This is a genomic window from Acinetobacter sp. XS-4, from assembly GCF_023920705.1.
GTDB lineage: Bacteria > Pseudomonadota > Gammaproteobacteria > Pseudomonadales > Moraxellaceae > Acinetobacter.
This window is the reverse complement of the sequence record NZ_CP094657.1, coordinates 2,248,611-2,306,281: the sequence shown is the minus strand read 5'-3', so window position 1 is coordinate 2,306,281 and position 57,671 is coordinate 2,248,611. Positions and strand designations below refer to the sequence as shown.

Genomic DNA, 57,671 nt, shown 5'->3' with positions numbered 1-57,671 from the left:
GCCCAGCAGATTTTATTGAAATTGCAAATATCTATAATACGGTTCTAGTAAGTAATGTCCCTCATTTAACAGATTTCTTGTCTGAAGGTACACGTCGTTTTATTTATCTAGTCGATGAATTTTATGACCGTGGAGTAAAACTACTTTTAACTTCTCAAGATAGTATTATTGATATTTATCAAGGTGAAAAATTAGCCTTTGAAATTGAGCGTACTCGTTCGCGTTTATTGGAAATGCAATCGGATGAATATTTACATTCAGAACATCGTCATATTGATGAAGCTAAAAACGCATAAAAAATAGATATGGAAAGCGCTCTATATAGGGCGCTTTTTTTACAACAAAAATAGATAAATTTAGTTAAATAATGCTTTTTCATGCTGCAAAGTTTGATATAACTAAATACGCTTTAGAAAAATAAGATAGTGAAATTTTTTGTCTGTTAACAAAAAGTCTAGTTTCAGTATCTTTAAATATTGAATAAATTATTGGGAATCCTAGTTAGAATTTTAATATTTCATATATAGAGAAATTTATCTTTGTCAATATTTTTACAAGGGAAAATGCTCACTATTTAGGAATGTGATATTAGTATTCAGCTTAATTTAAATCGGTATACTAGGATTCTCTTGGTATAAAAAGTAGCAACTTCAGGAAAGACAATGACTGCACGTATTCAAAAAGGCAAGTTAGCGATTGCTAAAGAACTTTACGATTTTATCGAAAATGAAGCTTTACCAGGTTCTGGTTTAGATAGTGAAACTTACTGGAAGAACTTTGAGCAAGTTGTTGTCGATCTTAGCCCAAAAAATAAAGCATTATTGGCTAAGCGTGATGAATTACAAGCAAAAATTGATGAATGGCACCGTAACAATAAATTTGAATTAGGTGCTTATAAGGCGTTCTTAACTGAAATCGGTTATTTATTGCCGGAAGTTGAAGACTTTCAAATTACAACTGAAAATGTTGATGAAGAAATCGCATTATTGGCAGGGCCGCAGTTAGTTGTACCTGTACGTAATGCACGTTATAGCTTAAATGCAGCAAATGCTCGTTGGGGCTCTTTATATGACGCACTTTACGGCTTCGATGTAATTTCTGAAGAAGGCGGAGCTGAAAAAGGCAAAGGATATAACCCTGTACGTGGTGCAAAAGTGATTGAGTTCGCTAAAAATTTCTTAAATGAAGTTTTCCCACTTGCACAAGGTTCACATGCAGATGCGACAAAATATGCAATTGAGCAAAACAAACTTGTTGTGACTTTGAAAGATGGCTCAAAAACAGGTTTAGCTCATGAAGCTCAGTTCGTTGGTTTCAACGGTGAGGAAGCGCACCCTACAGAAGTTGTTCTTTTAAGTAATGGTCTTCATGTCATTATCGAAATTGATGCATCTAGCCCAATTGGTCAAACTGATTTAGCGGGTGTTAAAGATTTAACATTCGAAGCAGCTGTAACTACTATTCAGGATTTAGAAGATTCTGTTGCGGCAGTAGATGCTGAAGAAAAAGTTGAAGGTTACCGCAACTGGTTAGGTTTAATGAAAGGTACGCTTCAAGAATCTATCGAGAAAAATGGTAAAACGATTGTTCGTGATTTAAATAAAGATCGCGAAATTAAAAACTTAATTGGTGGCACTACAAAACTTCATGGTCGTTCACTTATGTTACTTCGTAACGTAGGTCACTTGATGACTAACCCAGCTATTTTGGTAGATGGTGAAGAGATTTTCGAAGGTATTATGGATGCATTGGTAACACCATTGTTATCAGTTGCAGACATCCGTAGTGAAAACGAAAATAAGAACTCTCGTAAAGGTTCTATGTATATTGTTAAACCAAAAATGCATGGTCCAGAAGAAGTTGCGTTTGCTGTAGAGCTATTTGAACGTGCTGAACAAGCGATTGGCTTACCACCTAAATCGTTAAAAATCGGTATTATGGATGAAGAGCGCCGTACATCTGTAAACTTGAAAAACTGTATTGCTGCTGCAAAAGATCGCACAATCTTTATTAATACTGGTTTCATGGACCGTACTGGTGATGAAATTCATACTTCAATGGAAGCTGCACCAGTTGTTCGTAAAGAAGCCGTAAAAACACAAAAATGGATTGCTGCTTACGAAAACCGTAACGTTGCAATTGGTTTGAAGACTGGTTTACAAGGTAAAGCACAAATTGGTAAAGGCATGTGGCCAAAACCAGATAGCATGAAAGATATGTTGGCAACTAAAGCTGCACATCCAAATGCGGGTGCTTCATGTGCTTGGGTTCCATCTCCAGCAGGTGCAGTGCTTCATGCGATGCATTACCATCAAGTAAATGTTAAAGCACGTCAAGATCAGTTGAAAGCTGAAGAAATGTTGTCATTAGATGACTTGTTGACTCCTCCATTTGCACCAGAAACAAATTGGTCAGCTGAAGAGCTTAACAATGAACTTGAAAATAACTGCCAAGGTATTTTGGGTTACGTTGTACGTTGGGTTGACTTAGGTGTAGGTTGTTCGAAAGTTCCTGACATTAATAACGTAGGTTTAATGGAAGACCGTGCAACATTACGTATTTCTTCTCAACACGTAGCAAACTGGTTACGTCACGGTATCGTGACTCGTGAACAAGTTGAAGAAGTGCTTAAACGCATGGCGAAAATTGTTGATGAGCAAAATGCGAATGACCCATTGTATAAACCAATGGCTGCTAACTTTGAAACTAACATTGCTTTCCAAGCAGCTTCTGACCTCATCTTTAAAGGTTGTGAGCAACCTTCAGGTTATACTGAGCCGTTACTTCATGCTGCTCGTTTAAAGTTAAAAGGTTATACAGGTGACTAATTTCAGCCTGTCATAAAAAAAGCCTCTTCGGAGGCTTTTTTTATTTGAAAGAATAAATTAAATGTATGACTTAATTATTACTCACAATTCCAATTTTGGTTACACCTAAACGCTGCGCCGTAGCCATGACCATAGCTACATTTTTATATTCAGCCATTTGATCTGGTTTAAGTTTGATCTGGTCTTGATCTTTTTTAGCAACCACACTTTGAAATAACGTCTCTAGTGCGGTGCGGTCTGAAACCTGCTGGTTATTCCAAAACACTTTACCTGCTGCGTCAATTCTTACATCAATTACTTCAGGTGGCTTTTCATTTGTTGGTGGCGGTGTGCCGTTTGGCAAGTTAATATTAATCGTGTTGTTTGGTGCAGGGATAGTAATAATAAACATGATAATAAGTACCAGCATGACATCAATAAGAGGTGTCATGTTGACCTCTAACATCACATCGTCATCATTATTTGAACCGACATTCATACCCATAAAATTCTCCTTAAAATAATTACTGGGAGGCTGGAGGGGTAGTAACAAAAGCAATTTTGCCAATACCAGCTTGTTTGGTCGTGCTAATGACCTGATCTATCGCCTCAAAATGAGTAAGCTGATCTCCACGAATATGAACTTCTGGTTGAGGCCTTTTTTGTGCAACTGCTTGGAGCTTTGACAGCAATATTTCTTTATTCGGCACATAGCTTTCATTCCAGAAAATATCTCCTTTCTTGTTCACTGAAAGTTGAATATTTTCAGGTGTAGTTGCATATGGAGTATTTTTTTCTTCTGGTAGTTTCACTGGAACCGTATGTGTGACTACCGGAATAGTAATAAGAAAAATAATAAGTAAAACCAACATGACATCAACCAGAGGCGTCGTATTAATTGCGCCGATCATTTCGTCGTCATCTTCAGAACCAACACTCATACCCATAACGTTCGCTCCTCGTTATTTAATGCTGCGGTTAACCGAATTATTGGTATTAATTTCCCCGCTTAATAAAACTGCGTGTAAATCTGAACCAAACGAACGAACATTTTCCATAACGGCTTTATTACGGCGAGTTAGCCAGTTATAACCAAGTACAGCGGGTACTGCGACTGCAAGACCAATAGCTGTCATAATTAAAGCTTCACCGACAGGACCAGCAACTTTATCAATAGATGCCTGACCTGAAATTCCGATGGCTGTTAATGCATGATAAATTCCCCAAACCGTACCAAAAAGACCAACAAATGGTGCCGTAGATCCAACTGTTGCCAAAAAGGCTAAGCCACCACCTAAGTGATTTTGTATTTTTTCAATTGCACGTTGAATTGATATGCTGACCCATGTATTAAAATCGATTCGCTCAAGTAAAGAGCCGCCGTGCGATTTGGTTGAGTTAATGCCTTTTTCTGCAATAAAGCGATATGCGCTACTTTGCTCTAAATTATCAGCTGCATTATCTAGCGAGGTTGCTTCCCAAAAACTTTTCTCTGCCTCTTTGCCTTGGCGTTTTACTTTAGCTTGTTGTAAGAATTTAGAAATAATGATGTACCACGTACCAATAGACATCAGTACCAATATAAATAAGGTAGATTTAGCGACTAAATCTCCTTCACGCCAAAGAGCTTCTAGACCGTAAGGATTTTTAACAGTTTCACTAGTTGCTGGTTTCGGTGGTGGAGTTGGAGTATTTGCATTTGAAGTCGCCTCAGTGGTTGCTGTTGCAACAGGAACATTATTTGTTTCTTCTGCAAAAACTGTACTTAATGGGAGCAATGAACATGCTGCGATTAAACTTGCAGAAGCGAAACGTACGAGTGGTTGAGTTGATTTTTTCATCATATTATCTCCAATTTTTTTAATTTCTTACTAATTCAGTTGTTTATTCAATTACGAATGGATATTCAATTTCATACCAGTCTTGCTGAGGCATGCCATCTTTCATTGCTGGTTTGAATGTACATAAGCTGTAAGCTTTAGTTGCTGCTTTATCTAGGGTTTTACTACCACTTGATTTTTTTACTTTGGCATCAATGACTTTTCCTGAAGTATCAACCAAAACACGTATACGAACCGTACCTTGTTCTTCATTCATCAGTGCTTCACGAGGATATTCCGGTTTTTCGCAGCCAGCAGAACCCTCCGAAACACCGCGAGTTACGCCAGTTGGTTTAGGAGCTGGGGCAGCTGCCACTGGAGCCGGTGCGGCAACAGGACTTGGTGATGGGGTGCTAGGTACAGCCGGAGCAGGGGTAGCCACTTTAGTTGGTTGAGCTACTGGTGTCGTTTTTTGTACCGGTGTTGCTACTTTCTCTACTTGTTTTGGCGGCTCAGAAACTTTGGCAATTTTTTCTACCATTTTAGGTGGCTCAGGCGGTTTTTCCTTAGGTTTTGGCTCCTCTGGTTTAGGTGGAGGAGGTGGTTTAATATCTTGAATAATTTGTAATTCCACAGGTTTTTCTGCTGGTTTTTGAATATTGTTTGCTAAACCTGACATCAGAATATAGGCAACAATAAGATGCAGAAAAAGTACTGCGGCAATACCAATAAGGCGCTTTGCAGATTTATTTTCTATGTCTGTGAAAGTCATGCCCATAGTTACTCCTGAAACTGTAGACAAACAATTTTTTAAAATGACTGTTTGGCTAAGAATGAGTATTTGTTCTGCAAACTAACTGTTGAATGTTACATTTGCAGAACAACCATTTAGAACTTATATGTACCTCGGACAAAGTACGTACGCCCTAAAGGATCTGCATAACGTGGGTCATATCCCATTTGGAAGTTGTCGCCAACATTTGAAGCAGGAGGGTCTTCATCAAAAATATTTTTAATACCAGCGGTCACTTCTAGATTTTTAAAACCTTTGTATGTGCCTGAAATGTTGTATGTTGTATAGTCGCTTACTTTGTGATTTTGATAACCAGGCTTAACAGAAGACGTTGAATTTTGATCTTGATAACCGCGAGAGAAGTTTTGTTGGAGGTTTAAAGCCCAGTTTTCATAATTCCAATTTAGGTTTGCAGTATGTTTCCAGCGTAGAATAATAGCTTGGTAGTCTAGACCGCTATAAGTGCCGGCAACACTTTTCCATTCGCCATTTGGCTCGGCTTGATATTTGTAGTCTGTAATATATGTTCCATCAATATTGAAACCAAAACGACCTGTAGCAGTCATTGGAGAAACCCAACTTAAGCCCACATCGAAACCAGATGTTTTAATTCCACCTAAATTTTGTTGTGTTGTAATAATATAATCTAATGAGCCATCAGGATTACGTACAAATTTATCTGCATATTTCACAGGGTCATCAAAAATAGCAGTTTCTGAAAGTGTAGCAATTTGCTTGTCTACTTCGATATTGAAGTAATCAAGAGTGAAGGCTAAATTTTTAATTGGTTCAAATACTAAGCCAGCAGTAAAAGACTTTGACTCTTCTGGATCTAGAGTTTTATTTCCCCCATTTTGTCTATCAAATTGCATATTACAATCACGTTCTCTTACACCACCTGGTTTTAAGACATTCCCTGGGCAGAGTACGGGATCATAATAGTACCCACCGGTATTGGTTACTGAGTTTGGTCCATTAACTTCCCAAAGTGTTGGAGCTCTGAAGCCTGTACTATAAGTTGTACGGAACATTAACTGTTTGATAGGTTCCCAACGAAGTGCAAATTTAGGATTAAACGTATCACCAAAGTCGTTGTAGTCATCATAACGAGCAGCGATTTGAGCTTCTAAAGTTTTAAGAAGTGGGATATGAAATTCGGTAAATACGGATTTAATATTACGATCGCCAGTATTTACTGGTTCATCAGGATCGACGCCTGTACTAGGCGCGACTCGGGCAACATCAGTAACGACTTTTGAAGTCCAATCTTCATAACGATAGCTTGCTCCAATAGCGAACCCAACATCTCCTGCTGGTAATTTAAATATAGGTCGGCTTGCAGTGAAATCAACGGTAGTTGTATCTAGGTTAGCTTTTAAGTATTTACCTTCAACTCCTAATTCATTCCATACATTAGCATCTTCAGGGTTTTGCGGCCCGAATGGGTTTAAAATACCATTGTTTAAAGCTTCTTGTGTTTTGTCAAAATTTAAATAGCCGCTTACGACAGCATCCGAGGCACTGCTATGGGCATAGGTAACGCCTGAATTAATATCCCAACCATGAGTTTCACCTTCAATACCAGCAAATATTCTATGTGACTGGTTAATACTATTACTTACACGATTCCCCGATTGTGAACGCAGATATAGAGGGATAGGCCCCGTAGCACCAGCTAGGGCAGGAGTTATGCCATTTCCTGGATAATATTTACTGCTAGGGTCAAGCGTCAAATCAAAAAATACATCTGGCGCAACTGAAGTAGTGACTTCACTTCTTGCATATAAATATTCTGCAATTGCGTTAAAATTATCATTCAGTTTAAAAGTGGCATGTCCCATTACAGATATATCTTCTGTTTTTGGAACAATTCCAATCACAGCTTGGCTGTTATATAGACAATTTTTCCCATCCTGACTCGTCGTAACAAGAGGATTACTACCACAACCAGTGGATGCGTAAGGGTTACCTAAACCTGGGACATTAGCAGGGAATGAGCCACTACTGGCTTTTTCTATACCTAATTCAGGTAATATGCCTCCACGCCGACTGACTTTGCGGTCTTTGGCCATGACATCATCGCCTTTTCGATAGTCGACAACACCAAAAACGTTATAGCCATTTTCATCTAAATCACCGAAGCCACCAAAGATACTATAGTCTTGTTGTTCACCACCTTTTTCTTCTGGTTTTTGATAACCTGCGGTTAGATTAAGGCCCGTAAACTGCTTTTTGGTAATGAAGTTAATTACCCCGCCAATTGCATCTGTTCCATAAATGGAAGAGGCGCCATCTCTTAGAACCTCAATACGGTCTAACATTGCGAGTGGAATAATATTTAAGTTTGTGACGCCGCTATCATATGCATTTGCAGCTAACCGACGACCATTCAGTAAAACAAGTGTTTTATTGGCACCTAAGGCTCTCAGGTTTGCTGATGAACCCTCTGCTTTACTTCGGCCCACATTGCTCGCGGTAACAAAATTAGATTGGTTTGCGCTAATTTTGGCTAAGGCCTCTTCGGTTGTGGTCACCCCTTGTTTTAAAATTTCATCAACTTTTACAATAGTAATGGGTGAGGCGCTTTGAGCTGCAACTCCTTTGATTGAAGAGCCTGTTACAGCAACTTTTACAACTTTGACGGGTTTATCATCATTGCTTGACTGTTCTGTTTCTGCTGCTTGTGCCATGGTAAGACACATCATGCTTAAACTAAGGGTACTTAATTTAAGCATTGTTTTGCCAATCTTGGGGGTTACCTGAGATCGAACATTGTATTTTTTTTTCATCGTGGATTTGATCCCTTTTTGTTGTAGTTAGCGATATTGCTGGAAAGTTTTTAAGCAAAGCAAGTGCCAACTATATATTTTTCTTTTTTATTTTATGCAAAATATTGATATATATTGATTTTATTATGTTTGTGGTGAGGATTTAGTGTTTTATCTTCACCTAAAAATTTTTCCATTTGGTAAGTTTTTTTGTGGTGGCTAAAAGTTCCAAAAATATTTGTATAAAAAATAATCATTATTGGATTTTTCATGTTTTTAGATTTGACTTTTGTATCTTTTTAGAACTATTTAAAATGTAATTATATAATGTAACATTTCTTCTTTGTCACATATATTTAATATAAATCAAATTATTACATTCTTGTTTTTTTATTTGTGATATAAATTTTTTCTGAACTAGAATGAAACATTTATGACTTTTAATTGTGCAATATGAGCTGATGATGGATAAGCTATATAAATATAATATTTGGCAAAAACTTACTTTTATTTATATAGTTCCACAAGTTTTAAGTGCCTAATTAAAATGTAAATTTTAAATATTTTTATAGGGATTATTCTTGATCATAAAATATGGCATGAAATTCGCTTTATATTAGATAGTTACAGCTTTCTAATTTTATTATGATATTTTCCATTCGATCAAATAAAAGATTGAATAAAAAGGCTAATAATTTACAAAGAAGAAAGTAGTCTGTTGAGAAAGAACTTTTCTTATGCGGATTTAGATGTTACTCAAAAGGATAATATCTTTAAAATATTAATTAAGTAGGTAGGAACTTGAAATTAAAAATTTTTAAGCTCGCCATTTTAAGTCTGGCTATTACATCAGTTTCTTGTGCTTTCGCCCAAACGCCTGCACAACCAAACAAAATATTACATGTTGCTTATGAGGCACCCGATGATGGTTTTGACATGGTTAAAACCACCAATTTTTATAGTGGCAGCATTGCAGAAGCTATTTTCGAACCTTTACTTAAATATGATTATCTGGCACGTCCCGTACAGTTAGTGCCTTATACGGCTGAAAGCCTACCTAAGGTTGGACAAGACGGTAAAGTTTATACATTTAAACTTAAGCCTGGTATTTATTTCACTAATGACCTTGCTTTTAAAGGTAAACGCCGTGAACTTGTGGCAGAAGATTATGTTTATGCAATTAAGCGGATTTTAGATCCTAAAAACCGAGCACCTTCTGTTTCTTTTATTGATGGTAAATTATTAGGTGCTGATGCGGTTGTAGCGAAAGCAAAAAAAACTGGAAAATTTGATTACGCTGCACCTATTGCAGGAGTCAAAACACTTGACCGATATACATTACAATTCACATTAACTCGGCAAGACTTTAATTTTCCTTATATTCTTGCCTATATTACATTTGGTGGCGTTGCTAAAGAGGTTGTTGATTATTACGGTGACCGTATTGGCATGCATCCGGTCGGCACTGGACCTTACATGTTAAGTAAATATTTACCACGAAGTAAGGTCGAACTGGTTGCCAATCCTGATTATCGAGGCTTTGTCTGGAATTTTAAGTCAACAGGAACACCGTGGGATAACCAGCTTGTTAGAGAAATGAGCGGTAAGAAAATGCCACAAATTGGCAAGGTTGTGGTCAGCATTATTGAAGAGGATCAGTCACGATGGTTAGCTTTTCAATCTGGCCAACTGGACTTTGACAAACTAACTGCGAATGCAGTTCCTCAAGCTTTAGATGGAAATCAACTTAAGGATTCCTTTCAAAAAAGAGGAATTAAGCATTTCCCTAATAAAGATCCCGAAATTACTTATACGATGATGAATATGCGTGATCCAGTGATCGGTGGTTTTAGTCCAGAAAAGATCGCTCTTCGTAGAGCAATTACGTTGGCATATGATCAAAAAGAAAGTATAAGACAGGCCTATAAAGGTCAAGCTGTTAGGTCTGAAATGTTTATACCTGAAGGTGTAAATGGCTATAACCCGAAGTACAGAAGTAGCGTAGGATACAATCCGCTATTGGCAAATAAACTACTTGATTATTATGGTTATAAAAAGGGGGGAGATGGCTACAGAAACTTGCCAAACGGAAACCCTTTGGTTTTAAAAATTAATACAGAAAATAGCTCAGCTTCGGTTATTCATTCAGAACTCTGGAAAAAAAATCTGGATGCAATTGGTATTCGTGTTGATTTTAAAGTAAGTAATTTTGCAGATAACTTAAAAGCTGCAACGCAATGTAAATATATGATCTGGAGCGGCGCATGGATTGCGGATTATCCTGAAGGAGATAATTTTGCTCAATTACTTTATGGCCCAAATGCGGGACAGGGGAACCATGCTTGTTATCAGTCTAAAACATATGATGCTCTTTATAGTCAGGCCATTCATTTACCACCAGAACAACGTTTACCATATTATGAAAAGCTTAATCGCCAGATTGAAGCTGATAATCCATGGATTATTCATATAACACGAATTCGTAACTGGTTGATACAACCACAAGTTCAGGGTTTTAAACCCCACCCAATGATGAATACAAACTGGCAATATCTTGATATTACCCCTGTTAAAAAATAATTTTAGATAAAGATAAATATGACTGAAAATTTAATAAAACAGCTCAAGCATTGTAGTGTCGGTTTGTTATTTGCCAGTATGGCATTAACTGGATCTACGACTATATTTGCAAAAAGTCCAGCCGATCCGAATAAAGTTTTACGTTATGTATTCCCGACAGCTGAAACTGGCTTCGACCCAGCTTATATCCATGATTTATATTCGGCTCATGTAACCACTTCGATATTTGAAACTTTGTATACCTATGACTATTTAGCAAGGCCTGCAAAACTCATTCCGCAGATAGCAACAGCCCTACCAGAAGTTAGTAAGGATGGCCTGACTTATACCATTCATATAAAAAAGGGTATTTACTTTACGCCAGATCCAGTCTTTAAAGGGAAGCCGAGAGAATTAACAGCCAACGATTATGCGTACTCTTTTAAGCGGTTATTGGACCCGAATTTACGTTCTCCAAATAGCTGGTTGTTAGAGAACAAAATTGAAGGTATGGATACATTAATAAAAGCAGCTAATAAAACCGGAAAATTTAACTATGACCAAAACGTAAGTGGTTTACAAACACCAGATAGATATACCTTAGTTATTCGTTTAGTTCAGCCTGACTATAACTTTCCTTTGTTACTTGCGCATGACCCGACAGGAGCTGTGGCGCGTGAAGTCATCGAAAAATATAAAGATAAAGCAGGTTATGTAATGGGCCATCCTGTGGGAACAGGGCCTTATGTACTGAGTAAGTGGGTACCTGCTTCACGCATTGTTTTAAAAGCGAATCCTGATTTTCGTGGTTTTACTTGGAATTTTACTGCCAGTAGCCCTGAAGATCAGGCAATCGTAAAACGCCTTAAAGGTAAAAAAATGCCGCAAATAGGCACTATTGATATTCAGGTTATGGAAGAAAACCAATCGCGATGGCTGGCATTTCAGCGAGGTGAAATTGATATATTTCAGCTAGAAGGGCAATTGGTTGCGAAGGCGATTAAAGACGGTAAATTAAGACCTGAGCTTGCCAAAGAAGGTGTGCAACTATCACGTATTGTTGACCCTGAAATTAGCTATATTTATTGGAATCTTAAAAACCCAGTTGTTGGTGGAATGAGTAAAGAAAAAATTGCATTACGCCGTGCAATTGCAATGTCTCGCTCATTAGATCAAGAAATTAAATTAGTCAGAAATGATGATGCTCAGCGTTTACATTTTCCAGTTCCACCTGGAGTAGTGGGATATGAACCTCAGTATAGAACGAGTACTCCATATTCGGTGAAAGCAGCTAATTTACTATTAGATCGATATCACTATAAAAAAGATGCCTCAGGTTGGCGTACGCAACCAGACGGAAAACCTCTCGTTATTGAGTATATGGCGCGCAGTGACAGTATCGGGCAGCAAAGTGCTGAACTTTGGAAAAAGAACTTTGATAGTTTAAATATTCGCATGGTCTTTAAACCAATGCTTTTTGCAGACCTCATTCGAGCGCAAAAACAGTGTGAAGGTATGTTCGGGGCTTCAGCATGGATAGCAGATTATCCAGATGGTGATAATTTCATGCAGAATTTTTATGGTCCAAATACACATATGACGAACTGGTCTTGTGGTTCGATTCCAGAGTTTGACCAGTTGTATCGTCAGACGCAAAAAATGCAAGCAGGTTCTGAAAGAGATGCACTTTATCGAAAAATGACACGCTTGCTAGAAGTTTATATGCCTGTACAAATGTCTTATGCACGCTACCGAAATATGTTGGCCCAACCACAAATCATTGGATATAAGAAGCATCCAATTTTACATGCTGAGTGGATGTACATTGATATTGATACACATACTAAATCTAATCATTAAATGAAGAGTTTGGAGACATGATGAAAAATAAAACACTAAAAATGACTACTTTATGTATGTTGGCAATAGGTATAAATCAGACCGTTTCAGCAGAAACAACACGTCCAACTTTGCCATTACTTAAAGCACAACAACTTCCAGCATGGTGTGATGCTAATTTAAAAAAGATTCAGCAACAGATTACAATTTTTGAAAAAATACCTGTTAAGGATAATGCAGCAGCGGCTCCTATATTGGCAAAATGGGATAAAATTTTTGCACATTTTGAGGATTTTTCAGGTCCGATAAGTCTATATAGTAATGTAGACCCAGATGCAAAGTTACGTAAGGCAGCAGAAGACTGTGAAATCAAAATTAATCAGTTTCACACTGATATATTTCAGAACCCGAAGCTATATAACCTAATTAAAAATACACAAGCAACAGACCCAATTGACCAAAAATACCGCCAAGATATTCTAGATCAGTTTGAAGACACAGGCGTGCAACTTGAACCGGTAAAACGTGCACGAATGAAGGCTATTCTGGATGAGCTGACTAAACTTGAGCAAGAATATGCGCGTAATGTCCGCGATAATCCCGAGAAACTTGAGTTTACTCCTGAAGAGATGAAGGGCCTGCCTCAAAGTTATATTTCAGCATTAAAGAAAAATGCTAAAGGCAACTATGTATTAGGTTTTGAATATCCTGAATATCGTCCTTTTATGGAGTTGGCAGATAATGATGATGCCCGAAAAAGATATCAAATTGCCTTTACTCGACGTGGTACTGAGCAAAATTTAAAACTACTCAAACAAGCAATTGATTTGCGTTATGAACTTGCGCAGTTATTTGGAAAACCAAGTTATGCAGATTGGGTTTTAAAAGATCGTATGGCTAAAACGCCTGAGGCTGTAAATCAATTTTTAGCAGAAGTACAAAAAACAGTAGCGCCTCTTGAACGTAAAGAAGTAGAAGAACTGCGTGCATTTAAAGCACAAACACTAAAAACACCATTAGAAAAAACCGAGATCACGCGTTGGAGTGAAGCTTACTGGAGCGAAAAACTTCGTAAGAATAGATATCAAATTGATCAGGAAAAACTTCGTGATTATTTCCCAACTTTAGCTGCTCAAAAGTGGTTGTTTGCTATTTCATCTGACCTTTACGGGATTGATTTTAAACCTGTCAAAGTTAAAGCATGGCAGGATGAAGTTGAATATTACGATGTAGTTGATAAGAAGACAGGAAAACTTTTGGGTGGCTTATATATGGATAAATTCCCTCGTGAAGGGAAATATGGCCATGCTGCCGTTTGGGGAGTATACGGTGGAAGTACGTTAACCAACCGCTTACCTATTTCAGCATTGGTCACTAACTTTAACCGGAAAGGGTTAAATAGCGATGAGCTAGAAACTTTTGTTCATGAATTTGGTCATGCTTTACATGGCATTTTATCAAATACACGTTATGCCAGTCAGTCAGGAACATCCGTAGAGCGTGATTTTGTAGAAGCACCATCTCAAATGTATGAAGAGTGGGCACGCCGTAAAGAGACTTTATCTAAAGTAGCTGATTATTGTGATCCAGCATGTCCACGTGTTGATGACGAACTAATTGCCCGTTTAAAAGCAGTACATAACTATGGACGTGGCTTGCGTTATGCGCGTCAAACTCTTTATGCACAGTACGATATGTCATTGCATACTGCGGATGCTTTAAAAGTAAAACCTTTAGAAAATTGGCAAAAAATGGAAGCTGCTACAGCTTTAGGTTATGTACCAACAACAGAGTTTCCTGGGCAGTTTGGACATTTGATGGGCGGTTATCAAGCAGGTTATTACGGTTATATGTGGTCTGAGGTTTTAGCTTTAGACATGCTTTCGGCTTATGGTAACAACCTTAATAACCCACAAGTTGGGCAGCGTTACCGTCAAACGATTTTATCGCAAGGTAGCCAAAAACCAGCTGCTCAATTGGTTAAAGATTTTCTTGGCCGTGAACCTGATAACAAAGCGTTCTTTAATGAGATTACCGGACAACGGGTTAAATAAGGAATTATCACTATGCTGGCATATGTTATTCGGCGTTTATGGCAGATGATTCCAACCATGTTGGGGGTAGTCTTACTTATTTTTATTCTTTTTAACTGGGTTGGTGGCGATCCTGCTTATATTTTAGCGGGCAAGATGTCTAATCCTGAGCAGATTGAAAACATTCGTAAACAGCTAGGTGTTGATCAGCCGTATTACGTGCAGCTCTGGATTTTCATTAAACAAATACTGACTTTTGACTATGGTGCAAGTTGGAGTACTGGCGAACCTGTTTCCCAAATTATTTTAACTCGATTAGGGCCATCGCTCACGCTTTTAATTCCACTCACTATTTTACAGACCGTTATTTCAATTATTTTGGCCTTAGCTGTTGCAGCGGTACGTGGTTCTTTAACTGATCGTATGGTCATGATGTTATGTACTATTGCGATGTCGATCAGTATTTTAGTTTACATCATTGTCTTTCAATATGTTCTGGCTTATCAGCTAAGTTGGTTTCCTGTACAAGGTTGGAGTGACACTTTTTCCGAGAATTTATTTAAATTTGCCTTACTCCCGATTTTAATCATGCTGGTGGTGAGTATTGCACCGACTTTACGTTTATATCGTAGTTTTGTGCTTGATGAAATTAATCAGGACTATGTTCGAACAGCACGTGCTAAAGGTGTAGGTGAAAGCCGGATTTTAGGTGTACATGTACTGCGGAACGCTTCAATTCCTATTATTACCGATGTGATGTCAACCTTACCTGCATTACTCATCGGCGCATTTTTAATTGAACGCTTTTTTGGTATTCCCGGGATTGGTCGAGAGGTGATTATTGCAGTTGAGCGGAGTGATTTTCCTGTTATTAAGGCAATTACAGTTTATATCGCAGCTGCAACCATGATTTTTAACCTTATTGCCGATTTGGTCTACAAAGTGGTTGATCCACGTGTACAGTTGAAGTAGGTGGGCTATGCTGAGCGTTTTATCAAAAAGAAAACAACAAACAAAAGCCGAAGCTCATTCATCTGGCCTGTGGAAACTTGCCATGCGTCGTCTTCGAGCCGACAAGATTGCGATGTCATCGCTAGTGATTGTATTGCTTTATTTTATTATCTTGGCTTTATCAATGATGGGCATGATTGCATCTGACTGGAATAAAGAGGTTGCAGTAAGTTATGCACCGCCCACATTTATAGGCGCAGATAAGACAACAGGTGCAGGGCAAAATGCAGCAGCGATTGAAGAAGAGTTACCGATAAATCCAGTTGATCCTTTAAAAGATGTAATTCATCAACTCAAGGCTGAAATTAAACAAGAAAAGAGTGCTGGGAGTGCAATTGATTATTATGGTGTAGTTGACCCTTTAGCTGATGATATGAAGGCCATTGATCAGCAACTTGGAGGGCATTTACTTGATCAGCAAAGTGAACTCAAAAGCACACTTATATTTGGAGCTGACAAATGGGGACAAGATGTCCTTAAAAAGACCATTAAAGGTGCTGAAACTTCAATTATTGTTGGGGTGATATCTGCTTTACTGGCGGTAGGCATCGGTACACTTTTAGGTGCAATTTCAGGATATTTTGGCGGTTGGGTTGATGATATTCTCAACTGGTTTTATAACATTTTTACCTCAATTCCATATTTATTATTAGTGCTTGCCATTGCTGCCGTACTTCAACAAAAAGGCATTTTATCCATTGTTCTGATTTTAGGTTTAACGGGCTGGACGGGGGTTTATCGTTTAATTCGTGCCGAATATATGAAACATACCGCACGTGAATATGTTCTTGCTGCCAAGGCAATTGGTGTTGGACATTTCCGCCGTATGTTCATTCATATTTTCCCTAATGTCAGCCATATCGCTTTAGTTCAAATGTCAATTCTGGTGGTTTCTTTTATTAAATCTGAAGTCATTTTGAGTTTCTTGGGTTTTGGTGTGCCAGTAGGCGTAGTGTCTTGGGGGAGCATGTTGAATGAAGCACAAAGTGAACTTCTTTTAGGTAAGTGGTGGCAGCTTGTCGCAGCTTCTATCGCAATGGCTGTTTTGGTTACGGCATTTTCAATGTTTACTGATGCACTCCGTGATGCATTAGATCCAAAACTAAAATAAGAGGAAGATCCAAATGTTAGAACAAGAAAATAAGAATGCACCGTTGTTGCACGTTAAAAATTTACGAGTAAGTTTTAAAGGTGAAGATAAGCAATATATTGAAACCGTAAAAGGAATTAGCTTTGACATTCCAGAAAATACAACTGTTGCTTTAGTCGGTGAGTCGGGTAGCGGTAAATCAGTTACTTCTTTGGCAACTATGGGGTTACTGCCTGTAGGTCAGAGTAAAATTGATGAGCAAAGTAAAATTATATTTGAAGGCAAAGATTTACTGAGCTTATCTCGTACAGAGATGCGTAAAATTTGTGGCAAAGATATTGCAATGATTTTTCAGGAGCCGATGTCATCATTAAATCCTGTTTTTACGGTTGGCAACCAAATTGCAGAAGTGTTGTGTTTGCATATGGGGTTGAGCCGTAAACAGGCTCGACAACGCGTTTTAGAGTTGCTTAAAGAGGTAGGTATTCCTTCACCTGAAACTAAAATTGATGCCTATCCAAATCAGCTTTCGGGCGGTCAACAGCAACGTGTCATGATTGCTATGGCAATTGCATGTGAACCTAAACTGCTGATTGCCGATGAGCCAACCACTGCGCTTGATGTCACGATTCAAAAGCAAATTATTGATTTACTTGAGTCATTACGTAAACGCCGTCAAATGTCGATGCTTTTTATTACCCACGATTTAGCGTTGGTCGGTGAAATTGCAGATAAAGTCATTGTAATGCGTCATGGCGAGATTAGAGAGCAAGGCGCTGCTGAACAGGTTCTTGAGCAGCCTAAAGATGTATATACGAGAGCTTTGCTCTATTGCCGCCCGCAAATGTCACAACGACCTTATCGTTTACCAGTGACGAGCGATTTTATGCGTCAAGAAGACAACATCTTGGTCGAACAAAATTTTGATGCTTCAGAAATTCCCGAGCGCAAACGTGGTTTAAATGGTGATGAGCAAATTATTTTAGAAGTAAAAGATCTGAAAAAAAGCTTTTATAGCCGTAAAGGCCTATTTGGCAAAGAAGAGTTTCAGGCAGTTAAAGGGGTTTCTTTTAAACTCGCTAAAGGAAAAACCTTAGGTTTAGTCGGAGAATCTGGTTCAGGTAAAACAACTGTTGGGCTATTACTCATGCGCTTACATCAGGCATCTGGCGGGCAGGCTTTCATTGAAGGTAAAGATATTCTCTCATTAACTGAAAAAGAGTTTGCTAAATATCAACGGAAAATCCAGATTATTTTTCAAAATCCGTATGCCTCTCTTAATCCACGCTTTACGGTTGGACAGATTTTATTAGAGCCTATGCAAATCCATAACATCGGTAAAGATGATACTGAACGTAAACAAATTGCGCTTAGTTTACTTGAGCGAGTCAATTTACCCGAACAAGCTTACTATCGTTATCCACATGAATTTTCGGGTGGACAGCGTCAACGTATTGCGATTGCACGTTGTTTAACGCTAAAGCCTGAAATTTTGATTTGTGATGAATCTGTTTCTGCACTCGATGTTTCAGTCCAAGCGCAGGTACTTAACTTATTACAAGATTTACAAGATGAATTTGGGCTCAGTTATATCTTTATTTCACATGACTTATCTGTTGTGAAGTATATCTCTGATCAAGTTATGGTCATGAATCATGGTAAAGTTGTGGAAATTGCCAATTCGGATGAGCTTTATGCGCATCCTCAACATGATTACACTAAACGTCTATTACAAGCCATTCCTCAAGGGATTCAACACATTTCATAAGCGTAAAGTTGTGACGTTAAAGGCACTTTTAAGTGCCTTTTTATTTGGTTTATAGACTAAATGCTTATAAAATAAGAGAGTTAAAATACTGTAGTTTATTCTTGCTATGTGCGCTAACTTTAAACCTTTAACTCTTGCCCAGTTGCAGCAACTTCAGTTGCCTGTGGTTGGCTTTAGCTATGCCGAAGAGGTTTATCCTGCGGGAACAATGCCATTATTATTCAAATCACCACAAGGTCTTGAATGGCGTGAAGTCATGTTTGGCTTGGTTCCCAAATGGGCCGAAGATACCAACATAGCCAAACATACTTACAATGCCCGTCATGAAACGATTTTCCAAAAACCGAGTTTTCAGGAAGCTGCGCTTAAATGTAAATTCGGTGTGATTGCAGTCACTGAGTTTTATGAAAGTAAATATATAAATGATAAGCCTGAGCGGTGGGGTGTACGCCGCAAAGATGGGCAAGCTTTTTTTATTGCAGCGATCTATGAAATTTGCAAAATCAATGAGACCGTTATTCGTTCTGCAAGTATGTTGACCATGGATGCCATCGATCATCCCATGATGAAAGACTTTCACGAACCAGGTGATGTCAAAAGATCAGTTATTGTGATTCCACATGACCGACTAGAAGAGTGGTTGAGTTTAGAATCGCCTGATATTTCCAGCTTTATTGAAGGTTTTCCAGTGGAAGAGTTTGAATGCTCTCATGTGCCTAAAGAAAAAGTTATAAAACCGACACCACAGTTAAGCATGTTTGACTAATCTATCTAAAATAAGATGAGGTTATTGATATCAACTCTGAATCAATAACCTATATTGTTTATTCAATATTTTTACTTAATGTTTGCACCTCAGAATCTTGAGCTAGATAGCTCAACTCAATGGGTGAAATAACAAAAGTTGTATTGTCTGATGTCTGTTTAAATACAAAGCCATATTCAAAAGACTGGCTACTTTTGTTTGGTAACCAGAATAGATAAGGACATCCTGTATAACTACCATCCCAACCCATTTCTCTTGCTAAAGCTAAAGCTGTATCTGATTTTGCAATAATTTCTTTAAGAGATTCTTTATCTCTTGTTGAAACATCACCATCATCATCTGCAAATGTTTGTAGGAACTCATTTAAGGGCGTAAGTTCTTCCCAGTTACGTTCTATTGTCGAGAAATGATATCCATATAGCATCATGTGCACTTTCTTCCATCTTGTTATTGTGTGATTGAACATAGCAAGAAATACATGAAAAGGAAATGGATGAATCTGATTTAAGTTGTTTATTTTTCATAACTTATAGATTGTTTTTTGTACATAATAATGGTTTTTTAACATCATCAGTTTTCATATTAACTATATAGTGTGCACACAAAGCATCGTTCATCTAATCATTAAGATAAATTACTTTTTTAGTAAATCAAACTGTTGGCGAATATTGAATTGTTCATAATTCACCTATAATAGAAATGAAACTATGTAGAGCATATTTATGTTTATAACAACTACACGCCCACAAGATACTTTGATTAATCAGCTTCTTCCCGTTTTGGAACAAGCGAGCCAGATTCTATTACAAGAATATCAAAATTATTCTGCGGGTTATGAGTTTACTATTCATGAAAAACAAGACGATTCACCTGTAACTCAAGCAGATTTAAAAGTGAATCTTTTCTTATTAAAGCACTTGGCAGAAATTACCCCAGACTTGCCTGTTTTGTCTGAAGAAAGTGATTATAGTGCTCGCCATGACTGGTCTACGTGTTGGATGTTAGATCCTCTGGATGGAACTAAAGAGTTTATTCATGAGCGTGATGAGTTCACGATAAACCTAAGTCTGATTAAGGGTAAAGAAACAGTTTTCTCAGTTATTGCCGTGCCATGTGAACAAGTGGTGTATTTAGGATATCTGCAAGATTTACCTTTTAAATATAGCTTTAGCCAACAACAATGGTATCAATATCAGGTTAGTTCGATAGTATCAAATGCACCTATACAAATAGGACTTAGTCACGGCAGTAAAAATCCGAAATATCAAAAATTTATTCAACCTATCGAAAAAGAACATAATATTATTCGAAGAGAAGCTGGGAGTGCTTATAAATTTTGCATGATGTTGGAAGGTGAAATAGATATTTACCCGCGATTCCACCCAACTTCTGAATGGGACACAAGTTCTGGTCAAGGTTTACTAGAAAGTATAGGTGGGGGTTTACTTACTCTTGATGGAAAACCTTTTGAATATAACCAAAGAAGCACGGTTTTAAATAAGGGCTTTATCGCATTTCGTGATCAGGAAAGCAAAAAAATAGCATTTGAAGCATTGGCCCAATCGGGTGTTATAGATTGAGAGTTATGCCAGACATGTTATAGTGGCAAAGTATTGAAAAAAGATGACAAGATAACAATGGCACTCGATTTATTGCCTAAAAGTATGTTTGAAGCAATTGATTTATTGCCCGATGCTTCAACTCCCGTGACCTTATTTACGCGCCATTCTCTAAGAGAACTTGTGGATGGACAAGGACTAGCTGGATATGATCTGCAACTTACTCCTCAAGGACGTGAGCTTGCACAGGCATGGGGTAACTATTTAATTAGAAATACAGATCGTGTTATTCAGCATTGTATTTCAAGCCCAATACAACGTTGTGTCGATACGGCTGCGCTCATGATTGAAGGGGCTGATGATGTAAGTCCTGAATTTAATACGCATACGATTGAAATTATTGAACAAGGACTACTGGTTGAGCCGGGTAGCTTTGTACTAGATATACAACAAGCTGCTCCTTATTTTAAAAAACAAGGCGCTTTGGGGTTTATTAATAGTTTTGTAAATAATGCATTACCCGGCATGAAACATCCTATTACTGGTGTTTTAGACGTGCTAGAGCTTATTTATCATACGCATCCTAAAACTCAAGGCGGACTGAGTTTAGCTGTCAGTCATGACACTATTATTGCTGCAATTGTTGCTGTAATTTCTGGTGAAAATAAAATTAAGAAAGAAGATTGGCCTGAAATGATGGAAGGCCTATTTGTATGGTTTGAAGGCGAAGAATTTCCAAATTGCAAATTAAAATGGATTTGGAGAGGTAAGACCTATGAGTTGAATGTAGCTAAATTCCGAAAAACGCTATAAGCTCAAAAAAGATAGATAATAAAAAAAGCCCAATAGGGCTTTTTTTACATGCTTTAATTAGTTAGCTAACGCTTTAACTTGAGCATTTAAACGGCTCTTATGACGAGCAGCTTTATTTTTGTGGATGATGCCTTTATCAGCCATACGGTCGATTACAGGAACAGCTTTTTGGTAAGCTTCTGTAGCAACAGCATGATCACCACCAGCAATTGCACTTAAAGTACGTTTGATGTATGTACGAACCATAGAACGCAAGCTTGCGTTGTGTTTACGTGCAGTAACGTTTTGACGCGCACGTTTTTTAGCTTGAGCAGAGTTTGCCACTCTTGCACTCCTTGAAAATAAGTTGGTCTGGGCGGGCTGTGGTCAATCCAGTAAACTGGTGCAACCATCACCAGCCCGTAAACAAGTGCCATATTGTGATGAATAGACACCGTGAAGTCAAGCCTTGAGAACGTTTTAAGCTGTTTTAGGGGGTGTTAAAACGGTAAGAAAAGGTTAAATTTAAAACAAAGTTAAATAGGGATGGATAAAAAATGACAGCAAGTAAGAAAAAAGCGATTGTGCTTGGTGCAACAGGGTTGGTTGGATTAGCGCTAGTAGAAAAGCTCCAGCAGGCTCTAGAATTTGAAGCCATTACCGTAGTCGTTAGAAAAGAATCTCAAGTATTTAATACATATGACAAAGTTAATCAGCTCATCATAGAAGATTTCTTAATGTTGAATGATGAAGATGTGAACGGTCATACCCATGCATTCAGCTGTCTGGGAACAACATTAAAAAATGCAGGCTCAAAACAGGCATTTTACGCTGTGGATTATGAAATCAATGCTCATTTAGCAGATTTGGTACAAGATAAACATATTCATCTATTGTTAGTGAGCGCACTTGGTGCAAATGCCAGTTCACCAATTTTCTATAATAAAGTGAAAGGACAACTAGAAGATTATATTGAGAGTCTAGAGCTCGAAAAATTATCTATTTTTAGACCATCTTTACTTATTGGTAAACGTAGTGACGTACGATTTATGGAAGACTTAGGGCAAAGTTTATTTAAATTTATTGAGAATAAATTACAGAAACCATTCAAATATAAGCCTGTAACTGCGGAGCAATTGGCTCATACGATGGTCGTAGCGGCGCTAACGCAAATTGAAGCTTTTAAACGATATGATAATCTGAGCATACAGAAAACTCGATAAGGGAGAATAAAAGTGTCGACAGTACCATTCGTAACATGTGATTTATTAGATGATAACCCTGAAAAAGACTTACAAGTTGTAATTCCCTCAATGGATGGAAAGTTCTTTCAAAGTTATGGAGCGCGTAAAACTTTTGGCGGACAGGTCGTAACAGTAAAGTGCTTTGAAGATAACTCGCGTGTAAAAGAGTTATTGGCAACAGAGGGTACAGATAAAGTATTAGTGGTAGATGGTGGAGCATCTATGCGCTGTGCGCTTATGGGGGACATGATTACTGAATCAGCAGTTAAAAACAACTGGAATGGTGTCGTGATTTACGGTTGTGTACGAGATGTAGATGCACTTGCAATTTTGGATTTAGGCGTACATGCATTGGCTGCAATTCCGCAAAAAAGTAATCGTAAAGGCATTGGCGAAGTAGGCACCACTTTGTATTTTGGTGGTGTCACAATTCAATCTGGTGATTTTATCTATGCTGATAATAATGGAATTGTGATTTCAAAAGAAAAATTAGTTTAATCACACTCTATAGAGGATTGCAGAATGGTGAATCATCAAATTAAAGTATTACAGGCAGTTATCTCTGCAATTGCTGAAGGTGGTAGGGGTGTAACAGGCACTGCTTTTTCTCAGCAACCTGTAAAAGCTTTGAAGCTATATGAGTTTGAAGGTTCGCCATTTTGCCGCCGCGTTCGTGAAGTGATTACACTTTTGAATCTGGACGTTGAAATTTATCCATGTCCTAAAGGTGGCTTGAAATATCGATCTATTGTTAAAGAGACTGGTGGTAAATTACAGTTTCCTTTTTTAATTGATGAAAATACTGGTGATAAGCTATACGAATCACAAGAAATTATTCATCATTTATTTAAACACTACGGTAAGACTGGAAAGACACCTCAGAAATTTTCGAATTATCCGGACATGCCGTATGTAGCATTTGCTGGAACCATATTAAATGGTGCTCGGGGCGTTTGGATAAATAAAAAAATTGTTGATAGAGTGGTGCCTGAACAAAAACTTGAGTTATGGAGTTTTGAGGCAAGCCCTTATTCGCGAATTGTAAGAAGTTTACTCTGTGAGCTTGAGCTTCCATATATTTTGCATAATGTTGCAAAAGAAAGATGGCAAGATCAGGGTCCAGCTATTCTTCGTTTAAAACCGGGTAAATATGTACCTTTAAAAGGTGGAAAAAGAGAAAAAATATTGCCTGTTATGCAAGGTAAAATGCAGGTCCCTTATTTGGTAGATCCAAATACTGGAGTGAAGATGTTTGAGTCTGCTCAAATCGTAAAATATTTAAAGAAACAATATGCTCGTTGATTAATTAAGATAACGTCTCGGAGTTTAATACAATTTACTTAGACTCTGAGAAAGATCTGATTTCATAAGAGTATGTATGAAAAGAATATGAATATGCTAAATTAATAAAGATAAATACCTAAATAAGGCATATTTTATGGAATGTATGAGAATTCAACCTGTAACGAGCGCTCCTGGTGAAAATGCATTATTTATTGTATTGGGACTAGCTCAAGGTGATTCTGTAATAGAAAAAGTAAAAGATTTTGCTGCTAATTTTTCAGCATTAACCAGAAGCCTGTCTAATCGTTATCCAGAAAGTAAATTTAATGCTACGTTGGGTTTTAGTTCAAATGCATGGGATGTTTTATTTCCAGAGCAAGCGAAGCCTCAAGAATTAGAAACTTTTCAAGAAATTAGAGGTCCGAAATATACGGCTGTCTCAACTCCGGGTGATTTATTTTTTCATATTCGTGCCGATCGTCAGGCTTTATGTTATGAGCTAGGCAATATAATCAATCAACAGCTTGGTAAAGTAACGCATCCAATTGATGAGGTTCATGGTTTTCGCTATTTTGACGGACGTGCAATTATTGGCTTTGTTGATGGGACTGAGAATCCGGAACCCGTTATTGCAGCGCAGTGGGCGTTAGTAGGTAATGAAGATCCTGATTTCATCGGTGGAAGCTATGCTTTTATTCAAAAATATACACATGACATGGAGAAATGGCGTGGGTTGAGTGATGAAGAGCAAGAAAAAGTTATTGGTCGTAAAAAGTTCAATGATGTTGAACTCGGTGATGATGAAAAGCCTTTAACTGCTCATAATGTTGTAAGTAAAGCTCATGATGCAGAAGGCAATGAACTTAAAATTATGCGAGCTAATATGCCTTTTTCAAATCCTTCTAGAAATGAATATGGCACATTCTTTATTGGCTATTCCCGTAAATTTAGCACAACCCGACAAATGCTTGAAAACATGTTTTTAGGCAATGAGCAGGGTAATCTTGATCGATTGCTTGACTTTAGTACTGCCCAGACTGGTACCTTGTTTTTTGTACCAACTGTCGATTTTCTTGATGATTTAGGCGATGAATAGTCGTTAAATTAGAAGGCTTAAGTCATGGAAGTAATTAGATCGCTTCCATGACTTAAATTTAAAATTAATATGATGTGATGAAATGTTTAAGAAGATAACTCAGCTTTTTCAAGGCTCAAAAGAAATGCCAGAACAAATTTACTTGCAAGAGAATCAATTAAAATTTGATTCTGAACGAGGACCTATCATTAAAGACGTAGTGATTAATGAGAAATGGTCAGAACATATTGAGTATTTCTCAAACCGTAAATTACAAAATTTTGATAATCTTCAGAAATTATTCCTCATTACCCCACAAATTAATGAAAAGATTGATCTGGAAGTCGCAACCCAACGCTATGTAGAAAGATTGGGAAATACGCAAGAAAAGCTACTTGAGCTTAAAGCGATTATACAAATATTAAATCAATATTACGTTTTGTTTTTGCGTGATAAATAATCATAGTTGATTGATTAAAAAATATAAAAAGTAGAGCTAACTAGTAGTTTGATTTTCAAAAAAATAACTCAATTCACTAAAAACATCATGCTACTATTAGGCTTATATCTTCTTAGCTGATAAAAGCCATATACATGTTTCAACAAGAAATCTCTCAATTGAATTTACAACAGCTCAAGGCCGGTGAAAAGCGTTGGGTGGGGTCGTTATTAGGTTCATCTGCTGCATTATTATTCAAAGAAATTGCTGTTCAGCATTCGTCTTTGCTTGTTGTGGTTGCCAGAAATAACCAGCATGTTGCTCAATTAGAAAGTGAACTTGAGTTTTATGGCATAAAACCGACAATTTTTCCTGATTGGGAAATCCTACCATATGATCGTTTGTCACCTCATCAAGATATTGTTTCAGAACGCCTCGCAATTTTATCTAATATGCCTCAGAAGGGGGTATTGCTACTTTCAGCAAGTACTTTAGCTCAAAGAGTTGCGCCATATTCATGGGTTTTGGGTGAACATTTTGATATTCATGTTGGACAAAAATTCGATTTAGAACAACAAAAATTACGTTTGGTACAAGCTGGTTATCATTTAGTAGATACTGTTTATGATCACGGTGAGTTTGCTGTGCGTGGCAGTATTATGGATATTTTTGCGTCAGGACAAGAGGCACCTATTCGCATCGATCTGTTTGACGATGAAATTGATACATTAAAATTCTTTGATCCAGAAACGCAAAGAACCACCACAGCTTTGAAAAGTTTTACAGTTTTACCTGCAAAAGAATTTCCATTAAAAGAAGCGCGTTCAATTTTTAGAGATCGGTATTCTGAACTTTTCCCTACAGCAAACCCTAAGAAAAACCCGATTTATCAAGATGTTTTAGAGGGAATTGCTTCACCAGGAATTGAATTTTATTTACCATTGTTTTTTGATAAAGCACAAATGGAATCTCAAAGCACACTTACAACGTACTTTCCAAAGAATTGCATTGTAATTACAAATGATGATGTGGATACTGATTTAACTAATTTTTGGAAAGAAGTTTTTCGTCGTTATGAAGATAGACGTCATAACGTAGATCAGCCAATTCTTCCTCCTGAAGAGTTATTTATTGCTCCAAACCATTTGCTTAGTGCTTTAAACCAGTTCCCGCGTATGCTTGTAAGTACCGAGACGGTTGAAGAAAAAGCTGGAGCATTAAACCTTAAGGTTGAGCAGCCACCGAAGTTGGCTGTCGATCCGAAAAAAGAGAAACCGTTTACCGTCGTTAAAAAATATATTGATGAAGCAAATCATCCTGTTTTATTGGTTGCAGAAAGTGCCGGTCGACGTGAAAGTTTAAGAGATGGTTTACGTGCCAGTTTAGGAGATATTCCGGGTGTAGACAGCTTTGAACAATTTCAGAAGAGTCAGTTTGCGATTGCTATTACAAATGCTCCGCTAGACCGTGGCTTACTTTTAACAGATCAATTGTCTGTTATTTCAGAAAATCAATTATATGAACATCGGGTAGTTCAGCGTCGTCGTAAACGTCAGCAAGAAGTTTCAGAAGAGTTCTTAATTCGAAGTTTGACTGAATTAAGTATAGATGCTCCTGTTGTTCATATTGATCATGGTGTGGGGCGTTATGCAGGATTAGTGACTTTAGCAATTGAGGGGCAAGATTATGAATTCTTGCAGCTCAATTATGCTGAAGGGTCAAAAGTTTATGTCCCTGTAACTAATTTGCATCTTATTAGTCGCTATAGTGGCGGAGACCCAGATTTAGCTCCACTTCATAAAATTGGAAGTGATGCGTGGAGTAAAGCTAAACGTAAAGCTTTAGAACAAATTCATGATGTTGCAGCCGAATTGTTGCATATACAAGCACGTCGTCAGTCAAAACCTGGTTTTGGTTTTGAACTTGACCAATCACTTTATATGCAATTTGCCAGTGGATTTGCCTATGAAGAAACACTTGATCAGGCAAATGCTATTGAAGCGACGCTTCATGATATGCAACAAGCTAGACCGATGGATCGACTTGTTTGTGGTGATGTGGGTTTTGGTAAAACTGAAGTAGCTATGCGAGCAGCGTTTGTAGCTGTGCAAAACAGTAAGCAAGTTGCTGTTTTAGTGCCTACAACTTTACTAGCACAACAACATTATGAGTCTTTTAAAGATCGCTTTGCTGATTGGCCTGTGCGTATAGAAGTGTTGTCACGTTTTGGTTCAAATAAAACCCATACAAAAAATATTGAAGATTTGATTGCGGGTAAAGTTGATGTCGTGGTGGGAACACATAAGCTTTTACAAGAAAATGTGCAATTTAAAGACTTGGGTTTAATGGTCGTCGATGAAGAACATCGATTTGGTGTGCGTGATAAAGAGCGTATCAAAGCATTACGAGCAGATGTAGATATGTTAACGCTTACTGCAACCCCAATTCCACGAACTTTAAATATGGCTTTTTCGGGAATGCGTGATCTATCTATCATTGCTACACCGCCAGCTCGTCGTTTAGCGGTTAAAACCTTTGTACAAGAACATACGGAAGCCTCTATTAAAGAAGCGATTTTGCGTGAATTACTACGTGGCGGCCAAGTATACTTCTTACATAACGAAGTCGATACGATTGAAAGGGCTGCTGAAAATATCCGTGTTCTTGTACCTGAAGCTCGTGTGGCAGTCGCTCATGGACAAATGAGAGAACGAGAGCTCGAACAAGTGATGCAGCAGTTCTATCACAAAGAATTTAATGTATTGGTATGTTCAACCATTATTGAAACTGGAATTGATGTTCCAAATGCTAATACAATTTTGATAGAAAGGGCCGACAAACTTGGTTTAGCTCAATTACACCAATTACGTGGGCGTGTGGGACGATCACATCACCAAGCCTATGCTTATCTGTTAGTTCCTTCTATAAAACACTTGAAAGGTGATGCAGAAAAACGTTTGGACGCAATTCAACGTGCTTCTACTCTGGGTGCTGGCTTTATGCTAGCTACAGAAGATTTAGAAATTCGTGGTGCAGGTGAGCTTTTAGGTGAGCAACAAAGCGGTTCAATGCAGGCAATTGGATATAGCTTGTATATGGAAATGCTTGAAAAAGCCACTAAGGCAATTCAGCAAGGGAAAACACCGAATTTTGATGCACCATTATCGCTGACTGCAGAAATTAATTTACATATTCCAGCATTGATCCCAGATGAGTATTTAGGGGATGTGCATCAGCGTTTATTGTTCTATAAGCGTATTAGTAATACAGATACGCAAGAGAAACTCGATAATATCCGTATGGAGCTCATTGATCGTTTTGGAGTACCTCCGCAGTCAGTTAAGCATTTGTTTAGTGTCCATCAAATTCGCTTGAAAGCTGAACATCTAGGCATCACCAAGATCGATATTAATACTCAAGGTGGCAATATTGAATTTTCACCAGATACACCTGTTCAGGCAATTAGCATTATTCAGCTCATGCAAAAGCATCCAACCTATTATCGTATGGAAGGTGGTCAGCGTTTAAAAGTGATGGTTCAGCTTGAGGAACAGGAAAAGCGCATTCAATTTATTAACGATTTATTAGCTAAATTATTAAATGAATTACATGCTTAAATAGTGTTTCAAAGTGATTTTCATCCCATACACATTTTTTGAAAGCTGATATCAGAATTTTATGCACGATTTCTTCAATTGCAGGAGGAATAAGTGCATAAAATCATTGTTATTTGTAATCAAACCAGCCACTAGCAATACTCACATCAAAACTGATGTGATAGTATTAGCCATTATTGTTTATTGTCATTTATAAAAGATATGTTTAGTTTGCATCCACAACTTGCTCAAGATACTTTTTTTGTAGGCGATTTTCCGCTTTCAACATGTCGTTTAATGAATGATATGCAATTCCCGTGGCTGATTTTAATCCCTCGTGTGCCGGGAATCACAGAATTATATGAATTGAGCCAAGCTGATCAAGAACAGTTTTTACGTGAATCAAGTTGGTTGTCTAGTCAGCTAGCTCGAGTATTCCGTGCTGATAAAATGAATGTTGCAGCTCTAGGTAACATGGTACCTCAGTTGCATTTCCATCATGTCGTGCGTTATCAAAATGATGTTGCATGGCCTAAGCCAGTTTGGGGTACTCCTGCAGTTCCATACACAAATGATGTACTGGCTCATATGCGTCAAACCCTTATGCTTGCTTTACGTGGTCAAGGTGATATGCCTTTTGATTGGCGCATGGATTAAATCGATGCAATGCCACATTTATATGAATGTGGCTACATTGAGGTGTGGAGGATAGGGTGCAATTAGAGAGGTTTATCGATAGAGAGCCTAAGCAGTTTGCATATTTTCATCGCTTGATGGGATATTCAATTCTGTCCTTAATTTTAGTGATCTATGCTTTTACCTCACCTAATACAAATTATCAGATCTACATTCCTCCTTTTTTTCTGTTTTTACTTTTTATTAGTTCGAAGTTAGAGCACTGGCTTCAATACCAATTTGATAAGAAAACTCAAAAAAGTGTCTTTTTTGCAATTGATGCAATTGTTGTAGCAGTGACCTTAGCGGGTCTGCATCTTAATTTGGTGCCTACATTTATTGCAGTATTTGCATTATTTTATTCTGCAATTAATAGCCGTATTTCTTTCGCAGTCATTTGTTTGACGAGCCTGTTGGGCGCGATTATTTTTTATTTAAGTACATTTTTCTTATTTGGTTTTTATACATATTTTGAACCTACTAGCCAAGAGTTAACTGTTATTACACTCTTGGGTTTGGTTATGTTTATTACCATTGGAAATTACTACCAACATCGTTGGGTTAAAAAGATCAGTCAGCAGCGTCAACACTACTATGACCAAATGACCCGCTATATTGCTTTTGCTAATCAGTTAAGCCGTTATGCGCCACTACAGTTGTGGCAGTCTATCATGCGCGGTGAAGCGGAAGCAAAAATCGAATATAAACGAAAAAAAATGACTGTATTTTTTTCTGATATTCAGGGCTTTACAGAGTTATCTGAAACGTTAATTCCTGATGACTTAGCATTTTTGCTTAATGATTATTTAAGCCATATGACTGAAATTGCCAAGCAGTATGAAGCTACAGTCGACAAATTTATGGGGGATGCCATCCTCATATTTTTTGGTGATCCGAATTCTCAGGGTGTCGAGCAAGATGCAAAAGCCTGCGTAGAAATGGCAATCGCTATGCGTCAGCAAATGAAATTACTGCGTGAGCGTTGGAAAAAAATGGGCTATTCAGCCTTGCATATCCGTATGGGGATTAGTACTGGTTACTGCCACGTGGGAAATTATGGCGCAACACATCGTATGGCTTATACTATTGTAGGTCGAGATGTGAATTTAGCGGCTCGTTTACAATATGCTGCTGAAATAGATGAAATTTTAATTTCAGATGATACTTATCAATTAATCAAAAGTGATTTTCTTTGTGCTCCCAAAACGCCAATTTACTTAAAAGGTATTCAAGGTGCTGTAAAGACCTGGCAAGTGATGGAGAAATACACAGGGAATAAGTCAGATCATCAGCAATGGTTCGACTATGAGTATAAGGGCTTTCATTTAGTACTTAATTTAGAAGAAGTACAAAACTATGAATATCCTGAATTAGTAGAAGTACTTGAGAAAATGATTCAACGGCTTAAAGTTCAACAAACTTTAATTAATACTCAAGGCATTGCACGATTAAGACTAGAAGATGAAGTTAAACCTGTTGAAATTGATCAACAAGATCAAGTTTAAAACTTAAAATGGGAAGCAAAAAAAAGCTGCTTTTAAAAGCAGCTTTTTTATTTTAATGACTTTCGGAAGCGTGATTGATTGTGTATTTAGGAATCTCAATTTCCAAATCTTCATCAACAATCTTCACTTGGCAAGAGAGACGAGAATCTGGTTCAAGACCCCAAGCCCGATCTAAAAGGTCTGCTTCAACATCATCCATTTCTTCTAGGCTGTCAAAACCCTTGCGAACAACTACGTGACAAGTTGTACAAGCACACGACATGTCACATGCATGTTCAATTTTAATTCCTCGATCGAGCAAACTTTGACAAAGATTTGCATTTTGTTCGACTTCAAATTCTGCGCCTTCAGGGCAAAATTGAGCATGAGGAAGTACTTTAATACGGGGCATATTGATCACCTATACCTTTAGTTTGAATTTGACCAATCTTCAAGTTTTGTACCTTTTAAGGCGTGGTCAATATGTCGATTCATACGTAGTGCGGCAAAAGCATCACTATGTACTTTAAGTTGTTCTACAGCTTTTTCAATTGCTTGAATATCATTGCCTTCAAGTTGAACTTTTAGCAAATTTTCAGCAGTTTTAAGTGCTTCAAGTTGCTCATCATTAAGCAAATCAGCATCAACCTTAAGAGCTTGTTCTAAAGCTTCAAGCTCACGTTGGGCTTCTACTTTAGTTTCTTTCAAATGACGCAGATTTTTATCTTCTTCCGCATGTTGGAAGCCTTCAATTAGTAAGCGTTCAGTATCAGATTCTGATAAACCGTAAGATGGCTTAATATCAATTTGAGCCTGTACACCTGAAGTTGTTTCACGAGCCGAAACAGTGAGTAGGCCATCTGCATCTACCTGAAAGGTAACTTCAATACGTGCTTGACCAGCAGTCATAGGGGGAATGCCATGAAGGACAAATCTTCCTAATGAACGACAATGTTCTACCAAATCTCGTTCACCTTGAACCACATGAATAAGCATGGCTGTTTGGCCATCTTGATAAGTTGTAAATTCTTGACGACGAGCAACAGGAATAGCGGTATTACGTGAAATAAGACGCTCTACTAATCCACCCATGGTTTCTAAACCAAGTGAAAGAGGAGTTACATCTAAAAGTAATGAACCGTCTTGACTGTTTCCAATTAATTGGTTGGCAGTAATCGAAGCGCCAATTGCAACTACTTCATCAGGGTTGATCGTGCAAAGTGGTTCTTGATTAAATACATTCCGAACTGCTTGCTGAACAGCATACGAACGGGTAGAGCCACCCACTAAAACAACATTTTTAATATCTGATAATTCAAGTTTTGCATCACGCAAAACACGCTTACAAACACTGATTGTTTTATCTAACGCAACTTGAATAATACTTTCAAAAGTTGGACGATCAAGTGTTAATACATTTTCAAGTAGTTTTAACTGAACTGATTCTTGAGTAGATAATTGTTCTTTTGCTTGACGAGCAGCAACCATAAATACTGCATATGCTTCATCGCTCAAAGTATCAATATCTAGCTGCTTTTTAGCCCATTTAACAATGAGGCGATCTAAGTCATCACCACCTAATGCGGTGTGGCCGCCTGTAGCTAATACTTCAAAGACACCTTGTGAGAAACGCAAGATTGATACGTCAAAAGTACCGCCACCTAAATCATAAATTACATAGTTATGATCTGTGGCTAAATTAGTTTCTTGGTCTAAACCATAAGCCACAGCTGCAGCAGTTGGCTCATTTAATAAACGTAATACATTCAAACCCGCAAGTTGTGCTGCATCACGAGTTGCTTGTCGCTGAGCTTCATCGAAATAAGCAGGAACAGTAATAACTGCACCATTTACTGGATTTTGTAAGCTAGTTTCAGCACGATCTTTTAATTGCTTTAAAATTTCAGCAGAAATTTCAACAGGGGTTTTGCGACCAGCACGTGTTTCAAAAGCTGGCATCTCATTTTCAGAACCCATTAATTCATACGGATGCTGAAATTTGATATCTGCCTTTGAACGACCCATAAACCGTTTTACAGAAAAAATTGTATTTTTAGGGTCGGCAATAAGGAAAGGCTTTGCTTCTTCACCATAGTGAGTTGCATCATTTCCATAGTGCACAATAGAAGGAAGTAGTCTTCTTTCTTTTTCGTCATTGAGTACTTTAGGTTTGCCTGATAACACTGTCGCAACTAAAGAATGTGTTGTTCCTAGGTCGATACCAATCGCAATGCGGTGTTGATGTGGGGCACTGGATTGACCCGGTTCAGCAATTTGCAAAAGTGCCATGAGTTAAATCCCTTGAATATAATTTGGAAAAAGCAAAATTAAAAATCGTCGTCTAAATCAAAGTTGTCTTCGTCATCCAACATTTGATCTTCTGCTTTTTCAATATCGTTAAGAACGCGCTGAAAGAAACGTAATTTACGTACAGTATCTCGAGCCTCACCCCAGTCTTCATCTGAGTAATCAATTTTAAATTCGCGAACTAGACTTTCTATCCACTGAAGCACTTCTTGTTTAAGAGTGCTTAGGTGTTCTTGAGAGGTTGCTTCATCAAGTTGTTCACGAAGCTCTAATGCTGATTGTAAGAACTCAAAATCGCTAATAGATTGATCGAGGTGATGGTCTTGCTTTTTTAATGCTAAAAGATAAGCGGCGCGGCTGTCTATTTGCGATAGTGTTTTAAAAGCTTGATTGATTTCACTTGATTTGATCAAAGCCTGATTTTTATCTTCTGCTTTATCAGGATGATGTTGCTGCTGCAAATTCAAGAAACTAGATTTTAAGCTCGCCAAATCGATATCGAGTTCTACGGGTAAATTGAACAACTCAAAATGATTCATTAGAAAGGAGGTCCACGTTAATTAAATACATTAAAACAGTGCTATAAAAGTCACTGTTTTAATGAGAGATGGAAGGAGAAGGGTTATACAGTGAAGGACTCACCGCAACCACATTCACCTTTTTTATTGGGATTGTTAAATTCGAACCCTTCATTAAGGCCATTTTTGACGTAGTCCATTTCCAAGCCTTCTAAATACACATGGCTTTTTGGATCTACAAATACCTTAACGCCAAATTGTTCGAAAACTTCGTCATGTTCGTCGATAGAATCAACGAATTCAAGAACGTAAGCCAACCCAGAACAACCAGAAGTTTTCACACCCACGCGAATGCCTTCACCCTTACCTCGGTTTTTAAGGTAATTGCTAATATGAGTCGCAGCATTTTCAGTTAAATGAATCATGAAAACTCCAACGTTTACAGTAATAACAAATTAAGCTTTTGATTTTTTAGTGCGATAATCTTCAATCGCAGCTTTAATCGCATCTTCAGCTAATACAGAGCAGTGAACTTTTACTGGTGGAAGAGCAAGCTCGGTTGCGATGTCAATATTCTTGATTGATTGAGCTTCATCAAGAGTCTTGCCTTTTAACCATTCAGTTACGAGTGAGCTTGACGCAATTGCAGAACCACAGCCATAAGTTTTAAAGCGGGCTTCTTCAATTACACCGCTATCGTTTACTTGAATTTGTAAACGCATCACGTCGCCACATGCAGGTGCACCCACCATGCCTGTACCTACATTTTCAGAGTTTTTGTCTAAAACACCAACATTACGAGGGTTTTCGTAATGATCAATTACCTTTTCGCTATAAGCCATTTCGCTTCTCCAAACCTCGGGGTCAGCCTAATATTAATATGAGGGTAAAAACACTAATTTCAATGAATTAGTGTTCAGCCCATTCAACTGTAGAAAGATCGATACCTTCTTTGTACATATCCCAAAGCGGAGAAAGTTCACGTAATTTCTCAACAGCGGCTTTGGTAATTGTAAGCACATGATCAATATCTTCTTCAGTCGTGTATTTACCAAAACTGAAGCGGATTGAACTGTGTGCTAGCTCATCAGATAAACCTAATGCGCGAAGAACGTATGAAGGCTCTAAGGTTGCAGAAGTACAAGCAGAACCACTTGATACGGCTGCATCTTTGAGCGACATCATTAAAGATTCACCTTCAACAAAGTTAAAGCTGACATTTAAATAGTTAGCAACGTTTTGAGTTGGATGGCCATTTAAGAAAACTTGTTCAAGATCTTGTAAACCATTCCAAAGCTTGTCGCGAAGCTTGCGAATACGCTCTTGTTCTGCTTGCATTGTTTTGCCAGCAATTTCAAAAGCTTCACCCATACCTACAATTTGATGAGTTGCTAAAGTACCAGAACGCATACCACGTTCATGACCACCGCCATGAATTTGTGCTTTTAAACGAACACGTGGGCTACGACGTACATATAATGCACCGATACCTTTTGGACCATAAATTTTATGAGCTGAGAAACTCATTAGGTCAATTTTCATAGTAGATAGGTCAATTTCAACTTTACCAGCAGCTTGAGCAGCATCTACATGAAAGAAAGTTTTATTGGCACGTGTTAATTCACCAATTGCTGCGACATCTGTAACTGTACCGATTTCATTGTTTACCATCATAAGAGAAACAAGAACAGTATCAGGACGAAGGGCAGCTTTTACCATTTCAGGAGTAATTAAACCTGTTTGTGGTTCTGGTTCTAAATAAGTAATTTCAAAACCTTGATCTTCTAATTCACGACAAGGATCTAGAACAGCTTTGTGTTCAATTTTACTTGTAATGATGTGCTTGCCTTTAGATGCATAAAATTGTGCTACACCTTTTAGGGCAAGGTTATCTGATTCAGTTGCACCAGAAGTCCAAACGATTTCACGTGGATCAGCTTTAATTAAATTTGCAACTTGCTCACGTGCATATTCAACTTTCTCTTCTGCCTGCCAGCCATAAGCATGGGAACGAGATGCAGCATTACCAAAGGTACCGTCGAAAGTTAAACACTCCATCATACGTTCTGCAACTTGCGGATCTACTGGAGTGGTTGCTGCGTAATCAAGATAAATTGGACGTTTCATATCAAATACCTGTACCCGATAAAAGAGCTGAATCTATGCCAGTCACATTTTGGCGTAATGCAACAGTTTGAACGTTGTCTCGGCTAATGAGGTCGGCAAGAGAGATTTTTGCTAAATAGTCGGCAATATGATGAGAGAGTTCTTGCCATAAATCGTGTGTGAGACACATTGCACCATTTTGGCAGTTACCTTTATGGTCACAACGTGTTGCATCAACAGTTTCATTTACAGCTTCAATAATTTCTAACACGGTAATTTCATGAGCATTTCGAGCCAAATGATAACCACCATTTGCACCACGAACACTAGAAACTAAGCCATGACGCTTAAGTTTTGCGAATAACTGTTCTAAATAAGCAACTGAAATGGATTGGCGAGCGGCAATTTCGGCGAGCGTGATCGTTTGTTCAGTTGGCTGCAAAGCTAAATCAAGTAGAGCAGTCACTGCGTAGCGACCGCGAGTTGTAAGGCGCATGATTCGATACACATGTTAAGACTAGATAATAGGATTTTATGAATCCCGACTAAAATAGTCAAGTTTTTTTATTTTTAATTCAAGTGCAGGAACAAAATAGAAAAAATAATTTAAGCAACCCACAAATTATATATGAAATAAACAATAAATATGAGGCTAATTATACCAAAGGCGAAGTTAATATTACGTTGACGCTGCTGTAAGCGAGTAATTCGATTTTGATATTGTTTGATTTCGACATGAAGTGAATTGATTTCTGAACGTTGGTGATCAATTTTTTCAAGCAATGGGGCAATTCGTTTACGTGAAGCAAGAGTTTCAGCTTCATCATCAAGTGTATTAAACCATTGCTTCCAGTCCGCTAAAAGTTTAGGCAGAGTAAGATGAGAAATTAAATCTAATAACTCTTTTTTAGTTTCTGCATCACCATCAATACGCATGTTCTTAAGACTGCGCTGGTTTGAAAAAGCGAAAATCTTAATTAAATCGATAAGTGTACTATTGATTTCCAGATCAATACGTCGGTCAAAAGAATGGATATCGAACAACAAACCCTTTTCGGTAAATTGGACATAAAAGTCAAAAAAAGGAAGGTAGCTATTAATACGAATAGTTGTTTTGTTTGAAATAAACTTTTTCGCTTGCAAGCGAATAACACCATCGTGGGTGAGAATAAATGAAAAGAATGTTTCTAAAATAATTAGAACAATATTCAGCAACAGACGGGGATGTTTTTGTCTTTGTTGCGTTTCACTCATAAAAGTTTATCCTTAGAAATAGCAGTTAGCTGAAGAATGGGACATCCTATCCCAATCTTTAATAAATGTCCTGTTAAATATATTTACATGACTTAATTGCTTTGTAGAACAGTTTTGTAAATGGATCAAGTCTTTACTCTGATATTATAGAAATATTTTGTGGTCAAATCAGTCATCATCTCTCTCATCTGACTAGGAGCTTAGATCAATGGATAATGCAAATATAGATACCCCGACAGAAGAGTCAGAAGAAAAAAATAAATTAAAATCAAGAAGTTCAAGAAAATCGGCTTTGGATTTTAGAAAGTATACTAAGCAAATTTGGTTAGCTGGGCTAGGGGCTTTTTCACGTGCAGAAGAAGAGGGTAATAAGCTATTTGACTCTTTGGTCAAGGTAGGTGAAGAGCTAGAGTCTAAAACTGGCGACTTGGCAGATAACGCTGTAGGTAAGGTCACAGAAAAAGCAAAAGAATCTGTATCTGAGACAAAAGATAAAGTAGAAAAAATTCTTGATACCAGCGTTAACCATTCTTTAAACCGAATTGGGTTGGTGACTCCGAAGGATTTACAGCACATTGAACAGCTCTTGGTACAGCTTCATATTAAGGTGGATGCTTTAATAGAAGAAAACCAGCAGTTGAAAGAAAAATTGAATAAAAAGTAAAAAATGTTGGGATTTAGCAAATATATAACAGTTTTTTAGCATTTATTTTCGCTAAAAGCCCTGCTCTAGTATTGCGTTTTCCCCCAAAGCATTGCTATAAAGGCGTCATGGCCTTTTAAACTATAGCCTTGGACCTTAAACAAACGATATTAAGAGGATGTTTTATTCATGAATAAATCAGAATTAATCGATGCAATTGCTGAAAAAGGGGGAGTATCTAAGACTGATGCAGGCAAGGCACTCGATGCGACAATTGCGTCAATTACTGAAGCACTTAAAAAAGGTGACACAGTAACTTTAGTTGGTTTTGGTACTTTCAGTGTTAAAGAACGTGCTGCACGTACTGGTCGTAACCCTAAAACTGGTGAAGAGCTTCAAATTAAAGCAACAAAAGTACCTAGCTTCAAAGCTGGTAAAGGTCTTAAAGATTCAGTAGCTTAATCTTTTAAGATGATTAAACGCGCCAATATAGGCGCGTTTTTTATTAAAAATCTGAATTGACCAATATTGCTCATTCATTGATTGTGGTTTTTCAGTTAAAATTCTCCTCGAAATAAAATATTGGAATACTTATGGAATCGTTTCGTACAGTCATTAAGGGTTGGCTCGGCAAAGTCCTTCTAATTTTGTTTTTGACCCCTTTAGCACTTGTAGGTATTGAAGGATATTTTAATAGGGGAAACAAGGCTGATGTTGCAAAAACAGTAAATGGCCAAGAAATATCTAAGAAAGACCTCGAAACTTTAACTCAGTCTTACAAACAACAATATTTAGCTGCTGTTAAAGGTGATGAGAGTTTACTTAATTTGCCTGTTATTCAGGCTAAGGCACTCGACATTTTGGTGTCACGTAATTTATTAATTCAACAAGCTGAAAAATTAGGTATTTCACTAAGTGATAGTCAAATTGAGCAAATGTTAGCTCAGCAGCCTAGTTTGCAAGAAAATGGACAGTTCTCGCAAAAACTCTATGAAAATTATTTACGTTCTGTTGGTCTAACAAGTCAGGGCTTAATATCTAGCCTTCGTCAAGATCATGCTTTAAAAATGCTAACTTCAACTTTTTCTGATTATTCTTTGGTAAGTAAAGTTGATTTAATGCAAATTGCGAATTTGCAAACTGAACAACGTACGTTGCATTTGGCTAGTATTAAATTAGATGGCTATAAAACAGGTTTAACTGCATCTAATCAAGAAGCCACAGATTATTACAACAAACACCAAAATGAATTTAAACAACAGGCTTCTGTTGACGTTGATTATGTTGTTCTGTCTCCATCAATGATGGCTAGACCAGCTCCTGCAACTGAAGCTGAACTTCAGCAAGCATATAGCAAGTTCGTTGAAACTCAGAAAAAAGATGCTAAACGTACTGTGAAGCATATTTTAATTACTACTGATGCTCGTGATGATGCTGCGGCTCAAAAACTTGCTAAAGAAGTATATGCAAAAATTCAAGGCGGTCTTACATTTGCACAAGCTGCATCTCAGTTCTCTGAAGATCCAAGTTCGAAAGCAAAAGGTGGTTTAGTTGAAGCATATGCACCAGGTGTTTTTTCCGATGCGTTTGATAAAACTGTAGTAAGCCTAAAAAATGGACAAATTTCACAGCCAGTAAAAACTCAATATGGTTATCATATTATTGAGGCAGAAACTCAAGCTAGTCAGATCCCTTCATTTGAAGCTGAAAAAGCTCGTTTAGTAGCAGAAGTTGAGAAGAATAAAGTTGCTAATGTTTATTCTGACTCGGTAAATAGCTTAAATGAAATGGTCGTGGGTAATGATTCTTTAGAAGGCATTGTACAAGAAGTAAAGAGTACAAAAGTTGAATCATTAAATGGCGTAACTTTAGCTACACAAAATCCATATTTAAGTGATCCAAACGTTAAAATTAAATTGTTTAATGATGACGTGAAAAATGGTGACCGTAATGCATCGTCTAATATTCAGTTAGCGAATGGTGATACGGTATGGGTTAAAGTACGTGATTATCATGCTGCTGGTGTAAAACCTTTAGCACAAGCGATGAATGAAGCAAAAGCAAAAGTTATCGATGAAAAAGCGCGTAAAGCTGTTCAAGCAAAAATTGCTACTATGCTGACTGAATTTAAAACTCAACCAGCAGATCAAGTGGTTGCTAAAAATAAAGTAGCATTTGAATCGGCTGGCGTATTTAGTCGTTCACAAGGATTAAAGCGTGAAATTGAGCGTGCAGCATTTAGTGTAGCTACACCTAAGCTAGGTATGTGGTCTGTTACAACAGCGAATTTACCAAACGAGCTGGTTGTTGTTGCGGTTTCAAATGTAAATTCATCTGCTGCAAATGCTATTCCTGCTGACCAGTTACAGCAATTAAAGCAACTTTATCGTCAATCACGTGGTCAACAAATATTGGAAGATTACAGTCAATATTTAAAATCGCATGCGAAAATTAAATAATAATTTGATTCAATAAAAAAAGCGCCTCGGCGCTTTTTTTTATTGGCAGTTAATCTAAGCTGTGACCAATATATTGCTGTCTATATTGTTTAGGAGATAAATCAAAAATTCGTTTAAATGCCTGACTAAACGCTGTTTCGGATGAATAGCCAACCTTATTTGATATTTGCTGAATTGATAAGTTACTTGTGCGTAAATACTGACTGGCTAAACGGAAACGATAATGCTGTAAATAAGTTAGAGGTGGTTCACCAATAATACTGCTAAATAAGTTTGCAAATTTAGAACGTGACATACAGCATTGTTCAGCTAAAGATTCAACTGTCCATGTGACTTCTGGTTGGCTATGAATAGCAGATAGTGCATTGCTTAATTCAGGATGAGTTAAGGCACTTAACCAGTTTTGTTGGTCTGTCATCTGTTGAATATGATCGCGAATGCATTCAATGAGCAAAATACTGACTAAATGATCAATAATTTTGTCGTGACCCGGCCTGATTTTTTGAGTTTCGATAGCTAGAAAATAAAGTCCAATTTGTAGCCATTCGGGTGGAGTGGTTTGATTTTCATGCTGAATATGCATAATGGATGGCAGGGCATTAATGAGTGGTCCAGCCATATGAGTATCGATTTGGCAGCGTAAACATAGCAATAATGTATTATCTGGAGATGAAGTACCAAATTCGATGGCATCTTGTCTATGACCGTTAAAAAGTGATGTTATATCTAAAGAATCTACCAACTTACTCGCTGTTGATTTTGAGTCAGTCGCACTATGTGCTTTTCCCGAAGGAATTAAAATAATGTCACCAGCAGTCGCAGTTATTTTTTCTGAAGTGTTAAGTTGAATATATACTGAACCAGTTAAAACAATATAAGCAAGTAGAGCAGATTGATCTTGTGTTTTAAAAGCCCATTCTCCTTGCGCTTTTAAATAGATGTATTCAGACTTATTTAGGTGAATATCATCAAAAAATTTACTTAGTGCATCCATATTTAAATGATCAATCATTATTTTAATAAAATTATAGTGAGCTACAAGAATAGATCAACATGTGTTTTTAGGACAGAAAAGTGGAAGAAAATGCCAAAGACTTTAACATAGGTTTTTTGGACGGTTACTACTGTTAACTAAACACTATTTCTTTAACTATATAGACATATAGAAAAAGGAAATATAGCTATGAATGCACCAGTAAATGTTCAGCAAGAACTTATGCCAGTGCCTGCGTCTATGCGTGAAATAGATCGCAAACGCTTTTTATGGATGATTAGTCCTGCTTTACCTGCTATCGGTTTAGCTATTTTAGCTGGTTATCAGTTTGGTCCACGTCCTTTGAAAAAAGTCTTCGCATTAGGTGGCCCACTTTTATTACATGTCGTGATTCCTGCAATTGATACTATTATTGGGAAAGATGCTCGAAATCCGACAGATGAAGAAATTAAGCTTTTAGAAAAAGATCCATATTATTCACGTCTTGTGAAGAGCTTTATTCCTCTACAGTATGCAGCAAATGTTTATGCATGTTATTTAACAAGTCGTAAAACGACATCTTTTATTGATAAGATTTTACTTGGTATCTCAATGGGTGCAATTAATGGTATTGCGATTAATACAGCCCATGAGTTAAGTCATAAGCATGACCGGATAGACCATATTTTGTCTCATCTAGCTTTAGTTCCTACAGGTTATAATCATTTCCGTATTGAGCATCCTTACGGTCATCATAAGCGTGCAGCAACACCAGAAGATCCAGCTTCATCACGTATGGGTGAAACATTCTATGAGTTTTGGCCACGTACTGTTATTGGTTCTTTTAAATCCGCAATAGAAATTGAAAAAAACCGTTTAAAACGTAAAGGTAAAGAATTCTGGTCTTCAGATAATGAATTATTACAAGGCTGGGGAATGACTGCTGCTTTTCATGGTTCTATGGTTGGAATCTTTGGCAAAAGCACAATTCCATATTTAGCAACGCAAGCTTTTTATGGCATTAGTCTTTTTGAAATTATTAACTATATTGAGCATTATGGTTTATTACGTCAGAAAAAAGAAAATGGTCAATATGAACGTACAATGCCAGAGCATAGCTGGAACAATAATAACGTAGTAACAAACTTGTTCTTGTACCAGTTGCAACGTCATTCAGACCATCATGCGTATCCGACTCGTCCATTCCAAGCATTACGTCATTTTGACGAGGCGCCTGAGCTACCAAGCGGTTATGCAAGTATGTTATTACCAGCATTAATCCCTTCATTGTGGTTTAAAATAATGGATAAGCGAGTTTTTGATCATTATAAAGGTGATTTAAACAAAGCAAATATTTCGTCAAAAAGACGTGCAAAAATCTTTAAGAAATTTGGTGTAGTTGATAAAGCGCTAGAGAGTACAGCTAGCGAATAAATAAAAATATTAATTCCTGAAATACGAAGCCCTCTAGTTTAATCGCTAGAGGGCTTTTGAGTTTTTGATATAAAGCTAATAAGAGAAGGGAAAAATCTCCTTTAATTATTATTTTAGTTCGCTAGAAGATTTACCCAGTTCTCGGCGGGCAATGATCAATTGCTGGATTTGCTGAGTACCTTCAAAAATATCAAGAATTTTTGAGTCACGTGCCCATTTTTCAAGTAATTCATCTTCGTTATAGCCAACACTTGCTGCCAATTCGACACATTTTAAAGTGATCTCATTACCCACACGACCTGCTTTGGCTTTTGCAATAGAAGCTTCCTTAGAGTTAGGTTTTTTGTTATCTGCCATCCACGTTGCTTTTAACATGAGTAGGCGAGCAGCTTCCCACTCAGCTTCCATACGGTAGATTTGAGCTGCAAGGTTAGAAGCATGTAGGTAGGGCGTAGAATAATTAGGATCGAGTTGATCTTTAAAAATCTCTTTAATGCGTTCTAGTGAAGCTTTAGCACAACCGATTGCCATTGCTGCAACTAAGGGGCGAGTATTGTCAAAAGTTTCCATTACTCCAGCAAAACCTTTAGCGACATCTACTTCGGCATTACCTAAAAGGTTTTCGGCTGGCACACGACAATCAATAAAACTAATTACTGCCGTATCTGAAGCTTTAATTCCCAGTTTATGTTCGAGACGTTCAACTTTCATTCCTGGTGTACCTTTAGGTACCACAAATGACTTAATAGCTGCACGTCCAAGTTTACGATCGAGAGTGGCCCAAACAACGACAGAATCTGCACGTTCGCCAGAGGTCACAAAAATCTTTTCACCATTTAAAATATAGTCATTGCCATCTTTGGCTGCAGTGGTGCGGATAGCAGCAGAGTCAGAGCCGCATCCTGGCTCAGTAATTGCCATTGCTGCCCATGTTCCTTTGAACCGCTCTAATTGCTCATCATTTGCCACAGCAGCGATTGCTGAGTTCCCAAGCCCCTGACGCGGCATACTCAGCAATAAGCCAGTATCTCCATAACACATCTCAATAATTCCAAGAGCGGTCGACATGTTAGTTCCGTTACGAATACCTTCACTGTCTGTCTCACCGCGCTTTCCAGCACCTGCAGCTCCAGCATTAATACCTTCGCCACCTTCATTCATGCCATCAATCAGAGAAGCGAGCATATCTAGCTCTTTGGGATAAGCATGCTCAGCTTTATCATATTTACGAGAAATAGGGCGTAAAACATTGATCGCAACATCATGTGCTTGATCAATCATCATTTTGAATTTTTTAGGATTTTGTAAATTCATTAAAGTATCCTCTGATTGATCATTTAAGCATGTAAGCCAGATTGTAAAATTGCAGTAGCCCGTAAATCACGGTACCAGCGTTCAACAGGATGTTCTTTTGTGAAACCATGCCCACCAAGAATTTGCACACCATCTGTACCAATTTTCATCGATTTTTCAGCACAAAGTAGTTGGGCTAGATAAGCTTCACGATGGAATGGCTTGCCTGATTCTGCAAGGCTTGCTGCGTTTAAAACCAGCATACGCATTGCATCAATTTCAATAGCCATATCTGCAATTATGAAAGCGACACTTTGGCGATGAGAAATGGGCTCACCGAATGCAGTTCGTTCATTGGCATATTTGATACAGTAAGCTTTTACAGCTTCACAAGTACCTACAGCCATTGCACACCACATTAAATTGCCCAAATCTAAGAAAGCTGTGTAATCAAAGTCTGTTGCACCTAAGCGTAGAGCAGGAGAGTGATTAAAGCGAAGAGTTGCAGTTTCTGTGGCTTTAAGACCCATGGCCGGAGTGTTTTTAATTGAAATTGTTTCATTACACTGCACGACAAATACGTCTGGCTTACCGTTAAAGTCTGCGCTGACTAAAAATACATCAGCTAAATCACCTAAAATCACTAATGTTTTTTCACCATCAATAAAAAATTGATCATTTTCAAGTGATGCTTTGGTTTTTAAAGTATAAGGATTAAATGCCGGAGTTGCTTCTTGAACTGCAAAGGTTGCTGTAATGTCTGAGTCTTCTGCAAAACATGATAGGTACATCGACTGAACTTCAGCAGAACCCCAACGGGTAATAGCATTAATGACGCTAAATGTACTGAGTAATCCTGCTGTAAGGCTAAAATCACCTTCAGCTAGTTTTTCAGCTATTAATAGATTACTTACAATATTTTGTTCGGCTGCAACACCGCCTAATGCCTCTGGAAGTGCATAGTAGTTAAGACCTAGATCCTCAACATATTGCCAAAGGCTTTCTGGAAACTGAGCATTCTGGTCAGCTTCATGTGCTAACCCTAATAAAACCTCTTGAGCAAATTGAGACATTGCGTCAGAAGTCATTTGTTGTTCTTCAGTTAGGCTCAAATCAAATAGATTTTTTTGTTGGCGAGGTAATCGCTGTTGGGAGATTTGTTTTGGTTTAAATGCTTTTTGAGTCTGGCTTAATGCTTTAAAACCAGCTTTTGAACCTTGATAAAGAGATTTTTCAACAAATTTACGCAACTTGAGTTGATCAAGTACATCGCTTCCAGCCAATCTGGTAATTAGCGATAAACCCAAACCCTGAGCTTTATTGATCATACTTGTCATGATTATGGTGTCCTAACACATTGTTATTGTTTTATGCTGACACGCCTTATATTAAAAAACTATGTCGTTACTGACATTCAAAAAATGAGTAGATAAATGGCAAATAGAAAATGATAGAATTATAAGTTTTTGATTTTATTAATTTAAAATTATTTAATTATTGAGGGAGTTAAGGGGTATTGACTAGAATGACATGGAATCATTCTAGTCCTTTATTAAATTAAGCAAAGTTACGAATCATACGTCGCACATTTGTTTTTGCATCAATAACCGTCATAAATGTATAGGCCCCAATAAATTTACGGCTAATAAACATAAATTCTTTTGGAGGAACTGAGAAATAACGTGATGCCATCGATTTACTTGCTTGCTGCATAACACGGCTATGTAACTGACTTTTCTTCCAGTCATAGCGTTCATGTTCATCCATAAGGCCAGCTGGCATATCTGGATTATTTGCAGGGGTACTAAATGCTTCTGTCGCGATTAAAAAGACATCGGCCATGCCTGGTTTTATACTTTCAGGCATTGCTTCAAAAAACTCATATCCAGTCATTGCTTGTACCATCGCATTTTTATCATGCTGATAACCAGCCTGAATTAAATTACGTGCAACTGATAACAAGTGTTCATTAAACTGACGGATAGCACCAAAATCTAATAATACAATCTTATCTTGAATATCTTGGCCATTACCTAAACGAACAAGGTAATTACCAAAGTTAGGATCGGTTTGCATTTCGCCCCATTCAAAAATTTCACGAACTGCAATTTCGAGTGAAGCTTCGCCAAGCTGATTACGACGCTCCTGAGGCAAAGACAACATCACAGGGCTATTGATTGGAACACCGCGTTCGAAAGTCATGCAGAGCACTTGATTGGTACAGTATTCATCTACAATTGTCGGAACGATATAACGCTCGTCATCTTTTAAGCGTGCACCGAAGCGACGGGTAGTGGCAGCTTCAACATCATAGTCAACTTCGCGATGCATCATTTCACGTACTTCATCAAACCACTGATCAAATTCGCGGGTTTGTGGCACCATACGTGTCAGTTTAAGCATGTTTTTAAACAAGCTCATATCTGAGTCAATTGCATTTGCAACGCCAGGATATTGAATTTTTAAGACTAACTCTAAGCCATCTGATTTACGCGTTGCACGGTGTACTTGAGCGAGAGAGGCGGTGCCAATTGGCTCATGATCAATCGTTAAATCATTTAACTTAGCACCCAGTTGCTCTTGTAAATGCGGCTTAATTGCAGGCCAATCTAAGGCAACGGTTTGGTTATTTAGAGTATTTAATGCTTGTGTAATCTCTTCTGGTAAAAAGTGTTCACCATAAAGAGCCATCATTTGGCCAATTTTAACAATAGAACCCTTAAGTTTACCTATTTCAGAAACCAGATAATTAGCTTGTTCGCTCATCGCTTTTTTGCGTTTCTTTTCTTTTTCTTCTTCATTAGAAAATAAAGAAGAGGCACTTGCAGTTGCCCAACGTGTTCCTGCAAGTAAAGAAGCTTTCGCGATTGATAAGCGTCGATCCATGGAAGAAGTTTTTAAACTCTTAAGCTTATCTTTCTGATTTGACATGAAAATAGAATCCTATGCGCATCATGCAGCCAAACGCTGGTGATCTAAAATTGTAACGAATATTACATGTTTTGAGCGTATTAAAATAGTTCTCTCAGACTGAATGATAGGCCGAAATGGTCATCTTTATTTCATTAACACACAAATAGCCTAAGCAATTTGAAAATTTAGGAAATTAACATCATTCAGATGAATAAAACTAAGATAAAACCGATCTTTGATAACAAAACGGATTACATTTTAAATTGAATCTTTAATTCAGATTTCTGCATCAAATGCAGGCGATTTGTCTGAATATGTTGCAATAACATCTGTTTGACTGAATCATGCATAAAACCAAGTGCATGAGCTTTTACAATAATGATGCTAGGAAGGGTATAAAAGAAGTACTTAACATCATCAAGAGTTGCGTTATTAAAAATACCTTGTTCAATTAACGTCTGCTGCAAAAAATGCTTTTCATTTAATACAGAATCTGAAGATTCATCCCAAAAACGGTGACGCATAGCCATCAGATTGTTGTGTTTATAACTCATAAAATTGTCAGCTCAGACTTCAAATCTAAATAAAATATATGGAGTCGAGCCCCGAATATCAAGTTGAGATTATTTTTTCTTCAGTTGCTGTTTGAATTTTTATGTAACTCTTGTAAATAGCCTAAGTAAATTTTAAATTTTTTCTAAAAAAACTATAATCGAAACAATTTCATCTATAACACCATATACCATGACTCCTGCATGTAGATTGTTAAAAAGTAATAAAATCGAATTTTCTATTCACGAATATGAACATGATTCAAATGCCAAAAGTTTTGGATTAGAAGCAGCCGAAAAATTAGATTTAGATGTAAACGAAGTATTCAAAACTCTAATGGTAAGTGACGATAAAAATTATTTCGTTGCGATCTTGCCTGTTAATCACCAATTAAATTTAAAAAAAGTAGCTACGGCGTTTGGATGTAAAAAATTACAGATGGCTAATCCTAAAGATGCCGAACGTTTAACAGGGTATTTAGTAGGAGGAATTAGCCCTTTAGGCCAAAAGAAACGTTTAAAAACTGTCATTGATGCATCGGCTCAAAACTTTAGTAAAATTTATGTAAGTGGCGGAAAAAGAGGGCTTGATATTGGTTTAAATCCTAAAGATTTAGCTCAGCTTTTAAATGCCCAATTTGTTGATGTACTTGATCAATAATAATGGTTTAGAAGCATAGTTTAAGAACCAATCGTTTTTCTAGCTACATTTAGAAAATACTTTGTTGAAAGGTATTACTTGTTGTAGAACTTTTTACAAAAAAGAAGAGAAAAACAAATAATAAAAAAAGCTTGAACTATTAAATGAAAATGATTATCATTATTGTTAATGGCGATGTAGTCCTCGTCCCAACAAGGAGTGAAGAAATTGTTTGTAATATCAATCTTATATTCTATTAGTTCATACTCATTTTCTTATGAATTTTAGTGTTATACCAGAAGCACCAACAATGAAAATAGCAAAAGGTGAGTTGATTTCTGGTATGTGACACCTGCGTGACATTATAAAAATATGCGGGTGCAAGTAGCGGTAAATGGAACTAAGAAAAATAAATACTATCAGCGCAACAAAAAGAATAAACCAAGAGCGGCAAGCGAGGATGGCTTGTCGCTCTTGCATTTACACTTAGCTTCATACTTATTTATATTGTTCAACCTTTTTAGAGTTTTAACTCTGCTCAGTAACAGATCTCTTATATTTTTGATTAAAAAATAACCACTAATGTTTCATTTATTAATATCCTGCCTTTTTAACCAATTTTTTGTATACCCTGAATAAAACATGATCAAAAAAGAGGTAAAAGCGTGCTTATTTTTCATGGAAAACCTGTTCATGGAGCAATTTTTGATATGGATGGGACAATGTTTGATACTGAGAGGTTGCGGTTTCAAACATTGCAACATGCATCTCAAGAACTCATTGGGCAGGAATTTTCACACGAATATTTAATGCAATGTTTAGGTTTAAGCGCAACTACTGCTGAACAATTGGCTCAACGTTTATATGGCGTAAATGTTCCCTATAAAGAAATACGAAAAAGAGCCGATGAGATGGAACTCGAATATATTCGAAAACACGGCGTACCGATTAAAAAAGGTTTGGTTCAAGTTTTAGAACGTTTACGAAAATCTGGTTTAAGAATGGCTGTTGCGACTTCAAGCCGTAGAGCAATTGCCGAAGAATATTTAATTAATGCGAATGTTTATAAGTTTTTTGATGTGATTACCTGTGGTGATGAAGTCGAACAAGGAAAGCCGCATCCAGAGATCTTTTTAAAAGCTGCTAGTCAACTTCACTTGGATGCTAACCAGTGTCTTATGTTTGAAGATTCTGAAAATGGTTTAACTTCAGCTCACACTTCAAAAGGTTTGACGATTTTATTAAAAGATATTAAAGAACCAAATGATGAAATGCTGGAAAAAGCGCATTTTTATTATGATCAGATGTATGACTTTTTAACTGATCTTGACCAATTTATTCCTGTTATGGATATGCCAGAGATACAGGAATCTTTTCCTCAAAGTCTAAATCAGCTTACGGTAGGAATACATGGTTTCGGTGCTATTGGCGGTGGTTATGTAGCACAAATCTTGTCACATTGGGATGGATACACAAAACCGAAGAGAATTATTGCTTCTACACGAAATAGTCTTTTCCGTGAAGCTGTGAATGCATTTGGAACTTATAGCATTCGCTATGGGCAATTTTCTTATGATGAACGTATTGAGAATATGACCATTGTTGATTCTGACAATGAACAACAAATGTTAGAGATGTATACACATTCAAGTTTGATTGCACTTTGCTTACCTGAACAAGCGATCGAAGCTGAAGCAAAAATAATTGCAAAAGGATTATATGCGCGTTTTAACTCGCCACTTGAAACATGTATTGAACCGTTAACTTTTCTAATTATTTTAAATAAAGTCGGCGCGAAATATATGGTTATGAAGCATCTTAGAGAAGCTCTACTAGAGTTAACTAACGATGAAGATGTAACTGAGCATATTTTAAAAGAACATTACTTTTGCGACACCGTTGTAAACCGTATGGTTTCGAAACTATCTAATCAAAATTTATATCGTCAACTTCGCATTAAGCATTACTTTCTTGAACAGCATTTATCTGATGTCGAGCATGAAGAACAAGTCGAAATTGAAGATTGCAATAAACTGACTCAAGATCAGCAAAACCAGGCATCTTTATATGTTGATAACATGCGCCGTAATTTCCAGCCAGGTCATATATTACAAAGCATGGACCTAATTCTGTTTCATAGCGAAACGGATATGCCAATTTATGTAGAAAAAGGCAGCCCTTTACTCGAAAAGTTACGTCAAGTTGTCTTGGTTAATCAGATTACAGACATTCAATTAATCAAAAACCGTCTATGGAACGGCGTACATGCGATGCTCGCTTGGTATGCATCTTTACTGGGTTATGAATCTATTGGTGTTGCCATGGGGGATCGTTCAGTTAAATCTTTTGCAGAGAATTTAATTAGGGAAGTAAAGCAAGGGCTTGCAATTGTATTACCCAACTATGCAAAAGATTTGGATCGCATGGCACAAAGCTTTCTAGACTCATGTGAATATGCTTTTAAAGACCCTTGTCAACGAGTAGCAAGAGATCCACTTCGCAAATTAACTCATAATGAAAGAGTAATTGCGTCAATTGAGGTAAATATAGGTCATGATTTGCCTTATAAAAACCTATTAAAAGGCGCTGCGCTAGGGTATGCCTATGCAATTCAATATGTAGAAATTGAAGAGGCTGATGCGATTAAACATTTACAGCAGCAAATTCAGAAATTGGATATGAGCACTGCCCAAAAAAGACAACTTGAAGTTGAGTTAACACAATTAATTCAATATTTATTTTCTGAACAAGGCAAACAGCCTTTAAATATGAATATTACCAACTCCAAAAGTACGCGTACTCAATATGCTTAAGTTTGTTGAATAAATTAGTACTCTACATTTAAAAGGCAAACATGCTTTAATACAAAAATTGAATGATTTTGAATTAAAGCTGTGCTGTTAAAACCCTCGACGCTCATGGTGCCAACATCTATACGGGATTATCCTGAGTGGCATCTTGGGCGCCAAAATTATGCTTTATGGTATTTAGAAATTAATGATCAAAAACTAGTTGATTATTTAGATACGTTACGCGCGCATTTTTCAGAGTTCTTACTAGAACCCAATAACCGTCAATATCATATCACGCTGTTTATATGTGGATTTTTAAACCACGAAACTAGAACCTATCCTGATGACTTTATTTTTAGTGAATTTGAGCAGCAAAGAGAAATCTTAAGAAAAGAAAATTTTGCTCCGTTTCATTTAAAAATTGGTTCAGTTGATAGTTTTAGTAGTGCTTTATTTATAGAAATCCAAGATGCCGAAAATATCTTACCTCTAATACGCCAAAAGTTAGGTTTAGTTTCTAATGAAATAGCTGCTTTAGAATATTGTCCGCATATTACTTTGGGGTTGTATAAAAAAGACTATAGTAGTGATTTGATTTTACGAAAAATTTCTCAATTACCTGTACAATACAAACAGGCTGAATTTGACCTTAAAGTCGAGCATTTAACGTTTGGTTGTTATCAAGCTCAAACTTTACAAGGTAAGTTATATCCATCTCAGCATTTGTTCTTAGGTGATTCATGTTGCAACTGATTTTGGGTGGAGCCCGTTCTGGCAAAAGCCGACTCGCTGAAAAAACAGCAATAAATACGCAATTAGCGGTGACTTATGTTGCGACGGCGCAAGCACTTGACCCAGAAATGCAAAGTCGAATTGAACACCATCAAAATCAGCGTCCTGCTCACTGGTCTTTGGTTGAAGAACCCTTATTTTTAGCAAAAACTTTGCAGAAAATTGATCGACCTAATCAAATTATTCTGGTGGATTGTTTAACACTTTGGCTAACCAATTTGTTACTTTTAGATGATCAAAGTGTTCAACAACTTGAGTGTGAGCAGCTGCTAAAAGTTTTACCTACGCTTGAGTCAGAAATTATTTTAGTAAGTAATGAAACGGGTTTAGGCGTTGTACCACTCGGTGAGATAAGCCGAAGGTTTGTTGATGAAGCAGGTAGACTACATCAAGCTCTAGGGCAAATTGCAGATAGGGTTTTGTTTTGTGTGGCTGGTTTTCCAATGATTTTAAAAGGTGAAAAGTAAAATGAACTGGTGGTTAGAATCTATACAGCAACCTAATGTGGATGCAAAACAACAAGCTGAGCAACACCAACTTCAACTCACAAAACCTACTGGTGCCTTAGGTGATTTAGAACTGATAGCAGTTAAACTTGCTAGTTTACAGTCAAATGCACATCCACAAGTCAGCCATCCATGGATCACCATTTTTGCAGGTGATCATGGCGTGGTTGAAGAAAATATCTCTGCATACCCTCAAGCCGTAACCCGTCAAATGCTGCAAAACTTTACGTTTGGTGGGGCTGCAATTAGTGTAATTGCCAAATATCATCAAGCTCATTTGCAAGTGATTGATTGCGGTACAGTAGGTGAAGCGTACGAATACGAAGGCGTTGAACGTCATTGTATTCGTGCTGGTACAGCAAATTTTGCTAAACAAGTCGCAATGAATACTGAGGAATGCCGTGCTGCTCTAGAGTTAGGTAAAAATAGTGTAGACACAGCTAAAGCCAACGGTGCAGATATTTATATTGCGGGTGAAATGGGTATTGGAAATACTTGTTCTGCTTCTGCCTTAGCATGTCTTCTATTAAATGATACTGCTGAGCAATTAACTGGAGTGGGTACAGGAATTGGTGCCGATCAGTTAAGACATAAAATAGAAGTCATTGAACAAGCAATCGAGCTTCATCATAAGCATGTTATTGGTGATGCTTTCAAAACATTGTGTGCTGTAGGTGGTCTGGAAATTGCGGCAATTGTAGGTGCTTATATTCGATGTGCACAGGTGGGTGTACCTATCATTGTAGATGGTTTTATTAGTTCGGTTGCTGCTTTATGTGCAGTACGAATGAATCCTAAAGTATGTGATTGGATGTTGTTTGGCCATCAATCGGCAGAGTATGGTCATCGCCGTATATTACAAGAACTCAATGCTGAGCCGATTTTAAAAATGAATTTACGGTTAGGTGAAGGTAGTGGTGCTGGTACTGCCTTAGCATTAGTTAAAATGGCATGTGTATTACACAACCAAATGGCTACCTTTGCTCAAGCTGCCGTAAGCGGGGATAAAATTGGGTAAATTCAGAATTGATTTGCTCAGACATGGTGAGAGTCAATATAGCCATACTTTACGTGGCCATTTGGATGATAAGTTAACGGAAAAAGGTTGGCAGCAAATGCAGTCAACCATTGAGCAAGTTGCAAATCAGTCATGGGATGTCATTATAAGTTCATCATTAAAACGCTGTGCTTATTTTGCTGAGCAACTGGCCAAAACAGAAGAACTCCCTTTACTTTTAAGCCATGACTTAAAAGAAATGTATTTTGGTGAGTGGGAAGGCGTCTCAACTCAGCAAATTTATGAAACCTCACCAGAATTACTGGCAAACTTTTGGCAAAAGCCGAGTCAATATTGTCCACCGCGTGCAGAAACATTAATGCAATTTCAAACAAGAGTTCTTAAAGGCTTTCAAGAACTACTTGTACAGATGCAAAACCAAAACTGGCAACATGGATTGGTTGTTACCCACGGTGGTGTGATTAAGCTACTGGCTTGTTTGGCTGGGCAACAACCTTTAGATGATTTACTAAAAATGCCGGCAGAGCTTGGGAAATTATATTCATTCGAATTTTCTGAAACAGATGGTCAATTAACTTTCATGTTGAGATAGGAAATTTATATTTCTATACATATGTAAGTTATTATTTTTATAAAGATATTTGAGTATTTGTAATAGAACTGTCATTGCTAAAAATTAAGCTATTGGCATTTCTTATTAAACACTCATCTGACTTATGAATATTTTATTTAAAACGACTGTGCTTGCAGCATCATTATTACTTGTGGCTTGTAACAATAATGATGATCAAGATGTTCAAACAACTGTTCCAACAAACTCATCAAAATATTATCAAACAAAAACACCTTACCAACCACAACAAGAAATAAAAAACTATGAAACAGCACCCAATGGGTTCCAGCCAGTTTTTACAGAGTTAGTGGCACGTCACGGTTCAAGAGGCCTCTCAAGTCTAAAATATGATTTGGCACTTTATAATTTATGGAAACAGGCAAAAGCAGAAAATGCCTTAACACCATTAGGTGAACAATTGGGTGCTGATTTAGAAGCAATGATGAAAGCCAATATCTTATTAGGCTATGGCGTAGAAGGAATCCGCCAGTATGGTTATGGAAATGAAACCATGACTGGTATTTTAGAACACCGTGGCATTGCAGACCGTTTATTACAACGCTTACCCGCTCTTTTAAATTCGCAAGCATCTATATTGGTACAAAGTTCTGGGGTAGATCGTGCAGTTGATAGTGCTAAATTCTTCACTGCTGAACTCATTCAACAACAACCGCAACTTAAAGATAAAATTGTGCCAACGTCTTATACTAGTTTATCGAGTGAAAGCGTTCCAAGTATTGAAGATGGTGGTGTTGATCGTTTTAAACTCTATTTTCATAGTTTGAATGCAGATGAAGACTTGACTCAACCACTTAGTGCTAGTCAACAAAAAATTTATGATGCTAGTCAGGCCTATCAAGATTTTGAAGAAAATAATAAAGATTTAGCCCAAAAGTTAGATGAGTTATCAAAAAATACAGCAGCTGAAAAAACTGCCCAAACTGTACTTAATCCGATTTTTAAAGCAGACTTTATTAAAAAACTGGGTACAACAGGTTATAGCTTTAGCAATACCGGATCCTTTACGGTAACTTCACCAAAAGGTGAGCAAATTACAGAAAAAGGTAAGGGGAAAAATACGATTGCTAGTGCAGTTGATGCAGCAGCTTATGTTTATGAGCTCTATTCAATTTCTGGTGGCACGAAAGATGAGTTAAAAGGTATCAATTTTGATAAATATATGCCGTTAGATGCTGCGAAATTCTATGCTGAATTTAATGATGCGAACGATTTCTACGAAAAAGGTCCAAGTTTTACAGAGTCAAATCAAGTCACAAGTGAAATTGCTCAAGGACTTAAACAGGACCTATTCCAACAAGTTGACGCCGTGGTGAATAAAGCTCAGCCTTACAAAGCAGTTTTACGGTTTGCCCATGCTGAAATTATTATTCCTTTGGCAACCAGCCTAGATTTACATAATATGATGCAGCCTTTACCACTACGTCAGACTTATAATTACTCAACCAGCTCATGGCGCGGTGAAGTAGTTTCACCTATGGCGGCAAATGTCCAATGGGATATTTTCCAAAATAGCCAAGGCAATACTTTGGTAAAAATGCTTTATAACGAAAAAGAAACTTTGTTCAAATCTGCGTGTAACTATGCACGTTATACACCAACTAGTTTTTACTACGACTACATTAAATTGAAACAGTGCTATCAAATGCAATAGATTTTCAGTTTTTGGAGTCTTTAATGGGAATAGGGATTGCTATTCCCATTTTTATTTATTCATAATCCAGTTTGTTTTCAAATATAGATCAGTTAGAGACTTGGATATGACACCTTTTTGGATTGCATTGCAATTTTTAACTGTTCTGCCTATTGAGCTAAAGACAATGCCAACGGCGCAACAAAATGGTCGAGCTATTTTGTTTTATCCACTGGTTGGACTGATTATTGGTGGCGTTCTTTTTCTGATCTCGTGTCTTTTAGTTAAATTACCGGTTCTTTTACTGGCTGCCATCATAATGACTTTATGGATTTGGCTGACAGGGGGATTACATCTAGATGGGCTAGCAGATACGGCAGATGCATGGGTAGGTGGTTTTGGAGACAAACTACGTACTTTACAAATCATGAAGGATCCAAGTTGTGGTCCAATTGGAGTACTAAGTTTAGTTATTATTTGTTTGCTCAAGTTTGTACTGATTTATCTGTTGATTGAACAACATCAAACGTTATTTTTAGTCTTTGTTCCCGTTCTAGGTCGTGTTGTGCCATCTATTTTGTTTTTAACTACACCATATGTCCGTGAAAAAGGTTTAGGTCGTTCGTTGACTGATTATTTACCTAAAACGACTTCTTGGATAATAGCTGGGTTGGTTCTGCTATTGGCTTTATATTGGGAGTGGCAAGGGCTTATTGCCATCATTGGTTTTTTAATTGGCCTTGTTTATTTAAGGCATCTCTTTATTAAAAGAATTGGCGGTATTACAGGTGATACAGTGGGGGCAGCGATTGAGCTTAGCGAAACCGTGCTGCTTTTTGCTTTTGTCGTGAGTTATTTTTATTTATAGCTAGATAAAAGCTTGTGGCCAAATTGATGACCACAAACTTAAAGTTGATTAATCACCAAAGTGATAGCGTAGACCTAATAAATAAGTACGTGGTGCAGCTGGTGTATAGCTCACTTCATTATTACTAAAAGAAGTACTTTCAGCATAATGAGTATCTGCCACATTTAAAATCTGACCATATACCTCATAAGCTTTTTTACGATAGTTCGCACGAAGATTGAGTACTGTGTGTCCGTCATATTTTTGTGTATTAGCATCATTAATCCAATATGAACCTACATAGACACCTTCTGCTGAAAGTAGTAGTTCGGGAATTGGTTTAATTTGATATTCCAGCGTACCAAAAGTTTTTGGGGCACTTGGCATATCATTACCACTATAGTCGATAGTGGATGATGGCTGAAATTGTTCATAACGATGGCGAGCCCAGCTACCTGATAGTTTCAGTTTTTGGTCAAGTTGATCGGAAATTTGCCAAGTTGCACCCACTTCAATACCTTCGTGACGAGTTTTACCCGCATTCCGTGGTTCACGGCTATTATCTGGCTTGGTGTAACTAATTACTTCATCTTCACCATTTAAACGATAAAGCGTAATTTCACCATCCAAACGATCATTTAATGTTTTAAAGCGAATACCTGCATCAATATTGGTAAAAGTTGCTTCAGTCAAATTTGGTGTGACTAAATTTGCGCCGTAAAGGCTACTAACTTCTGGTGGGACAAAGCCTTGTGACCAGTTTGTATAGAAGTCAATTTGTGGTGTTACGTTCCAAATTGCACCTAGTTTCGGACTGGCCTTATGAAAGTTTCGTGTTTCATCAGGTGCGCCCGTAACATTAGATGGAGTTAAATTATTTTGATAATTATAACGAATCCAGTCATAACGAGCACCGCCGACTAAGTTTAAAGTAGGTAGAGCTTGCCAGTTAGCTTGGG

Annotated in this window: 52 protein-coding genes (2 of these 52 cut by a window edge); 31 read left to right on the top strand and 21 right to left on the bottom strand. The window is 37.4% G+C overall.

Annotation, left to right across the window (positions count from 1 at the left end; all coding sequences use genetic code 11):
- Both zapE and MMY79_RS10720 read left to right on the top strand, forming a co-directional pair.
- On the top strand, positions 1–296 hold the 3' end of the coding sequence (gene zapE / locus MMY79_RS10725; protein ID WP_252608343.1) for a cell division protein ZapE. 847 nt of this gene lie to the left of the window's left edge; only the last 296 of its 1,143 coding nucleotides appear in the window; its start codon lies off the left edge, out of view; the stop codon is at positions 294–296.
- Positions 297–662: 366 nt separating this feature from the next.
- Entirely contained in the window at positions 663–2,828 is a 2,166-nt protein-coding gene (locus MMY79_RS10720; protein ID WP_252608340.1) for a malate synthase G, read from the top strand.
- A 70-nt stretch (positions 2,829–2,898) separates the two neighbouring features.
- On the opposite strand, the gene MMY79_RS10715 is transcribed toward MMY79_RS10720, so the two are convergent.
- From MMY79_RS10715 to MMY79_RS10695, 5 genes are all read right to left on the bottom strand, one after another.
- The gene (locus MMY79_RS10715) at positions 2,899–3,312 is read right to left on the bottom strand and encodes a biopolymer transporter ExbD (RefSeq protein ID WP_252608337.1); all 414 of its coding nucleotides are present in this window, start codon (positions 3,310–3,312) and stop codon (positions 2,899–2,901) included.
- A 19-nt stretch (positions 3,313–3,331) separates the two neighbouring features.
- On the bottom strand, positions 3,332–3,754 hold the full coding sequence (locus MMY79_RS10710) for a biopolymer transporter ExbD (RefSeq protein WP_004792697.1): 423 nt from the start codon (positions 3,752–3,754) through the stop codon (positions 3,332–3,334).
- A gap of 15 nt (positions 3,755–3,769) precedes the next feature.
- Entirely contained in the window at positions 3,770–4,651 is an 882-nt protein-coding gene (locus MMY79_RS10705; protein WP_252608335.1) for a MotA/TolQ/ExbB proton channel family protein, read from the bottom strand.
- Between the two features lie 40 nt (positions 4,652–4,691).
- Positions 4,692–5,405, bottom strand: a complete 714-nt coding sequence (locus MMY79_RS10700; RefSeq protein WP_252608334.1) for an energy transducer TonB — start codon at positions 5,403–5,405, stop codon at positions 4,692–4,694.
- A gap of 110 nt (positions 5,406–5,515) precedes the next feature.
- Complete coding sequence (locus MMY79_RS10695; protein WP_252608332.1) at positions 5,516–8,209, bottom strand: TonB-dependent receptor; 2,694 nt, start codon at positions 8,207–8,209, stop codon at positions 5,516–5,518.
- A gap of 780 nt (positions 8,210–8,989) precedes the next feature.
- Between MMY79_RS10695 and MMY79_RS10690 the strand changes: the two genes are divergently transcribed.
- From MMY79_RS10690 to MMY79_RS10660, 7 genes are all read left to right on the top strand, one after another.
- Entirely contained in the window at positions 8,990–10,768 is a 1,779-nt protein-coding gene (locus tag MMY79_RS10690) for an ABC transporter substrate-binding protein (protein WP_252608331.1), read from the top strand.
- Between the two features lie 18 nt (positions 10,769–10,786).
- Positions 10,787–12,607 carry an ABC transporter substrate-binding protein gene (locus MMY79_RS10685; RefSeq protein WP_252608330.1) on the top strand — a complete coding sequence of 607 codons (1,821 nt, stop codon included), beginning with the start codon at positions 10,787–10,789 and terminating at the stop codon, positions 12,605–12,607.
- A gap of 20 nt (positions 12,608–12,627) precedes the next feature.
- Complete coding sequence (locus tag MMY79_RS10680) at positions 12,628–14,640, top strand: M3 family metallopeptidase (RefSeq protein ID WP_252613512.1); 2,013 nt, start codon at positions 12,628–12,630, stop codon at positions 14,638–14,640.
- A gap of 12 nt (positions 14,641–14,652) precedes the next feature.
- Complete coding sequence (locus MMY79_RS10675; RefSeq protein WP_016138279.1) at positions 14,653–15,591, top strand: ABC transporter permease; 939 nt, start codon at positions 14,653–14,655, stop codon at positions 15,589–15,591.
- Between the two features lie 7 nt (positions 15,592–15,598).
- Positions 15,599–16,741, top strand: a complete 1,143-nt coding sequence (locus MMY79_RS10670) for an ABC transporter permease (RefSeq protein WP_252608329.1) — start codon at positions 15,599–15,601, stop codon at positions 16,739–16,741.
- Between the two features lie 13 nt (positions 16,742–16,754).
- Positions 16,755–18,488 carry an ABC transporter ATP-binding protein gene (locus MMY79_RS10665; protein ID WP_252608328.1) on the top strand — a complete coding sequence of 578 codons (1,734 nt, stop codon included), beginning with the start codon at positions 16,755–16,757 and terminating at the stop codon, positions 18,486–18,488.
- Between the two features lie 106 nt (positions 18,489–18,594).
- Positions 18,595–19,254 (top strand): SOS response-associated peptidase family protein, encoded by a 660-nt coding sequence (locus MMY79_RS10660; RefSeq protein ID WP_252608327.1) that lies wholly within the window; start codon positions 18,595–18,597, stop codon positions 19,252–19,254.
- A gap of 58 nt (positions 19,255–19,312) precedes the next feature.
- Here MMY79_RS10660 and MMY79_RS10655 read toward each other — a convergent pair whose 3' ends face one another.
- Positions 19,313–19,681: a hypothetical protein gene (locus tag MMY79_RS10655; RefSeq protein ID WP_004792677.1), complete on the bottom strand. Its 369-nt coding sequence runs from the start codon at positions 19,679–19,681 to the stop codon at positions 19,313–19,315.
- Positions 19,682–19,976: 295 nt separating this feature from the next.
- Here MMY79_RS10655 and MMY79_RS10650 point away from each other — a divergent pair, with 295 nt between their 5' ends.
- Entirely contained in the window at positions 19,977–20,834 is an 858-nt protein-coding gene (locus MMY79_RS10650) for a 3'(2'),5'-bisphosphate nucleotidase CysQ (RefSeq protein WP_252608326.1), read from the top strand.
- A 57-nt stretch (positions 20,835–20,891) separates the two neighbouring features.
- Positions 20,892–21,626, top strand: a complete 735-nt coding sequence (locus MMY79_RS10645; protein WP_252608324.1) for a histidine phosphatase family protein — start codon at positions 20,892–20,894, stop codon at positions 21,624–21,626.
- Between the two features lie 57 nt (positions 21,627–21,683).
- Here MMY79_RS10645 and rpsT read toward each other — a convergent pair whose 3' ends face one another.
- Complete coding sequence (gene rpsT, locus MMY79_RS10640; RefSeq protein WP_003651535.1) at positions 21,684–21,950, bottom strand: 30S ribosomal protein S20; 267 nt, start codon at positions 21,948–21,950, stop codon at positions 21,684–21,686.
- 212 nt (positions 21,951–22,162) lie between these two features.
- On the opposite strand from rpsT, the gene MMY79_RS10635 reads away from it, so the two are divergent.
- From MMY79_RS10635 to MMY79_RS10600, 8 genes are all read left to right on the top strand, one after another.
- Positions 22,163–22,828 carry a nucleoside-diphosphate sugar epimerase gene (locus tag MMY79_RS10635; RefSeq protein ID WP_252608322.1) on the top strand — a complete coding sequence of 222 codons (666 nt, stop codon included), beginning with the start codon at positions 22,163–22,165 and terminating at the stop codon, positions 22,826–22,828.
- Between the two features lie 12 nt (positions 22,829–22,840).
- Positions 22,841–23,347: a ribonuclease E activity regulator RraA gene (gene rraA, locus MMY79_RS10630; protein WP_252608320.1), complete on the top strand. Its 507-nt coding sequence runs from the start codon at positions 22,841–22,843 to the stop codon at positions 23,345–23,347.
- 24 nt (positions 23,348–23,371) lie between these two features.
- Positions 23,372–24,151, top strand: a complete 780-nt coding sequence (locus tag MMY79_RS10625) for a glutathione S-transferase N-terminal domain-containing protein (protein ID WP_252608318.1) — start codon at positions 23,372–23,374, stop codon at positions 24,149–24,151.
- Between the two features lie 145 nt (positions 24,152–24,296).
- A complete protein-coding gene (locus MMY79_RS10620) occupies positions 24,297–25,229 on the top strand; it encodes a Dyp-type peroxidase (protein ID WP_252608316.1) in 933 nt (310 codons plus the stop codon).
- A gap of 82 nt (positions 25,230–25,311) precedes the next feature.
- A complete protein-coding gene (locus MMY79_RS10615) occupies positions 25,312–25,668 on the top strand; it encodes a hypothetical protein (RefSeq protein ID WP_252608314.1) in 357 nt (118 codons plus the stop codon).
- 134 nt (positions 25,669–25,802) lie between these two features.
- On the top strand, positions 25,803–29,264 hold the full coding sequence (mfd, locus tag MMY79_RS10610; protein WP_252608312.1) for a transcription-repair coupling factor: 3,462 nt from the start codon (positions 25,803–25,805) through the stop codon (positions 29,262–29,264).
- A gap of 201 nt (positions 29,265–29,465) precedes the next feature.
- Positions 29,466–29,900 (top strand): HIT domain-containing protein, encoded by a 435-nt coding sequence (locus tag MMY79_RS10605; protein WP_004792657.1) that lies wholly within the window; start codon positions 29,466–29,468, stop codon positions 29,898–29,900.
- Between the two features lie 56 nt (positions 29,901–29,956).
- On the top strand, positions 29,957–31,423 hold the full coding sequence (locus MMY79_RS10600; protein WP_016138265.1) for an adenylate/guanylate cyclase domain-containing protein: 1,467 nt from the start codon (positions 29,957–29,959) through the stop codon (positions 31,421–31,423).
- A 52-nt stretch (positions 31,424–31,475) separates the two neighbouring features.
- On the opposite strand, the gene fdx is transcribed toward MMY79_RS10600, so the two are convergent.
- The 8 genes from fdx to MMY79_RS10560 form a co-directional block, all read right to left on the bottom strand.
- On the bottom strand, positions 31,476–31,814 hold the full coding sequence (fdx, locus tag MMY79_RS10595; RefSeq protein WP_004792653.1) for an ISC system 2Fe-2S type ferredoxin: 339 nt from the start codon (positions 31,812–31,814) through the stop codon (positions 31,476–31,478).
- 17 nt (positions 31,815–31,831) lie between these two features.
- On the bottom strand, positions 31,832–33,691 hold the full coding sequence (hscA, locus tag MMY79_RS10590) for a Fe-S protein assembly chaperone HscA (protein WP_252608310.1): 1,860 nt from the start codon (positions 33,689–33,691) through the stop codon (positions 31,832–31,834).
- A 38-nt stretch (positions 33,692–33,729) separates the two neighbouring features.
- Positions 33,730–34,248, bottom strand: a complete 519-nt coding sequence (gene hscB / locus MMY79_RS10585; RefSeq protein WP_252608308.1) for a Fe-S protein assembly co-chaperone HscB — start codon at positions 34,246–34,248, stop codon at positions 33,730–33,732.
- Between the two features lie 83 nt (positions 34,249–34,331).
- Positions 34,332–34,652: an iron-sulfur cluster assembly protein IscA gene (iscA, locus tag MMY79_RS10580; protein ID WP_238611192.1), complete on the bottom strand. Its 321-nt coding sequence runs from the start codon at positions 34,650–34,652 to the stop codon at positions 34,332–34,334.
- 30 nt (positions 34,653–34,682) lie between these two features.
- Positions 34,683–35,069, bottom strand: coding sequence for a Fe-S cluster assembly scaffold IscU (gene iscU, locus MMY79_RS10575; protein WP_252608307.1), 387 nt, complete (start codon positions 35,067–35,069; stop codon positions 34,683–34,685).
- 67 nt (positions 35,070–35,136) lie between these two features.
- On the bottom strand, positions 35,137–36,354 hold the full coding sequence (locus MMY79_RS10570) for an IscS subfamily cysteine desulfurase (protein ID WP_004792644.1): 1,218 nt from the start codon (positions 36,352–36,354) through the stop codon (positions 35,137–35,139).
- Position 36,355: 1 nt separating this feature from the next.
- Complete coding sequence (locus tag MMY79_RS10565) at positions 36,356–36,829, bottom strand: Rrf2 family transcriptional regulator (protein WP_252608302.1); 474 nt, start codon at positions 36,827–36,829, stop codon at positions 36,356–36,358.
- Between the two features lie 110 nt (positions 36,830–36,939).
- Positions 36,940–37,587, bottom strand: a complete 648-nt coding sequence (locus MMY79_RS10560; protein ID WP_252608301.1) for a hypothetical protein — start codon at positions 37,585–37,587, stop codon at positions 36,940–36,942.
- Positions 37,588–37,795: 208 nt separating this feature from the next.
- On the opposite strand from MMY79_RS10560, the gene MMY79_RS10555 reads away from it, so the two are divergent.
- The 3 genes from MMY79_RS10555 (at position 37,796) to MMY79_RS10545 (ending at position 40,689) form a co-directional block, all read left to right on the top strand.
- Positions 37,796–38,251: a phasin family protein gene (locus MMY79_RS10555; protein ID WP_252608300.1), complete on the top strand. Its 456-nt coding sequence runs from the start codon at positions 37,796–37,798 to the stop codon at positions 38,249–38,251.
- Between the two features lie 168 nt (positions 38,252–38,419).
- Positions 38,420–38,692 (top strand): HU family DNA-binding protein, encoded by a 273-nt coding sequence (locus MMY79_RS10550; RefSeq protein WP_001043034.1) that lies wholly within the window; start codon positions 38,420–38,422, stop codon positions 38,690–38,692.
- Between the two features lie 131 nt (positions 38,693–38,823).
- A complete protein-coding gene (locus tag MMY79_RS10545) occupies positions 38,824–40,689 on the top strand; it encodes a SurA N-terminal domain-containing protein (protein ID WP_252608299.1) in 1,866 nt (621 codons plus the stop codon).
- A 49-nt stretch (positions 40,690–40,738) separates the two neighbouring features.
- Here the strand turns inward: MMY79_RS10545 and MMY79_RS10540 are convergent, their stop codons facing one another.
- A complete protein-coding gene (locus tag MMY79_RS10540) occupies positions 40,739–41,701 on the bottom strand; it encodes an AraC family transcriptional regulator (protein ID WP_252608297.1) in 963 nt (320 codons plus the stop codon).
- 171 nt (positions 41,702–41,872) lie between these two features.
- Between MMY79_RS10540 and MMY79_RS10535 the strand changes: the two genes are divergently transcribed.
- Entirely contained in the window at positions 41,873–43,096 is a 1,224-nt protein-coding gene (locus MMY79_RS10535; protein WP_252608295.1) for an alkane 1-monooxygenase, read from the top strand.
- 108 nt (positions 43,097–43,204) lie between these two features.
- On the opposite strand, the gene MMY79_RS10530 is transcribed toward MMY79_RS10535, so the two are convergent.
- The 4 genes from MMY79_RS10530 to MMY79_RS10515 all read right to left on the bottom strand — a co-directional run bounded on the left by MMY79_RS10530 (position 43,205) and on the right by MMY79_RS10515 (position 47,856).
- Positions 43,205–44,410: an acyl-CoA dehydrogenase family protein gene (locus MMY79_RS10530; RefSeq protein WP_252608293.1), complete on the bottom strand. Its 1,206-nt coding sequence runs from the start codon at positions 44,408–44,410 to the stop codon at positions 43,205–43,207.
- Between the two features lie 23 nt (positions 44,411–44,433).
- Positions 44,434–45,717, bottom strand: a complete 1,284-nt coding sequence (locus MMY79_RS10525; RefSeq protein ID WP_252613509.1) for an acyl-CoA dehydrogenase family protein — start codon at positions 45,715–45,717, stop codon at positions 44,434–44,436.
- Between the two features lie 229 nt (positions 45,718–45,946).
- Complete coding sequence (locus tag MMY79_RS10520) at positions 45,947–47,320, bottom strand: AarF/ABC1/UbiB kinase family protein (RefSeq protein ID WP_252608291.1); 1,374 nt, start codon at positions 47,318–47,320, stop codon at positions 45,947–45,949.
- 233 nt (positions 47,321–47,553) lie between these two features.
- Entirely contained in the window at positions 47,554–47,856 is a 303-nt protein-coding gene (locus tag MMY79_RS10515; protein ID WP_005304842.1) for a hypothetical protein, read from the bottom strand.
- Between the two features lie 190 nt (positions 47,857–48,046).
- Between MMY79_RS10515 and ybaK the strand changes: the two genes are divergently transcribed.
- From ybaK to MMY79_RS10475, 8 genes are all read left to right on the top strand, one after another.
- Entirely contained in the window at positions 48,047–48,514 is a 468-nt protein-coding gene (ybaK, locus tag MMY79_RS10510; RefSeq protein ID WP_252608289.1) for a Cys-tRNA(Pro) deacylase, read from the top strand.
- Positions 48,515–49,158: 644 nt separating this feature from the next.
- On the top strand, positions 49,159–51,306 hold the full coding sequence (mtlD, locus tag MMY79_RS10505; protein WP_252608287.1) for a bifunctional mannitol-1-phosphate dehydrogenase/phosphatase: 2,148 nt from the start codon (positions 49,159–49,161) through the stop codon (positions 51,304–51,306).
- A gap of 105 nt (positions 51,307–51,411) precedes the next feature.
- Positions 51,412–52,038 (top strand): 2'-5' RNA ligase family protein, encoded by a 627-nt coding sequence (locus tag MMY79_RS10500; protein ID WP_252613507.1) that lies wholly within the window; start codon positions 51,412–51,414, stop codon positions 52,036–52,038.
- Entirely contained in the window at positions 52,026–52,544 is a 519-nt protein-coding gene (gene cobU, locus MMY79_RS10495) for a bifunctional adenosylcobinamide kinase/adenosylcobinamide-phosphate guanylyltransferase (RefSeq protein WP_252608285.1), read from the top strand. Before MMY79_RS10500 ends, cobU begins: the two co-directional genes overlap by 13 nt.
- Before the next feature lies 1 nt (position 52,545).
- Entirely contained in the window at positions 52,546–53,601 is a 1,056-nt protein-coding gene (cobT, locus tag MMY79_RS10490; protein WP_252608284.1) for a nicotinate-nucleotide--dimethylbenzimidazole phosphoribosyltransferase, read from the top strand.
- Positions 53,594–54,193 carry a histidine phosphatase family protein gene (locus MMY79_RS10485; RefSeq protein WP_252608283.1) on the top strand — a complete coding sequence of 200 codons (600 nt, stop codon included), beginning with the start codon at positions 53,594–53,596 and terminating at the stop codon, positions 54,191–54,193. The genes cobT and MMY79_RS10485 overlap by 8 nt, the downstream gene beginning before the upstream one ends.
- Before the next feature lie 124 nt (positions 54,194–54,317).
- Positions 54,318–55,886 carry a histidine-type phosphatase gene (locus tag MMY79_RS10480; protein WP_252608282.1) on the top strand — a complete coding sequence of 523 codons (1,569 nt, stop codon included), beginning with the start codon at positions 54,318–54,320 and terminating at the stop codon, positions 55,884–55,886.
- Between the two features lie 106 nt (positions 55,887–55,992).
- A complete protein-coding gene (locus MMY79_RS10475) occupies positions 55,993–56,733 on the top strand; it encodes an adenosylcobinamide-GDP ribazoletransferase (protein WP_252608281.1) in 741 nt (246 codons plus the stop codon).
- A gap of 48 nt (positions 56,734–56,781) precedes the next feature.
- Here MMY79_RS10475 and MMY79_RS10470 read toward each other — a convergent pair whose 3' ends face one another.
- Positions 56,782–57,671: the 3' end of a TonB-dependent receptor gene (locus tag MMY79_RS10470; RefSeq protein ID WP_252608280.1), read on the bottom strand. Its footprint extends 1,231 nt past the window's final position; 890 of the gene's 2,121 nt are visible here — the last part of the coding sequence; the start codon falls outside the window, past its right edge; the stop codon is at positions 56,782–56,784.

Coding starts and splice junctions, on each gene's coding strand:
- MMY79_RS10720 (WP_252608340.1), top strand. CDS start 663: ATGACTGCACGTATTCAAAAAGGCAAGTTAGCGATTGCTAAAGAACTT.
- MMY79_RS10715 (WP_252608337.1), bottom strand. CDS start 3,312: ATGGGTATGAATGTCGGTTCAAATAATGATGACGATGTGATGTTAGAG.
- MMY79_RS10710 (WP_004792697.1), bottom strand. CDS start 3,754: ATGGGTATGAGTGTTGGTTCTGAAGATGACGACGAAATGATCGGCGCA.
- MMY79_RS10705 (WP_252608335.1), bottom strand. CDS start 4,651: ATGATGAAAAAATCAACTCAACCACTCGTACGTTTCGCTTCTGCAAGT.
- MMY79_RS10700 (WP_252608334.1), bottom strand. CDS start 5,405: ATGGGCATGACTTTCACAGACATAGAAAATAAATCTGCAAAGCGCCTT.
- MMY79_RS10695 (WP_252608332.1), bottom strand. CDS start 8,209: ATGAAAAAAAAATACAATGTTCGATCTCAGGTAACCCCCAAGATTGGC.
- MMY79_RS10685 (WP_252608330.1), top strand. CDS start 10,787: ATGACTGAAAATTTAATAAAACAGCTCAAGCATTGTAGTGTCGGTTTG.
- MMY79_RS10680 (WP_252613512.1), top strand. CDS start 12,628: ATGAAAAATAAAACACTAAAAATGACTACTTTATGTATGTTGGCAATA.
- MMY79_RS10675 (WP_016138279.1), top strand. CDS start 14,653: ATGCTGGCATATGTTATTCGGCGTTTATGGCAGATGATTCCAACCATG.
- MMY79_RS10670 (WP_252608329.1), top strand. CDS start 15,599: ATGCTGAGCGTTTTATCAAAAAGAAAACAACAAACAAAAGCCGAAGCT.
- MMY79_RS10665 (WP_252608328.1), top strand. CDS start 16,755: ATGTTAGAACAAGAAAATAAGAATGCACCGTTGTTGCACGTTAAAAAT.
- MMY79_RS10660 (WP_252608327.1), top strand. CDS start 18,595: ATGTGCGCTAACTTTAAACCTTTAACTCTTGCCCAGTTGCAGCAACTT.
- MMY79_RS10655 (WP_004792677.1), bottom strand. CDS start 19,681: ATGATGCTATATGGATATCATTTCTCGACAATAGAACGTAACTGGGAA.
- MMY79_RS10650 (WP_252608326.1), top strand. CDS start 19,977: ATGTTTATAACAACTACACGCCCACAAGATACTTTGATTAATCAGCTT.
- MMY79_RS10645 (WP_252608324.1), top strand. CDS start 20,892: ATGGCACTCGATTTATTGCCTAAAAGTATGTTTGAAGCAATTGATTTA.
- MMY79_RS10635 (WP_252608322.1), top strand. CDS start 22,163: ATGACAGCAAGTAAGAAAAAAGCGATTGTGCTTGGTGCAACAGGGTTG.
- MMY79_RS10625 (WP_252608318.1), top strand. CDS start 23,372: ATGGTGAATCATCAAATTAAAGTATTACAGGCAGTTATCTCTGCAATT.
- MMY79_RS10620 (WP_252608316.1), top strand. CDS start 24,297: ATGAGAATTCAACCTGTAACGAGCGCTCCTGGTGAAAATGCATTATTT.
- MMY79_RS10615 (WP_252608314.1), top strand. CDS start 25,312: ATGTTTAAGAAGATAACTCAGCTTTTTCAAGGCTCAAAAGAAATGCCA.
- mfd (WP_252608312.1), top strand. CDS start 25,803: ATGTTTCAACAAGAAATCTCTCAATTGAATTTACAACAGCTCAAGGCC.
- MMY79_RS10605 (WP_004792657.1), top strand. CDS start 29,466: ATGTTTAGTTTGCATCCACAACTTGCTCAAGATACTTTTTTTGTAGGC.
- fdx (WP_004792653.1), bottom strand. CDS start 31,814: ATGCCCCGTATTAAAGTACTTCCTCATGCTCAATTTTGCCCTGAAGGC.
- hscA (WP_252608310.1), bottom strand. CDS start 33,691: ATGGCACTTTTGCAAATTGCTGAACCGGGTCAATCCAGTGCCCCACAT.
- hscB (WP_252608308.1), bottom strand. CDS start 34,248: ATGAATCATTTTGAGTTGTTCAATTTACCCGTAGAACTCGATATCGAT.
- iscA (WP_238611192.1), bottom strand. CDS start 34,652: ATGATTCATTTAACTGAAAATGCTGCGACTCATATTAGCAATTACCTT.
- iscU (WP_252608307.1), bottom strand. CDS start 35,069: ATGGCTTATAGCGAAAAGGTAATTGATCATTACGAAAACCCTCGTAAT.
- MMY79_RS10570 (WP_004792644.1), bottom strand. CDS start 36,354: ATGAAACGTCCAATTTATCTTGATTACGCAGCAACCACTCCAGTAGAT.
- MMY79_RS10565 (WP_252608302.1), bottom strand. CDS start 36,829: ATGCGCCTTACAACTCGCGGTCGCTACGCAGTGACTGCTCTACTTGAT.
- MMY79_RS10560 (WP_252608301.1), bottom strand. CDS start 37,587: ATGAGTGAAACGCAACAAAGACAAAAACATCCCCGTCTGTTGCTGAAT.
- MMY79_RS10555 (WP_252608300.1), top strand. CDS start 37,796: ATGGATAATGCAAATATAGATACCCCGACAGAAGAGTCAGAAGAAAAA.
- MMY79_RS10550 (WP_001043034.1), top strand. CDS start 38,420: ATGAATAAATCAGAATTAATCGATGCAATTGCTGAAAAAGGGGGAGTA.
- MMY79_RS10545 (WP_252608299.1), top strand. CDS start 38,824: ATGGAATCGTTTCGTACAGTCATTAAGGGTTGGCTCGGCAAAGTCCTT.
- MMY79_RS10540 (WP_252608297.1), bottom strand. CDS start 41,701: ATGATTGATCATTTAAATATGGATGCACTAAGTAAATTTTTTGATGAT.
- MMY79_RS10535 (WP_252608295.1), top strand. CDS start 41,873: ATGAATGCACCAGTAAATGTTCAGCAAGAACTTATGCCAGTGCCTGCG.
- MMY79_RS10530 (WP_252608293.1), bottom strand. CDS start 44,410: ATGAATTTACAAAATCCTAAAAAATTCAAAATGATGATTGATCAAGCA.
- MMY79_RS10525 (WP_252613509.1), bottom strand. CDS start 45,717: ATGATCAATAAAGCTCAGGGTTTGGGTTTATCGCTAATTACCAGATTG.
- MMY79_RS10520 (WP_252608291.1), bottom strand. CDS start 47,320: ATGTCAAATCAGAAAGATAAGCTTAAGAGTTTAAAAACTTCTTCCATG.
- MMY79_RS10515 (WP_005304842.1), bottom strand. CDS start 47,856: ATGAGTTATAAACACAACAATCTGATGGCTATGCGTCACCGTTTTTGG.
- ybaK (WP_252608289.1), top strand. CDS start 48,047: ATGACTCCTGCATGTAGATTGTTAAAAAGTAATAAAATCGAATTTTCT.
- MMY79_RS10500 (WP_252613507.1), top strand. CDS start 51,412: ATGGTGCCAACATCTATACGGGATTATCCTGAGTGGCATCTTGGGCGC.
- cobU (WP_252608285.1), top strand. CDS start 52,026: ATGTTGCAACTGATTTTGGGTGGAGCCCGTTCTGGCAAAAGCCGACTC.
- cobT (WP_252608284.1), top strand. CDS start 52,546: ATGAACTGGTGGTTAGAATCTATACAGCAACCTAATGTGGATGCAAAA.
- MMY79_RS10480 (WP_252608282.1), top strand. CDS start 54,318: ATGAATATTTTATTTAAAACGACTGTGCTTGCAGCATCATTATTACTT.
- MMY79_RS10475 (WP_252608281.1), top strand. CDS start 55,993: ATGACACCTTTTTGGATTGCATTGCAATTTTTAACTGTTCTGCCTATT.